49 protein-coding genes, 1 pseudogene and 1 riboswitch (1 of these 51 cut by a window edge) are annotated in these 55,378 nt (G+C 66.2%); of the genes and pseudogenes, 27 read left to right on the forward strand and 23 right to left on the reverse strand.

Annotated elements, in window-relative coordinates; all coding sequences use genetic code 11:
* The 4 genes from MKW15_RS08420 to MKW15_RS08435 form a co-directional block, all read right to left on the reverse strand.
* Positions 1-47: the beginning of an urease subunit beta gene (locus MKW15_RS08420; RefSeq protein ID WP_240857147.1), read on the reverse strand. Its footprint begins 295 nt before the window's first position; 47 of the gene's 342 nt are visible here — the first part of the coding sequence; the start codon lies at positions 45-47; its stop codon lies off the left edge, out of view.
* Between the two features lie 48 nt (positions 48-95).
* A complete protein-coding gene (locus MKW15_RS08425; protein ID WP_240857148.1) occupies positions 96-398 on the reverse strand; it encodes an urease subunit gamma in 303 nt (100 codons plus the stop codon).
* 144 nt (positions 399-542) lie between these two features.
* Entirely contained in the window at positions 543-1,811 is a 1,269-nt protein-coding gene (locus tag MKW15_RS08430; protein ID WP_240857149.1) for an HpcH/HpaI aldolase/citrate lyase family protein, read from the reverse strand.
* Positions 1,808-2,236, reverse strand: coding sequence for a PaaI family thioesterase (locus MKW15_RS08435; RefSeq protein ID WP_240857150.1), 429 nt, complete (start codon positions 2,234-2,236; stop codon positions 1,808-1,810). The genes MKW15_RS08430 and MKW15_RS08435 overlap by 4 nt, the downstream gene beginning before the upstream one ends.
* Positions 2,237-2,582: 346 nt before the next feature.
* Here MKW15_RS08435 and MKW15_RS08440 point away from each other — a divergent pair, with 346 nt between their 5' ends.
* The 9 genes from MKW15_RS08440 (at position 2,583) to MKW15_RS08480 (ending at position 14,163) form a co-directional block, all read left to right on the forward strand.
* Entirely contained in the window at positions 2,583-2,981 is a 399-nt protein-coding gene (locus MKW15_RS08440; protein WP_240857151.1) for a BlaI/MecI/CopY family transcriptional regulator, read from the forward strand.
* 42 nt (positions 2,982-3,023) lie between these two features.
* Complete coding sequence (locus MKW15_RS08445) at positions 3,024-3,974, forward strand: M56 family metallopeptidase (RefSeq protein WP_240857152.1); 951 nt, start codon at positions 3,024-3,026, stop codon at positions 3,972-3,974.
* A gap of 179 nt (positions 3,975-4,153) precedes the next feature.
* Positions 4,154-5,611 (forward strand): NADP-dependent phosphogluconate dehydrogenase, encoded by a 1,458-nt coding sequence (gndA, locus tag MKW15_RS08450; RefSeq protein WP_240857153.1) that lies wholly within the window; start codon positions 4,154-4,156, stop codon positions 5,609-5,611.
* A 19-nt stretch (positions 5,612-5,630) separates the two neighbouring features.
* Entirely contained in the window at positions 5,631-7,064 is a 1,434-nt protein-coding gene (guaB1, locus tag MKW15_RS08455) for a GMP reductase (RefSeq protein WP_240857154.1), read from the forward strand.
* 5 nt (positions 7,065-7,069) lie between these two features.
* On the forward strand, positions 7,070-8,500 hold the full coding sequence (locus MKW15_RS08460) for a hemolysin family protein (protein WP_240857155.1): 1,431 nt from the start codon (positions 7,070-7,072) through the stop codon (positions 8,498-8,500).
* Positions 8,493-9,569: a hemolysin family protein gene (locus MKW15_RS08465; RefSeq protein WP_240857156.1), complete on the forward strand. Its 1,077-nt coding sequence runs from the start codon at positions 8,493-8,495 to the stop codon at positions 9,567-9,569. Before MKW15_RS08460 ends, MKW15_RS08465 begins: the two co-directional genes overlap by 8 nt.
* Positions 9,566-10,447, forward strand: coding sequence for a 3-methyladenine DNA glycosylase (locus MKW15_RS08470; RefSeq protein ID WP_240857157.1), 882 nt, complete (start codon positions 9,566-9,568; stop codon positions 10,445-10,447). Before MKW15_RS08465 ends, MKW15_RS08470 begins: the two co-directional genes overlap by 4 nt.
* A gap of 129 nt (positions 10,448-10,576) precedes the next feature.
* Positions 10,577-12,772: a malate synthase G gene (locus MKW15_RS08475; RefSeq protein WP_240857158.1), complete on the forward strand. Its 2,196-nt coding sequence runs from the start codon at positions 10,577-10,579 to the stop codon at positions 12,770-12,772.
* A gap of 200 nt (positions 12,773-12,972) precedes the next feature.
* Positions 12,973-14,163 carry a hypothetical protein gene (locus tag MKW15_RS08480; protein WP_240857159.1) on the forward strand — a complete coding sequence of 397 codons (1,191 nt, stop codon included), beginning with the start codon at positions 12,973-12,975 and terminating at the stop codon, positions 14,161-14,163.
* 132 nt (positions 14,164-14,295) lie between these two features.
* Here the strand turns inward: MKW15_RS08480 and gcvP are convergent, their stop codons facing one another.
* From gcvP to secA2, 9 genes are all read right to left on the reverse strand, one after another.
* Entirely contained in the window at positions 14,296-17,187 is a 2,892-nt protein-coding gene (gene gcvP / locus MKW15_RS08485; RefSeq protein WP_240857160.1) for an aminomethyl-transferring glycine dehydrogenase, read from the reverse strand.
* Between the two features lie 185 nt (positions 17,188-17,372).
* A riboswitch (glycine riboswitch) is annotated at positions 17,373-17,477 on the reverse strand.
* Between the two features lie 79 nt (positions 17,478-17,556).
* Positions 17,557-18,222 carry a MerR family transcriptional regulator gene (locus tag MKW15_RS08490; RefSeq protein ID WP_240857161.1) on the reverse strand — a complete coding sequence of 222 codons (666 nt, stop codon included), beginning with the start codon at positions 18,220-18,222 and terminating at the stop codon, positions 17,557-17,559.
* A 269-nt stretch (positions 18,223-18,491) separates the two neighbouring features.
* Positions 18,492-18,992 carry a bifunctional nuclease family protein gene (locus MKW15_RS08495; RefSeq protein WP_240857162.1) on the reverse strand — a complete coding sequence of 167 codons (501 nt, stop codon included), beginning with the start codon at positions 18,990-18,992 and terminating at the stop codon, positions 18,492-18,494.
* A 196-nt stretch (positions 18,993-19,188) separates the two neighbouring features.
* On the reverse strand, positions 19,189-19,908 hold the full coding sequence (gene ftsR / locus MKW15_RS08500) for a transcriptional regulator FtsR (protein ID WP_433254758.1): 720 nt from the start codon (positions 19,906-19,908) through the stop codon (positions 19,189-19,191).
* Positions 19,909-19,913: 5 nt separating this feature from the next.
* Positions 19,914-20,363, reverse strand: coding sequence for a glycogen accumulation regulator GarA (gene garA / locus MKW15_RS08505; RefSeq protein ID WP_240857164.1), 450 nt, complete (start codon positions 20,361-20,363; stop codon positions 19,914-19,916).
* A complete protein-coding gene (locus MKW15_RS08510) occupies positions 20,360-20,575 on the reverse strand; it encodes a hypothetical protein (protein ID WP_240857165.1) in 216 nt (71 codons plus the stop codon). The genes garA and MKW15_RS08510 overlap by 4 nt, the downstream gene beginning before the upstream one ends.
* Before the next feature lie 28 nt (positions 20,576-20,603).
* Positions 20,604-21,008, reverse strand: a complete 405-nt coding sequence (gcvH, locus tag MKW15_RS08515) for a glycine cleavage system protein GcvH (protein ID WP_240857166.1) — start codon at positions 21,006-21,008, stop codon at positions 20,604-20,606.
* Positions 21,009-21,011: 3 nt separating this feature from the next.
* A complete protein-coding gene (locus tag MKW15_RS08520; protein WP_240857201.1) occupies positions 21,012-21,614 on the reverse strand; it encodes a CDP-alcohol phosphatidyltransferase family protein in 603 nt (200 codons plus the stop codon).
* A gap of 75 nt (positions 21,615-21,689) precedes the next feature.
* Positions 21,690-24,233 (reverse strand): accessory Sec system translocase SecA2, encoded by a 2,544-nt coding sequence (secA2, locus tag MKW15_RS08525; RefSeq protein WP_240857167.1) that lies wholly within the window; start codon positions 24,231-24,233, stop codon positions 21,690-21,692.
* A gap of 257 nt (positions 24,234-24,490) precedes the next feature.
* Here secA2 and MKW15_RS08530 point away from each other — a divergent pair, with 257 nt between their 5' ends.
* Positions 24,491-26,017: a hypothetical protein gene (locus tag MKW15_RS08530; RefSeq protein ID WP_240857168.1), complete on the forward strand. Its 1,527-nt coding sequence runs from the start codon at positions 24,491-24,493 to the stop codon at positions 26,015-26,017.
* 10 nt (positions 26,018-26,027) lie between these two features.
* Here the strand turns inward: MKW15_RS08530 and MKW15_RS08535 are convergent, their stop codons facing one another.
* Positions 26,028-27,158, reverse strand: a complete 1,131-nt coding sequence (locus MKW15_RS08535) for a hypothetical protein (RefSeq protein ID WP_240857169.1) — start codon at positions 27,156-27,158, stop codon at positions 26,028-26,030.
* A gap of 146 nt (positions 27,159-27,304) precedes the next feature.
* On the opposite strand from MKW15_RS08535, the gene MKW15_RS08540 reads away from it, so the two are divergent.
* From MKW15_RS08540 to MKW15_RS08555, 4 genes are read left to right on the forward strand one after another with little or no spacing between them, the layout of a single operon-like run.
* Positions 27,305-27,715, forward strand: a complete 411-nt coding sequence (locus MKW15_RS08540; protein WP_240857170.1) for an META domain-containing protein — start codon at positions 27,305-27,307, stop codon at positions 27,713-27,715.
* Positions 27,712-28,701: a malate dehydrogenase gene (locus tag MKW15_RS08545; protein WP_240857171.1), complete on the forward strand. Its 990-nt coding sequence runs from the start codon at positions 27,712-27,714 to the stop codon at positions 28,699-28,701. Before MKW15_RS08540 ends, MKW15_RS08545 begins: the two co-directional genes overlap by 4 nt.
* A gap of 41 nt (positions 28,702-28,742) precedes the next feature.
* Positions 28,743-29,591 (forward strand): polyphosphate kinase 2, encoded by an 849-nt coding sequence (gene ppk2 / locus MKW15_RS08550; protein WP_240857172.1) that lies wholly within the window; start codon positions 28,743-28,745, stop codon positions 29,589-29,591.
* Between the two features lie 28 nt (positions 29,592-29,619).
* Positions 29,620-29,916, forward strand: coding sequence for a DUF503 domain-containing protein (locus MKW15_RS08555; RefSeq protein ID WP_240857202.1), 297 nt, complete (start codon positions 29,620-29,622; stop codon positions 29,914-29,916).
* Positions 29,917-29,981: 65 nt separating this feature from the next.
* On the opposite strand, the gene mug is transcribed toward MKW15_RS08555, so the two are convergent.
* A complete protein-coding gene (gene mug / locus MKW15_RS08560) occupies positions 29,982-30,560 on the reverse strand; it encodes a G/U mismatch-specific DNA glycosylase (RefSeq protein ID WP_240857173.1) in 579 nt (192 codons plus the stop codon).
* A gap of 126 nt (positions 30,561-30,686) precedes the next feature.
* Between mug and MKW15_RS08565 the strand changes: the two genes are divergently transcribed.
* The 5 genes from MKW15_RS08565 (at position 30,687) to MKW15_RS08585 (ending at position 38,747) form a co-directional block, all read left to right on the forward strand.
* Complete coding sequence (locus MKW15_RS08565; protein ID WP_240857174.1) at positions 30,687-33,863, forward strand: BTAD domain-containing putative transcriptional regulator; 3,177 nt, start codon at positions 30,687-30,689, stop codon at positions 33,861-33,863.
* 277 nt (positions 33,864-34,140) lie between these two features.
* Positions 34,141-35,571 carry an FAD-binding oxidoreductase gene (locus MKW15_RS08570; protein WP_240857175.1) on the forward strand — a complete coding sequence of 477 codons (1,431 nt, stop codon included), beginning with the start codon at positions 34,141-34,143 and terminating at the stop codon, positions 35,569-35,571.
* A 281-nt stretch (positions 35,572-35,852) separates the two neighbouring features.
* Positions 35,853-36,239: a PIN domain-containing protein gene (locus MKW15_RS08575; RefSeq protein ID WP_240857176.1), complete on the forward strand. Its 387-nt coding sequence runs from the start codon at positions 35,853-35,855 to the stop codon at positions 36,237-36,239.
* A 94-nt stretch (positions 36,240-36,333) separates the two neighbouring features.
* Entirely contained in the window at positions 36,334-38,070 is a 1,737-nt protein-coding gene (poxB, locus tag MKW15_RS08580; RefSeq protein ID WP_240857177.1) for a ubiquinone-dependent pyruvate dehydrogenase, read from the forward strand.
* Positions 38,071-38,075: 5 nt separating this feature from the next.
* Complete coding sequence (locus MKW15_RS08585) at positions 38,076-38,747, forward strand: nucleoside/nucleotide kinase family protein (protein WP_240857203.1); 672 nt, start codon at positions 38,076-38,078, stop codon at positions 38,745-38,747.
* Here MKW15_RS08585 and MKW15_RS08590 read toward each other — a convergent pair.
* The gene (locus MKW15_RS08590; RefSeq protein WP_240857178.1) at positions 38,708-39,523 is read right to left on the reverse strand and encodes a shikimate 5-dehydrogenase; all 816 of its coding nucleotides are present in this window, start codon (positions 39,521-39,523) and stop codon (positions 38,708-38,710) included. The genes MKW15_RS08585 and MKW15_RS08590 overlap by 40 nt on opposite strands.
* A 92-nt stretch (positions 39,524-39,615) precedes the next feature.
* Between MKW15_RS08590 and MKW15_RS08595 the strand changes: the two genes are divergently transcribed.
* The 3 genes from MKW15_RS08595 to MKW15_RS08605 all read left to right on the forward strand — a co-directional run bounded on the left by MKW15_RS08595 (position 39,616) and on the right by MKW15_RS08605 (position 43,138).
* The gene (locus MKW15_RS08595; protein WP_240857179.1) at positions 39,616-40,005 is read left to right on the forward strand and encodes an SRPBCC family protein; all 390 of its coding nucleotides are present in this window, start codon (positions 39,616-39,618) and stop codon (positions 40,003-40,005) included.
* A gap of 160 nt (positions 40,006-40,165) precedes the next feature.
* Positions 40,166-41,839: an FAD-dependent monooxygenase gene (locus MKW15_RS08600; protein ID WP_240857180.1), complete on the forward strand. Its 1,674-nt coding sequence runs from the start codon at positions 40,166-40,168 to the stop codon at positions 41,837-41,839.
* Between the two features lie 9 nt (positions 41,840-41,848).
* Positions 41,849-43,138, forward strand: coding sequence for a polysaccharide pyruvyl transferase family protein (locus tag MKW15_RS08605; protein ID WP_240857181.1), 1,290 nt, complete (start codon positions 41,849-41,851; stop codon positions 43,136-43,138).
* 743 nt (positions 43,139-43,881) lie between these two features.
* Here the strand turns inward: MKW15_RS08605 and MKW15_RS08610 are convergent.
* The 3 genes from MKW15_RS08610 to MKW15_RS08620 all read right to left on the reverse strand — a co-directional run bounded on the left by MKW15_RS08610 (position 43,882) and on the right by MKW15_RS08620 (position 46,988).
* Entirely contained in the window at positions 43,882-44,883 is a 1,002-nt protein-coding gene (locus MKW15_RS08610) for a hypothetical protein (RefSeq protein ID WP_240857182.1), read from the reverse strand.
* A 35-nt stretch (positions 44,884-44,918) separates the two neighbouring features.
* Positions 44,919-45,521 carry a hypothetical protein gene (locus tag MKW15_RS08615; protein WP_240857183.1) on the reverse strand — a complete coding sequence of 201 codons (603 nt, stop codon included), beginning with the start codon at positions 45,519-45,521 and terminating at the stop codon, positions 44,919-44,921.
* 117 nt (positions 45,522-45,638) lie between these two features.
* Positions 45,639-46,988 carry a DUF4185 domain-containing protein gene (locus tag MKW15_RS08620; protein WP_240857184.1) on the reverse strand — a complete coding sequence of 450 codons (1,350 nt, stop codon included), beginning with the start codon at positions 46,986-46,988 and terminating at the stop codon, positions 45,639-45,641.
* 146 nt (positions 46,989-47,134) lie between these two features.
* On the opposite strand from MKW15_RS08620, the gene MKW15_RS08625 reads away from it, so the two are divergent.
* A complete protein-coding gene (locus MKW15_RS08625) occupies positions 47,135-48,103 on the forward strand; it encodes a zinc-binding alcohol dehydrogenase family protein (RefSeq protein WP_240857185.1) in 969 nt (322 codons plus the stop codon).
* A gap of 6 nt (positions 48,104-48,109) precedes the next feature.
* Here MKW15_RS08625 and MKW15_RS08630 read toward each other — a convergent pair whose 3' ends face one another.
* Together MKW15_RS08630 and MKW15_RS08635 are read right to left on the reverse strand one after the other, a co-directional pair.
* Positions 48,110-49,129, reverse strand: coding sequence for an LLM class flavin-dependent oxidoreductase (locus MKW15_RS08630; RefSeq protein WP_240857186.1), 1,020 nt, complete (start codon positions 49,127-49,129; stop codon positions 48,110-48,112).
* Between the two features lie 18 nt (positions 49,130-49,147).
* The gene (locus MKW15_RS08635; protein WP_240857187.1) at positions 49,148-49,975 is read right to left on the reverse strand and encodes an alpha/beta fold hydrolase; all 828 of its coding nucleotides are present in this window, start codon (positions 49,973-49,975) and stop codon (positions 49,148-49,150) included.
* A gap of 90 nt (positions 49,976-50,065) precedes the next feature.
* Here MKW15_RS08635 and MKW15_RS08640 point away from each other — a divergent pair, with 90 nt between their 5' ends.
* Entirely contained in the window at positions 50,066-50,698 is a 633-nt protein-coding gene (locus tag MKW15_RS08640; protein WP_240857188.1) for a TetR/AcrR family transcriptional regulator, read from the forward strand.
* Positions 50,699-50,899: 201 nt separating this feature from the next.
* Positions 50,900-52,803 (forward strand): annotated as a pseudogene (locus MKW15_RS08645) (MDR family MFS transporter).
* On the opposite strand, the gene MKW15_RS08650 reads toward MKW15_RS08645, so the two are convergent.
* Positions 52,800-53,519 (reverse strand): hypothetical protein, encoded by a 720-nt coding sequence (locus MKW15_RS08650; RefSeq protein WP_240857189.1) that lies wholly within the window; start codon positions 53,517-53,519, stop codon positions 52,800-52,802. The pseudogene MKW15_RS08645 and the gene MKW15_RS08650 sit on opposite strands and share 4 nt — an antisense overlap.
* A 315-nt stretch (positions 53,520-53,834) precedes the next feature.
* Here MKW15_RS08650 and MKW15_RS08655 point away from each other — a divergent pair, with 315 nt between their 5' ends.
* A complete protein-coding gene (locus MKW15_RS08655; protein WP_240857190.1) occupies positions 53,835-54,170 on the forward strand; it encodes an ArsR/SmtB family transcription factor in 336 nt (111 codons plus the stop codon).
* The gene (locus MKW15_RS08660; protein ID WP_240857191.1) at positions 54,167-54,703 is read left to right on the forward strand and encodes an SRPBCC domain-containing protein; all 537 of its coding nucleotides are present in this window, start codon (positions 54,167-54,169) and stop codon (positions 54,701-54,703) included. Before MKW15_RS08655 ends, MKW15_RS08660 begins: the two co-directional genes overlap by 4 nt.
* Here MKW15_RS08660 and MKW15_RS08665 read toward each other — a convergent pair.
* Entirely contained in the window at positions 54,676-55,098 is a 423-nt protein-coding gene (locus MKW15_RS08665; RefSeq protein WP_240857192.1) for a nitroreductase family deazaflavin-dependent oxidoreductase, read from the reverse strand. The two genes, MKW15_RS08660 and MKW15_RS08665, sit on opposite strands and share 28 nt — an antisense overlap.
* Between the last annotated feature and the right edge of the window lie 280 nt (positions 55,099-55,378).

The following is a 55,378-nucleotide window of genomic DNA, read 5'->3' on the forward strand; positions in this document are numbered from 1 at the left end:
CCGGGTATCACGGATGAAATCCTCTCCGCCGGTTGCGATCCCGCCATCAACGCCTCCTCGCCTCGGTGTTGCCTCGCATGTGTCGACGTCGACGGTCAGTCGATCGGGTTGTGCACGGTGACCAGCTTGGTGCCATCCGGGAATGTCGCCTCGACCTGCACGTCGTGCAGCATCTCCGGCACTCCGTCCAAGACGTCCTCGCGGCGCAGGACCTCGCGTCCGGAACTCATCAGCTCGGCCACCGACCGGCCATCTCGCGCCCCTTCCAGGACGTGGTCGGTGATGATCGCGACTGACTCAGGATGGTTCAGCTTGAGGCCCCGACCTTGTCGTCGTCGGGCCAGTTCCGCCGCATACGAGATCAGCAGACGTTCCTGTTCATGCGGCGACAGTCGCACCGATATCTCTCCTGTTCCCGCCGGACACTGCGTCGGCCCGCACTCCGCGGTGGCAGAGGTGGGCAATGGAGTCATCCTGCCACGGAGTCGGCGTCATGGCTCGGTGAGCGGTTCGGCCCGAATCCCGGCGGACGTGCATGCGAGTCAGTCGGCGAGGGCGCCACCCTGCGACCGCAGTTCAGCGAGACGCGCCGGAGTGCACAACGGCGCGATCGCGGCGACCTCATCGGGGGTGAAGGCTCCGGCAGCCACTCCCCGGCCGACGACGAGGGCAAGCGACATCGCGGTTGCCGGCTCGTCCATCACCTCGCCCGAACTGCGTTCGAAATAGGCCTGGAGCCGTGCCGCGGCCGTCGGCATCGCAGTGCGGAAGAAGCCGATCACCGCCATCCATCTGGTGATCAGGTGGCCCGGGTGCATGTCCCAGCCTTGGTAGAAACCCCGCTCCAGCGACCTGGTGACCAGCGCGTGGTGGCGCGACAGCGCCGCGGCGACCTGATCGGGGTCGCCCACCGGGACCACTTGGGTGGAGCCGTCACTCACCCACACCCCGGTCTGCGCCGCGGCAACCTGCATCACGGACTTCGCGTGGTCGGCTGCAGGATGGGCCAGCGACTGCTGCGCGGAGACGATGCCGCACGCGGCGCTGTAATCGTAGGTGCCGTAATGCACGCCGCTGATTCGGGGCCGGCCCCGATGAATCGCCTCGGCGACTGTCGCCCGACCGTCGGCACCGAGCACCGCCTGCGGGATCTCCACCTGAAGCTCGTAACGGAGCGTGCCATCGGAAATCCCGTGGACGCGTTCGAGATCCGCGCAGATCAGGTTGACGGCGTCCACCTGACGGACGTCGCGCAGCTTGGGCACTGTGAAGACGAAACCGTCCGGAACCCCTCCCGCGGCGTCGAGCACCAGTTCCAGGGTCCTGATCCCACGCGCACGTTCTAGCGCGCCGAGGCCCTTCGCGCGGATCCCCGCGACCCGGGGCGTGTGTGGGCGGTCGGCGACCCAGGCGGCCAGCGTCTCGCCGGCACGCCGTGCGTCGGCATCCTCGACGGCGTCGGGTCGTCGGCCGTATCCGTCCTCGAGGTCGATGCGCAGATCGACGATCGGGTTGGACCGCAGTCGCGCGCGAGCGAGGTCGATCACCTCGGCCGTGGCGAGACCGCCGAGGGAGGCCGCGGCGGCGTCGGCGATCGCCAGTGCCTCGACACCCCACGTGGCGGGGGTGCCGGCCTCGGCGTCGGCGGCAGACACATACACCGTGTGGATCGGTTGAGAGACCGCGTCGTCGCCGGGGAAAAGGCGATCGAGGTCGGCGTCGACATCGTTGAGGATCGTCTCGACCGCCGATCGGGTGTCCGCGCGCAGCCCTCGATGGGCGTCTGGTCGCGGTTCACTCACCCCGGTCATCCCTCGGAGGGCAGCTCGATGTTCTGCAGACGAACCTGGCTGCGAGCCAGCAGCCGGTCACGCTCATCGGTCATCTCGACAGCCCACAACTGCTGGCGGCGGCCACGATGGATCGGTGCCGAACGTGCGGTGACGACACCGGAGCTGATCGACCGGAGGAAGTCCGTGTTGTTGTTCACCCCGACTGCGGTGCCGCCGATCCCGGCTTCCTGCAACCAGAAGTACCCGCTCATGCTCGCGACACTCTCGGCGACCGCACAGTAGACGCCGCCGTGGACGATCCCGAAGGGCTGGTGGTGCGCTTCGGTGATCTCGAGCGTCGCGTGAATCCCGTCGGCGCCGACCTCGACCGGCGTCAGGCCCAAAACGGCATCGAGGCCGCGACCGATCGACTCCCGCACGGCTTTCTCTGTATCCACTGTCATGAGTCCAACCCTGTCACGACTGTGTCGAGAACGTGAAAGGGCCGAGAACGTGAATGAGCGGGGAACGTCCATGCCGGCTCCGACGTTGAGTTCCCGACCATGGAAAACGGCCTCAAGAAACCGGTAGGCCCCACGTTTCGGATGAAACGTGGGGCCTACCGTGGCGTGGACCGGGGGTCTCTGCAGCCCTCAGGACACTCGCGCGGTCCGACGTGACTCTTAATGTAGGGTAGCCTTACCAATACTGTCAAGGGCGGTTCGGAAGGCGAGTCGAGATCGGTCCCGACACCCACGTCAGGCACCGGATTTGACCGCGAATGCGGCGAGTAGGAGATACGACAGTAAAATGCGAAGGATGAATGGCTTGGGCGATCTGGAGCGTGCCGTCATGGACACGTTGTGGGCGAGTTCCACACCGCAAACCGTGCGTCAGGTGCATGCCACGCTGTCGCGCGATCGCTCGCTGGCGTACACCACCGTCATGACGGTGCTGCAGCGCCTTGCGAAGAAGAATCTGGTCACCCAGATCCGTGACGACCGGGCCCACAAGTACGTCCCGACCCATCCGCGCGAGGACCTCGTCGCCAGCCTCATGGTCGACGCGTTGAGCGAAGCCGATGCTCCTGGATCCCGCCACGCCGCCCTGGTGTCGTTCGTCGGTCGCGTCGGCGCCGATGAGGCCGCCGCGCTCCGCCATGCGCTCGATGAACTCGAAGCCGCACGCGGAGCTCCGGAAAACGGCTAGATTTTTCCCAGTACCTCAACAGCCCACCGCTAGGACCGCCAGATGACCGCCCTGCTTTTCGGCATCCTCACCTTGGTGCTGGTCGGCCCTGCCCCTGAGGCGCTCTCGCGCGCCAAGTGGCCGGTCCGCGCACCACGTGCGGCGATGACGCTATGGCAGGCGATCGCGCTGGCCGCCGTCTTGTCGGCATTCAGTTGTGGTCTGGCGATTGCGGCGAATCTGCTCGCACCCGGCCCGGACGGCACCCCGACGACACATCCGCTGCACGAGATCGAGCGGATCGGTCTGCCGCTGTGGGCGGTATACGTCGGTGTGTTCGCACTGACCCTGCTCATCGGGGCGCGACTGGCGTTCACCACAATTCGTGTCGGCCTGCGCACGCGAGCTCGGCGTGCCTCCCACCGCCAACTCATCGACATCCTCGATCGCTGCGATCGACGTGACGCATCCGATCCGCTGCACGCCCGCGACGTCCGGATGATCGACGTTGAGCAGCCACTCGCCTACTGCCTGCCGGGTTTGCGTCAACGCGTCGTCATCTCCGAGGGTGTGGTGCACCGACTCACCCGTGATGAACTCGTCGCGGTGATCGCGCACGAACGCGCACATCTGCGCGCCCGTCACGACCTGGTCCTGGAAGCGTTCATCGCACTTCACGAGGCATTCCCGCGGTTCGTGCGCAGCAGCTCGGCGCTCGGAGCAGTGCAATTGCTCGTCGAGGCGCTGGCCGACGACCAGGCGGTCCGGGCAACCACCCCCACCACGCTAGGTCGAGCTCTCGTCGCCTGTGCCGACGCCGTTGCTCCCCGCGGCGCCATGGCCGTGGGTGGTCCGACGACGCTGGCTCGGGTGCACCGGCTCGCCGACGACCGGCCCGCGCGCGCAGTGGCAGTGCTCGCCTACTGCGTTGCCGCCTCGATTCTGGTGGTCCCGACGCTCGCGGTCGCCATCCCCTGGCTCACCGAACTCACCCGCTTGCTGTCCGCCGCCTGACAGGGCGGAGGCGTCGAGGCTCGCAGGTCAGCCGCAGGACGGGCACCACCCGGCTCCACAATCCCAGGCCTCACCGGGACTCAGTCAGCCGCAGGACGGGCACCACCCGGCTCCACAATCCCAGGCCTCACCGGGACTCAGTAGGCCGCGTGTCGGGCCGAGGCAATAGGCTTGAGCCCATGAACAACGTCGAGTCATCGTCATCGTCTGCCCGGGCCCAGATCGGCGTCACCGGACTGGCCGTCATGGGTTCGAACATCGCGCGGAATTTCGCCCGTCACGGGTACACCGTGGCCCTACACAACCGGAGCATCGCCAAGACCGATGCGCTCATCGAAAACCATGGCGGCGACGGCGATTTCGTCCGCACCGAGACAATGGCCGAGTTCGTCGCGGCACTCGAACGGCCGCGCCGCGCCCTCATCATGGTCAAGGCAGGCGCGCCGACCGACGCCGTCATCGAGGAACTCGCCGACGTGATGGAACCCGGCGATGTGATCATCGACGGCGGCAACTCGCTCTACACCGACACCATCCGTCGCGAAGCCGCACTCGCCGAGCGGGGACTGCACTTCGTCGGGGCCGGCATTTCCGGTGGTGAGGAAGGCGCCCTCAACGGCCCGTCGATCATGCCTGGCGGCCCGGCCGAATCGTACAAGTCGCTCGGCCCGCTGCTCGAGGAGATCTCCGCGCACGTCGACGGTGAACCGTGCTGTACCCACATCGGCCCCGACGGCAGCGGCCACTTCGTCAAGATGGTGCACAACGGCATCGAGTACGCCGACATGCAGCTGATCGGCGAGGCCTACGACCTGATGCGCAAAGCATTGGACCTGCCCGTGACGGAGATCGCCGAGGTGTTCCGGCAGTGGAACACCACCGAGCTCGAGAGTTACCTCGTGGAGATCACCGCCGAGGTGCTCAGCCAGGTCGACGCTGAGACCGGCAAGCCGCTCGTCGACGTCATCGTCGACGCGGCCGGCCAGAAGGGCACCGGCCGATGGACCGTCAAGTCCGCACTCGACCTCGGCATCCCGACGACGGGAATCGCGGAGGCGGTGTTCGCTCGTGCGCTGTCGAGCTCGACAGCTCAGCGCGAGGCCGCACGCGGTCTGGCCGCAGGTGATCTCGGCGGCACCCCGACCGACAGTGCCGCGTTCGTCGACGACATCAAGGCGGCGCTCTACGCGTCCAAGGTGGTCGCCTACGCACAGGGCTTCGACCAGATCGCGGCCGGCAGTGCCGAATACGGCTGGGACGTGGACCGCGGGTCACTCGCCACGATCTGGCGCGGCGGCTGCATCATCCGTGCCCAGTTCCTCAACCGCATCCGGGAGGCCTACGCCGAGGACCCCGACCTGCCGAGCCTGCTGCTCGCGCCGTACTTCCGCGATGCGGTCGAGGCCGGCATCGACAGCTGGCGCCGGGTGGTTGCGACGGCCACCACCCTCGGAATCCCGGTGCCCGCGTTCGCGTCGTCGCTCTCCTACTACGACGGATTGCGCAGCGAACGCCTCCCGGCCGCCCTCACCCAGGGGCTGCGCGACTATTTCGGCGCACACACCTACCAGCGTGTCGACAAGCCGGGCACCTTCCACACGCTGTGGAGCGGCGACCGGTCGGAAGTATCCGAATGACGGCGGGTCACACCTGATCGTGCGTTTCCTCTCCGGCCACGCGCCCACCCACGACCTCACCTACGACGACCTGTTCATCGTGCCCAACCGGTCGGATGTCACCTCACGCTTCGACGTGGACATCTCGACGTCCGACGGCACCGGGACGACGGTCCCGCTGGTGGTCGCGAACATGACCGCGGTCGCCGGCAAGCGAATGGCCGAGACCGTTGCGCGGCGCGGCGGTCTGGTTGTCCTGCCCCAGGATCTGCCGCTGGCGGCCGCGGCCGAGTCGATCACGTTCGTGAAGTCCCGGCACCTCGTCGCCGACACCCCGGTCGTCCTCACCGGCGACAATTCGGTGTCCGACGCGCTGGCTCTGCTGCCCAAACGCGCCCATGGCGCGGCCGTCGTCGTGGCAGAGCGCACACCGATCGGCATCGTCACCGAACAGGCGTGCGCCGGCATCGACCGGTTCACCCGGGTGCGCGACGTGCTGGATCCGACGATGGTGACATTGCCGGTGGACACCCCGGGCCGTGAGGTGTACGACGCACTCGGCGACCTGCATCTCGGCCTGGCGGTGCTGGTCCATCCGGACGGCACACTCGCCGGAGTGCTCACCCGGGTCGGTGCGCTACGACACGGGATCTACCGCCCCAATGTCGACACTCACGGACGGCTGCGGATCGCGGCGGCCGTGGGCATCAACGGTGACGTTGCGGGCCGGGCTCGAGCACTCGTCGACGCCGGGGCCGATCTGTTGGTGGTGGACACCGCGCACGGCCACCAGGAGAAGATGCTCGCCGCCCTGGACGCGATCGCCGCCGCCGATCTCGGCGTTCCGATAGCGGCGGGCAATGTGGTGTCGGCAGAGGGCACGGCGGACCTCATCAAGGCCGGTGCCTCGATCGTGAAGGTCGGGGTCGGGCCCGGTGCAATGTGCACGACGCGGATGATGACCGGAGTGGGTCGGCCGCAATTCTCAGCCGTGGCCGAATGTGCCGGTGCGGCAAAGGATCACGGGGCCCACGTATGGGCCGACGGCGGTATCCGACATCCGCGCGACGTGGCACTCGCGCTGGCCGCCGGAGCGTCGAACGTCATGGTCGGGTCGTGGTTTGCCGGGACGTTCGAGTCGCCCGGCGAACTGCAACGCGACGCCGACGGTCTCTACAAGGTCAGTTTCGGCATGGCGTCCAAGCGGGCGGTCGCGGCTCGATCCGCCAACGACAGCGCCTATGACCGGGAACGCAAGGCCCTGTTCGAGGAGGGCATCTCGAGTTCCCGAATCCGCGTCGACCCGGAACGCCCCAGCGTCGAAGATCTCATCGATCACATCTGCTCGGGCGTGCGCAGCGCCGCCACCTACGCAGGCGCACACAACCTCGTCGAACTGCACGACAAGGTCGTCCTCGGGGTGCAATCCGCTGCCGGGTTCGCCGAAGGACGCCCTCTGCCGGGCGGCTGGTGAGTCCCATGGACATCGTTCTCTACGTCGCCGGCCTGGTGGGCTTTGTTGCGCTCACACTCGGAACGGCACTGTTCGTGGCGGCCGAGTTCTCGCTGACCGCGCTGGAGCGATCGACCATCTCCGACGATGTGGCCACCCGCGGTGACCGCCGGTCACGCATGGTGGACCGGGCGCATCGGAGCCTGTCGTTTCAACTGTCGGGTGCCCAACTCGGCATCACCATCACCACCCTGATCACCGGCTACATCGCCGAACCGGTGCTCGCGACGCTGTTCACGCCGGCACTCGAGTCCGCAGGTCTGGGACCCTCGGTGGCGGCGGGTATCGCGCTGGCACTCGCCTTGATCATCGCGACCTCGCTGTCGATGGTGCTCGGCGAACTGATCCCGAAGAACCTCGCGATCGCCAAACCACTCGCGGTGGCCCGGTACACAGCCGGACCGATGACCTTGTTCTCGGCAGCCTTCCGCTGGGCCATCAACGGGTTGAACGGGTCCGCGAACTGGCTGGTCCGGCGTCTCGGCGTCGAGCCGGCCGAGGAATTGCGCTCGGCACGATCCCCACAGGAACTGGTGTCGCTCGTTCGCAACTCGGCACGCGCCGGCGCCATCGACGCCGACACGGCGACACTCGTCGACCGTTCGTTGCGGTTCGGCGAACTCACTGCCGAGGACCTGATGACGCCGCGGGTCACCGTTGTCTGCCTCGACCAGGCAGACAACGTGCGCGACCTCGTCGTCGCGGCGTCCCGGACCGGTCATTCCCGGTTCCCGGTGGTCATCGACGGGAACCTCGACGATCTGGTCGGCGTCGTCCACATCAAGCAGGCATTCACCGTCGCGCCCGAAGAGCAGGCGACCACACAGGTCGCTTCGATCGCCCGCCCGGTGCCACGGGTACCGACAAGCCTCGACGGTGATTCGCTGATGGAACAGATCCGCGCCGACGGCATGGAGCTGTGTGTGGTCATCGACGAGTACGGCGGTACGGCAGGCATCGTGACGACCGAAGACCTGATCGAGGAGATCGTCGGCGACGTCACCGACGAGCACGACGACGAACGAGCCGACGTCCAGGTCGAGGGTGAGGGGTATCTCTGCGCGGGCCTGCTCCGGATAGACGAAGTAGCAGACGCGGTCGGGTATCACGCTCCTGACGGCCCCTACGACACGCTCGGCGGTCTCGTGATGTTCGTACTCGGCCGGATCCCGGAGGCCGGCGACACGGTCGAACTCCCTGACCGCACGGCCGGTGTCGACGATCACGACGACGATGAGGACGACCTTCCCGACGGACCTGTCACCCGGTGGCGGGCGACCGTCCGGCAGATGGACGGACGGCGGGTCGACGTCGTCTCATTGCAGCCCATCTCGGATGGCGAATCAGCAGTCGAGGTCTCCGCACCGGCCCAGCTAGGGGTGAGTGCCGATGGGTGACGTGTGGGGTGTCCTGCTCGCGGTCGCGCTGCTCGCGGGTAACGCGTTTTTCGTCGGCGCCGAGTTCTCGCTGATCTCGGCCCGGCGCGACCGCCTCGAGGCGCTCGAGGAGAGCGGGAAGACGCGCGCTCGCACCGTCATTCGTGCCGGTGAACACCTGTCACTGATGTTGGCCGGTGCGCAACTCGGCATCACGATCTGCTCGATCCTGCTCGGCCGGGTCGCCGAGCCTGCGGTCGCACACCTCATCGAGAAGCCGTTGCATCTCGCCCACGTGCCCACCGCGCTGCTGCATCCCATCGCGTTCACCATCGCGTTGTCGTTGGTGGTGGTGCTGCACATCCTGCTCGGGGAGATGGTGCCCAAGAACATCGCGCTCGCTGGACCCGAAACCGCAGCGATGTGGCTGGTTCCGCCGCATCTCGGGTTCATCCGGATCATGCGTCCGCTCATCGGGTTCTACAACTGGCTGGCCAATTCCTCGCTGCGGCTGATGCGCGTCGAGCCGAAGGACGAACTCGACGCCACCGTCTCGACCGGCGAACTCGCCCAGATGCTCAGCGAGTCCGAAGAAGAGGGACTCATCGACGCCGAGGAACACGAACGGCTCACCCGTGCACTCAGCTCGGTGAGCCGCGCGGTGGCCGAGGTGATGATCCCGCTCGACAAGATGCGCAGCGTCGAGATCGAACGCGATGCCGCGACCGGCGGTACCGGACCGACCCTGGGGTCGATCGAGAAGGCGGTCGGCGACACCGGGTTCTCCCGATTCCCGGTGCGCGGTTCCGACGGCACCTTCACCGGGTATCTCCATCTCAAGGACGTGCTCGACGACATCCTCGACGAGCGCATCGGACCGGAGACGATCATCGGTGTCGACAAGATCCGACCGCTGCCGGTGATCTCGTCGACCACCCCGCTCGACGAGGCCACCGGAGCACTGCGGCGGACGAGTTCGCACCTCGGCGCGGTCGTCGACGAGAGTGGGCGCACCATCGGTGTCGTCGCGCTCGCCGACCTCGTGGAGGAATTCGTCGGGACCGTTCGGGACGAGACGCATCGCGTGTGAACGCCCCGGCCATCCTCACGCCCGCTCAGTGGCACGCTCGTCGTGACGCTTACGCCGACCGCGTCGAGCGGCTCGTCGGGCCGTACTTGCGTGCGCGGCGCAGCGGGGTCAAGCATCCCGTGCTCGATTTTCTGTTCACCTACTATTCGTCGCGTCCGGCGCACGTCCAGCGGTGGCATCCCGGCCTCGACACCGTGCTGTGCGACGCCGACGAGTACCTGGCGTTGCGCGGCTACCACCGGGTGGATGGTGGCGTCACCGCCGATCCCGACCACCTCGTCCGACGGTCGGAGAAGATCCGCGCAACCGTCGAACTCTTGGCGGTCACGGCGGGCCGATCCCCCCGTTTCGGGTGCTTCGGCCTGCACGAGTGGGCGATGGTCTACCGAACCGACGCCACCCGGCACGCCGTCCCGCTTCGGCTCGGCAGTGCCGGCACCGATTCGGTGGTCGAGTCGATGCCACTGCGCTGCACCCATTTCGACGCGTTCCGGTTCTTCACCGACGACGCCCGACCCCGCAACGCGGCGCCGCTGTCTCGAGACACGCAGGCCACACACGAACAGCCGGGATGCCTGCACGCCACGATGGACCTCTATCGGGCGTGCCTCACGATGACTCCATTTCTGCCTTCGGAACTGACCCTCGATGCGTTCGAGGTCGCGTTGTCGGCCCGCGAACTCGACATGCGAGCGAGCCCGTACGACCTGCGTGAGTTCGGCTACCCGCCGGTCGCGATCGAAACACCCGAGGGTCGGGCTGCCTATGCCCGCGAGCAGACCGCGATCGCCGAGCGGGGCGCGGTGGTTCGGGCCGCTGTCGTCGAACGCGGACGTGCTCTGCTCGGAGAGCGTGTAGCAGGTCACCTAACCGGTTAGCCAGGTGAAGACGCCCGTTACCGACGAGTAGCATGGTTACGATCGAATACACCGATACTCCTCGCCCGGACCGAGGCGGACGCCTTTGCCCACGGTCCGACCGCGATGAGATTGCGCAGAAAGGCTGACATGTCCGACCGGATCACCGTCGACGGTTTGCAGGTCTCTTCCGTTCTCTACGACTTCATCAACAACGAGGCCCTCCCGGGTACCGGGGTCGACAAGGACGCCTTCTGGTCGGGTGCGGCTGCGGTCATCGCCGACCTCGCACCGCGCAACCGAGAGCTGCTCGCCGTACGTGACGACCTGCAGGCCAAGATCGACCAGTGGCACCGCGACCACAAGGGTGACCTGGACTTCGACGCCTACAAGGCCTTCCTCACCGACATCGGCTACCTGGTGGATGTGCCGGCCGACTTCCAGATCAGCACCGCCAACGTCGACCGCGAGATCAGCGAGACCGCGGGTCCGCAGCTCGTCGTGCCGGTCCTCAACGCGCGGTTCGCACTCAATGCGTCCAACGCGCGCTGGGGTTCGCTGTACGACGCGCTCTACGGCACCGACGTCATCCCGGAGACCGACGGCGCCGAGAAGGGCAAGACCTACAACACTGTTCGCGGCGACAAGGTCATCGCGTACGCGAAGGACTTCCTCGACAAGGCAGTTCCGCTCGAGCAGTGCAGTTACACCGACGTCACCGGTTTCGCGATCACCAGTGCCGGCAGCGCCGACAATGCCGCGTCGGTTCAGGTCACCTTGGCCGACGGCACCACCTCGACGCTCGCCGATCCGTCGGCGTTCGCCGGCTACCGCGGCGATGCGACCTCACCGTCGTCGATCCTGCTCCGCAACAACGGTCTCTACCTCGACATCGAGATCGACCCGACCTCGCCGATCGGCAAGACCGATCCAGCGGGCATCAAGGATGTCGTTATGGAGTCGGCTATCACGACGATCATGGACTTCGAGGACTCCGTGGCCGCCGTCGACGCCGACGACAAGGTGCTCGGCTACCGCAACTGGCTGGGCCTCAACAAGGGCGACCTGTCCGAAGAGGTCACCAAGGGCGGCAAGACCTTCACGCGTGTCCTCAACGGCAACCGTGAGTACAACGCACCCGACGGCACCGGATTCGACCTGCACGGACGGTCCCTGCTGTTCGTCCGCAACGTCGGTCACCTGATGACCAACGACGCCATCCTCGACGCCGACGGCAACGAGGTGGGCGAGGGCATCCAGGATGCGCTGTTCACCTCGCTCATCGGCGTTCACGGATTGTCGACCGACGCCGGTGTCCAGAACTCGCGTACGGGATCGATCTACATAGTCAAGCCGAAGATGCACGGCCCGGACGAGGTCGCCTTCACCGTCGAACTGTTCGGCCGAGTGGAGAAGGTCCTCGGTCTGCCCGAGAACACCCTCAAGGTCGGCATCATGGACGAAGAGCGCCGCACCACGGTGAATCTGAAGGCTTGCATCAAGGCGGCCGAAAGCCGTGTCGTGTTCATCAACACCGGCTTCCTCGACCGCACCGGCGACGAGATCCACACCTCCATGGAGGCCGGTGCGATGATCCGCAAGGGCGAGATGAAGCAGCAGAAGTGGATGCTCGCCTACGAGGACTCCAACGTCGACATCGGTCTGCACGCCGGGCTGCAGCACCGCGCGCAGATCGGTAAGGGCATGTGGGCCATGACCGATCTGATGGCCGACATGGTGGAGCAGAAGATCGGTCAGCCCAAGGCCGGCGCCAGCACCGCGTGGGTGCCGTCGCCCACCGGCGCGACCCTGCACGCCATGCACTACCACCTGGTGGACGTCTTCGAGCGTCAGGACGAGATCGCCAAGCGCGATCCGGCGTCGGTCGACGACATCCTCACCATTCCGCTTGCGCCCAAGACGGATTGGACCGACGAGGAGAAGAAAGAGGAGCTCGACAACAACTGTCAGTCGATCCTCGGGTACGTCGTGCGCTGGATCGACCAGGGCGTGGGCTGTTCGAAGGTTCCCGACATCCACGACATCGCGCTCATGGAGGATCGGGCGACGCTGCGGATCTCCAGCCAGCTGCTCGCGAACTGGATTCACCACGACATCGTCACCGCCGACGATGTGGTGGCCGCCCTGAAGCGGATGGCGCCGGTGGTGGACCGGCAGAACGAGGGTGATCCCGAGTACCGGCCGATGGCTCCCGACTTCGACTCGAGCATCGCCTTCCAGGCCGCCAAGGAGTTGATCCTGGAGGGTGCGAAGCAGCCGAGCGGCTACACCGAGCCGATCCTGCATCGCCGTCGCCGCGAGTTCAAGGCCGCCGCGACGGTCTGATCACCCGGCCCGGAAGTCTCCGAGACGATAGACGACGCCCCGGCCGCCTACCGCGCATCCCCGCGGTAGGCGGTCGGGGCGGTATCGTCAGACCCTGGTGACCGCTTCTGCGTGTGTGATGGGTCTCGCACGCTGTGCGTGTTCGTGTCGCGGTCACCGACCGATCGAGACCGGCACGACAGCACGGAGGGGCACCGACCTTGGCGCATCATCGGAGTACCGGCAGCGGTGGCGGGATCCGGAGCCGGGGTGTGAGCCGGGGACTGGTCTTCGCGTTGTTGTCGATCATTCTCGTCGCCGCGATCATCGTGGCCTGGCAGCATCTCGGTGACCGGATCGATCGGGAGGCCGACGAGGCAGCCGGCTCCTGCGTCGAGGGCCGGGAGACGGTGACCATCCGCACCGACGCCGACCTCGCACCCGGACTGACCGAGATCGCGGCCAACTATGCCAAGACCAACCCCGTGGTGCGCGATCACTGTGTGACTGTCACGATTCGTCCCGACGCCGACGCGAAGATCACCGCGGATGCGCTCGCCGGAACGTGGGACGACGCGTCGATGGGGACCTACCCGGCAGCGTGGATTCCGCAGTCGTCGGTGTGGGCGGCCAACCTGTCGGCCGTGAAACCCACTGCGATCGAGGGAACTCCCCGCTCGCTGGTCACCTCCCCGGTGGTGCTGGCGGTGTCCCCCGCCTTCAACCAGCAGCTGGGCGGAAAGCTCGACTGGTCGCAGCTGCCCACCCTGCAGCGCCGCGACGCGAGCCTCGCCGACGTCGGCCTGCCCGGCTGGGGATCGCTGCGCATGGCGATGCCCACCGAGCAGCAATCGGACTCGAGTGCGCTCGCCGCCCAGGCGGTGGCCGCCCAGGTGACGCGGACAACCGGCGCGCTCACCACGCAGGATGCGGCATCGGAGCGGGTGCGATTCAGCGTGCAAGCCCTGCTCGAGGGCGCACCGTTGTCACCCGACGGAACCCCGGCCGGGGCCGCCCGCATCATCGCGGAGGGGTCGGGAGACCCATCGTCGACCCGCATCCACGCGGTGCCGATCACCGAACAGAAGCTCTATCAGGAGACCCGCAACGACGCGCAGGCCCGTCTCGCCGAACTCCTGCCGACCGGCCCCACTCCGGTGGCCGACTACCCGGTGGTGCGACTCACCGACGACCGGGTGTCGGACGTGGCCACCGACACCGTCGCCGACTTCGTCGAGTTCGCCGCCCAGCCCGACCAGTTGCGACTGCTGACCGCGCTCGGATTCCGTGGGGACGCACCACTGCCCGCCGCGACCGCGACGGTGACGTTCCCGCGCACCCCCAGCCCGATGCCGAGCCCCGAACCCGGCGCGATCGTGGCCATCAACCGACTCGTCTACGGACCGGCCTGACGCGTCGCCGGCGCGAGGCGTCGTGTCGAAACCACTGGCGAAACGACATTGTCATCTCGCCCAGCCTTCGAGGCTCTCGGCTTGGCGCCTCGAGCACATCAGGCAGCGGAAAGGCTTGGCGCGCCGACCATCTCAGGGAGCGGTGGTGCTGCTGAACGCCTCGATCGGCGGACAACTGCAGACGAGGTTGCGGTCGCCGAACACGCCGTCGATGCGGCGCACCGACGGCCACACCTTGGCGCGTGCGCCGGCCGACGGCAGGCCCTGCGGATAGACCGCAACCTCGCGGGAGTAGGGGTGATTCCATTCTCCGACGAGGCATTCCGACGTGTGCGGAGCGCCTCGCAACGGGTTGTCCTCGACATCCCATTCGCCCGCGGCCACCTTGTCGATCTCCGCGCGGATGGCGATCATCGCGTCGCAGAAGGCGTCGATCTCGTCGAGATTCTCGCTCTCCGTCGGCTCCACCATCAGCGTTCCGGCCACCGGGAAGCTCATCGTCGGTGCGTGGAAACCGTAGTCGGCGAGACGTTTCGCAACATCGTCGACGGTGACGCCGGTCGACTTGGTGATTCCACGCAGATCGAGAATGCACTCGTGTGCGACGTAGCCGTGGTCGCCGGTGTAGAGCACCGGGAAGTACTCACCGAGGCGCGCGGCGACGTAGTTGGCGGAGGCGATCGCGGTCATCGTGGCCCGACGCAGCCCCGCCGCACCCATCATCGCGATATACGCATAGGTGATCGGCAAGATCGACGCCGACCCGTACGGCGCGGCCGAGATCGTGATGTCGCCCGGCAGCTCGGGCGCCAGCGGATGCCCCGGCAAGAACGGGGCCAGGTGCTCACGCACCGCCACCGGTCCCACACCCGGTCCGCCCCCGCCGTGCGGGATGCAGAACGTCTTGTGCAGATTCAGGTGACTGACGTCGCCACCGAAGTGGCCGGGCCGTGCCACGCCGACCAGCGCGTTGAGGTTGGCTCCGTCGACATACACCTGACCGCCCGCGTCGTGGACCGCCGCGCAGATCTCGCGGATGTCGTGTTCGAAGACACCGTGAGTGGACGGGTAGGTGATCATGATGGCCGCCACGCGACCCTCATTTGCCGCGATCTTGGCCGTCAGGTCGTCGAGGTCGACATCGCCGTTCTCGCGGCATGCGACCACCACGACGCGCATACCGGCCATCACCGCCGACGCCGCATTGGTGCCGTGCGCGCTCGACGGGATCAGGCAGACGTCGCGGTCGACCTCACCTCGACTCCGGTGGTAGCCACGAATGGCGAGAAGCCCCGCATACTCCCCCTGGGAGCCGGCGTTGGGCTGCAGGCTGACGCGGTCGTAGCCGGTCACGGCCACCAGCCAGTCCTCGAGGGTGGTGATGAGCTCGCGGATGCCGGCGGTGTCTGCACTCGGTGCGAACGGGTGCAGACCGGCGAATCCGGGCCAGGTGATCGGCTCCATCTCGGTGGCGGCGTTGAGCTTCATGGTGCACGACCCCAGCGGAATCATGCTGCGATCGAGCGCGATGTCCTTGTCCGACAGGGCGCGCAGATAGCGAAGCATCGCGGTTTCGGTGCGATACCGATTGAACGCCGGGTGGGTGAGGAACTCCGAGGTGCGCGTCTCGATCGGAGCGGCCAAGCCCCTCGGCTGCACCGATGCCGCGCTGAAGGCATCGAGCACCGCGGCGATGTCGGTATCGGTGGTGGTCTCGTCGCACGCGATCCCGACGACGTCGCCATCCACCCGGCGCAGGTTGATGCCGTGGCGCTTCGCTTGTGCCAGAACAGCGTCGGCCTGCCCGGGCGTGCGGACCTCGATCGTGTCGAAGAACGACGCGTGCGCGATCGCGAACCCTGCGGCCGCGAGGCAGTCGGCGAGACGCGCGGCATTGGCGTGGGTTCGTCGGGCGATCGCGCGCAGACCTTCGGCACCGTGATACGACGCGTACATCGCGGCGATGACAGCCAACAGGACCTGCGCGGTGCAGATGTTGCTTGTCGCCTTCTCGCGCCGGATGTGCTGCTCACGTGTCTGCAGGGCGAGCCGGTAGGCGAGGTTGCCATCGGCATCCTTGGAGATACCGACCAGCCGTCCGGGCAGTTGCCTGGCATGGCGCGTGTGGACCGACAGGTATCCGGCGTGCGGACCGCCGAAGCCCATCGGCACACCGAATCGCTGGGTGGTCCCGAAGCAGACGTCGGCGCCCTGCTCGCCCGGAGGCGTGATGAGGGTCAGCGCCAGAAGATCGGCTCCCACCGCCACCAGCGCACCCCGGTCGTGCGCGGCGTCGATGATCGGCGCGGCGTCGACGATCCGCCCGGAAGCACCGGGCACCTGCAGGACGATCCCGAAGAACTCACCGTCGGGCAGCCCACCATCGGGCAACCCGGGATGCAGAGACGCCTCGACGACGTCGATACCGAGCGGTTCGGCTCTGGTGTCGATGACCGCACGCGTCTGGGGATACAGGTCGGCGTCGACCACCAACCGGTTCGACTTCGACTTGCCCGCGCGGCGCATGAGGGTCATCGCCTCGGCCGCCGCGGTCGCCTCGTCGAGCATCGACGCTCCCGCGACCTCCATGGCGGTGAGGTCGGCGACCATCGTCTGGAAATTCAGCAACGCCTCCAACCGACCCTGGCTGATCTCGGGTTGATACGGCGTGTACGCGGTGTACCACGCCGGATTCTCGAGCACGTTGCGGCGGATGACCGCCGGCGTATGGGTGTCGTAGTAGCCGAGACCGATCATCGACCGGGCGACCGTGTTCGTCTCCGCCAGGCCGCGCAGCCGTTCGGTCACCTGGGTCTCGCTCATCGGTGCGGGCAACCCGGCCAGGGCATCGGCCTCGGTGTCGTCGGTGATGACCGCCGGCACCACCTGCCCGGCGAGTTCGTCGAGGGACGCGACGCCGATGAGGGCGAGCATGCGCTGTGTTTCGTCGGCATCCGGACCGACGTGGCGATCGACGAAGGCGGAAACATGGCTGTCGGACGACTCGGATGGCGATGCGCTCATGGTCGGGTCAACCTCTCACAGTTCCGGTCGGCATCGTTGTGCCCAACCGGTGGGCTGGCCCTCCCCCTCTGTCATGTCAACGGGTCGTCACCGACCCCGACGCCTGAGAGATTCGGTCACCGATTCGCGATCGACGACCTTTCACCGTGGGCGGACGAGCACTGCCGTCACTTTCCAGAGACGCCGTCAACACCACGGTCCTGGGTGCCTGAGAGTTTGACGAGGAGGTATTGCTCCTTCGGCGGCCACCCTGGACCAGTGATCCGGTGACGCTCTCCCGTGATGCAGCGACGCGTGTCCAGTTTAGGCCATGATCAACGACACACACGTCCTCGACTCGTGTGCCGCTCGTCGCACTCGTGTGAAGGACTAGCCGGTGCGACGCGCGCGGCTCTTGCGCCGGGCAGCCAGCTCGTCTTCCGGGGCGGGCTCGCTCACACCGCCGTCGGCACGCTCACCCGGGAAATCGGCGATCGTCCCGGTCAGCTCCCGCATCGCACCGCTGACCGCGATGCCGAAGACGCCCTGGCCGCCCTGGAGGAGGTCCACCACCTCTTCGGCCGACGTGCATTCATAGACGGTCGTGCCGTCGGAGAACAGGGTGATCCGGGCGAGGTCCTCGACCCCGCGCTGGCGCAGGTGGTCGACCGCGACCCGGATGTTCTGCAACGAGATACCGGTGTCGAGCAGCCGTTTGACGATCTTGAGGACCAGGATGTCCTTGAAGGAGTACAGCCGCTGACTGCCGGAGCCGGCGGCGCTGCGGATCGACGGCACGACAAGTGAGGTGCGCGCCCAGTAGTCGAGCTGCCGGTAGGTGATCCCGGCGATCTGGCATGCACTCGGCACGCGATAGCCGATCAGCTCGTCGGGAACGGTGTCGTTGGGGAACAGCCCGGGCGCGATGTCGTCGAGACTGCCCTGGGTCGCGGTCTGCTTCGGGCTAACCTGGGTCTGCGCCGGCTGGTCATCGATACCTGGCAGCGTGCTCTGATCCTGTGACGTGGCATCGTTGTCGACCGGCTGATCGCCCACTTCAGACTCCCTCGCAACGCTCGGATCGGACCGTCAGGAACTGCCCGGCACCAGCGCCTACTCTACGCGGTGCGGGTACCCGTGCACCCGATCATCTCTACCTCGCCTGTCGAATCAGGCGATGTTGACCTCGACGGTATGTCCTATGCGGTCGACGGATCAATGCGACGCGCCCGAACACTCGACGTCAACTCGAGATCGGCGCGAATGGTGACCTCGCGTTGCCCGTTCCGTTACCTGTGGCCGCTCGGCCGCACGATCCCGGAAGCTCAGGCGCCGCTGGCCTTGAAGTCGTCGGGCGAGACGTTGTCGAGGAACTCTTTGAACTTCTCCACCTCGTCGTCACTCGGGGCGGGAGTCTCCTCGTCGGATTCCTCGTCGGGGATGAGGAGTCCGGCCTCCGCGAGCACCTCCTCGTCGGCGATGATCGGCACGTCGGCACGCATCGCCACCGCGATGGAATCCGACGGCCGCGCGGACACCCGAAGATCCCCGGCGAAGACCATCTCCGCGTAGAAGGTGCCCTCCTGCATGTCGACGATGCGGACTTCGAGAAGCGTCTGCCCGAAATCGTTGATGAGGTTGACGATGAGATCGTGCGTCAGCGGCCGCGGAGGTTCGATACCCTTCTGCCGCAACGCAATCGACGCCGCTTCACTCTGCCCGATCCAGATCGGCAGATACCGTTGACCGTCCACCTCGCGCAGCAACAACACGGGCTGGCTCTGCGGTGGCTCCACCCGGATACCCACCACTCGCATCTCGCTCATTCCCACCACCTCCGTGTCGACGTGGACGTCACTTGAGAAGCATCAGTACTTTTGGTTTCCCCCGACGCTACACCGCAACGCCACGATGCGGCGGCCGACTTGAGGCGCCACCGAACCCCATCGAGAAGATGAGACTCCCAGGGCTCAATCCAGCGCTGCGCGCCGAGCTGTCAATCCAGCGCTCCGCGCACAGCTGTCAATCCAGCGCTCCGCGCACAGCCGCCTTGACGAGTTGGGTGTGCAGCGTGACCGACAGCGCCGCGATCTCCCGCACGAGTTCTTCGGCACGGTCGCGCGCACCTGTCCCTTTGCCCTTCGCAATGGGACTCGCGATCTGCGCAACCAAACCGGCCTCGCGGTCGGCAGACACCTTGAAGGCCCGCAGATGCCGGGTCTCGAGCCCGTAGCTGGCGAGAGCAGCCGCGGCCTCCACGAGACGAACCGCGTCCTCGTCGAAGAACCCCGCCGGTCCGGCGGTCAACAGTCCATTGCGCTGCAATTCGGTGACGAAGGCCGAATCCACGCCGGTCCGTTCGATCAACGATTCCCGCGACACCCGACCACCCCGCGAACCGAAATCGGTTGCCGGGGCGACCGCACCTCGCGCAGACGTCAGCAAACGCGTCGGCCCCGACTCGGTGCCGTCGCCGGAGTCGATGGCGTCGAGTTGCTCCTTGATCACCTTCAGCGGAAGGTACCGGTCGCGCTGCGCCGTCAACACGAATCGCAGCCGCTCACAATCGGCCTCGCTGAATCGGCGATATCCGGACGGGGCACGCTCCGGGGTGATCAACCCTTCCGATTCCAGAAATCGGATCTTCGAGATCGTGATGTCCGGGAAATCGTCGCGCAGCAACGCGAGGACCGCGCCGATGGACATCGATCCCTCTGACCGTCGAGCCGAAGAGGCCGTCACGACGGTCAGGCGCCCGCTTCGTCGCGTGGGCCGCTGAGGAACACCAGGCGGAACTTGCCGATCTGCACTTCGTCCCCATTGCTCAGGGATGCGGTGTCCACCGGCTCACGGTTGACGTAGGTGCCGTTGAGGCTGCCGACGTCGACGACCTGAAACTCGTTGTCGCCGAGGCGGAACTCGGCGTGACGGCGACTCACGGTCACATCGTCGAGGAAGATGTCACTGTCGGGATGCCGGCCGGCGGACGTGGTCGCCTGGTCGAGCAGGAAGCGCGAACCCGCATTGGGCCCACGCTTGACGACAAGCAGCGCCGTCCCGGGCGAGAGTCGTTCGACCCCGGTGTCGGCGGGTTCATTCGAGGTCGGCGCACTCGCATCGAGCTCATTGATGAACTCCTCGCGGAATACCGAGGTGGTTTCCACCGGAGCCTCGAAGTCCTTGTCGTTATCGCTCACCGCTTCTCCTTCGTCATCATCGGTGCCACCCGATCTTCGGCCATCACCGAGGGGGCCCGGTTCACTGCACCCGTCCGCTCCAGTTCGGCCTGGAACATCGGCGCGTTCACGCGACCGGCATGTTCTTCACTCGCCCGCGATCGTCCGGAAACAACCGTACCGGTCACGCCGATCGCACCGGCAGGCGAGTCGTCTCCGGCACCGACGATCATATCCTCACCGAGGCACTCGCCACGGTCGTTATCCCTCGATGACGGCGCGGTATCCCGCCGCATCGAGGATGGCGTCGAGCGCCTCGGCGAGAGTTGCCTCGTCAGCGACCTCGATCTCCACCAGCCAACCCGAGCCGTACGGGTCAGAATTGACCAGATCGGGTGATGCGTCGAGTTCGTCGTTCACCGCCGAGACGGTGCCGTCGAGCGGACCGAAGATGTCGGAAACACTCTTCGTCGATTCGACCTCAGCGAAGGATTCACCTGCCTCGACGACAGCGCCGACCTCGGGCAGCTGCACGAAGACCACATCGCCGAGCGCGTCCTGGGCGAAGTCGGTGATACCGATTCGCACAAGCGTCGGCCCCTTCTTCTCCACCCACTCGTGTTCTGCGGTGTAGCGGAAGACTTCGGGTACCTTGCTATCGGTCACGTCTCAAACACCTTTCTCCTCGGTAGGAACTGTAGTGCGGTGGGCCGGCATCCGCCGCAAGACGAGGATCGTCTGATAGGCGTACAGGGCAAACGACCAGAGGTACAGCGCGACACCCCAGATCATGAATGCCCACCCGATCGGATAGCAGATCGTGCCGACCACCGAATCGAACTGGCCGGCAAGGATCCACGGGAACGCACTCATCAGCGCGAAGGTCGCCGCCTTGCCGATGTAGAGCACCGGCAGGGCAAGGATCCCCCTGCTTCGCAGCAACGGCGCGGTGGCGAACAGGGCGACATCACGAAGCACGATCACGGCGATCAGCCACCACGGCAAGAACTCCCGGATGCCGAACGCGACCGGGATGATCACGATGTACAGCCGATCCGCCGCCGGGTCCAGGAGAGCCCCGATCCGCGACGACTGATTCAGCAACCGCGCCAACTTGCCGTCGGCCCAGTCGGAGAAACCGGAGAACATCAGCACCGCGAACGCCCAGCCGTCCGCCTCCTCGACCAACAGCAGCCAGACGAACACCGGGATCAACAGCAGCCGCAACACGCTCAGCGCGTTGGGTACGGTGACAATCCTGTTGGGGACAATTCCGTCGGGCGCAGCCTCGTCGGGGACGCCCGTGTCCGGCGCAGTGTCGGACAAGATTTCAGACCTTCGCAGCGGTCACCGGAAGATTCCGATGATGCCTTGCAGAGTCTTCGCGCCGCCCGACGAGAAGAGGTTGTCGTGGACCATGTAGGTCCAGGTGGTCAGTGAGCGGTGGAGATCCGCGGTCCCGAGGTCGACCCCGTCGTTCGTGATCTCCGCCTCCAGGAACGTCTTGCGCGCCTCGGTGACCGCGTTGGCGGGCAGGTCGGCGAACTCGGCGAGGATGAGGCGGTGGAATTCGTCGAGCGGACTCTCCTTGCCGATGGCCCGCAGGTGGATGCTGGCGCGCACATCGGAGACAAACGCGAGGTGATCGGCCCACGCCCGGTCCAAGTGGTAGAGCATGATCTCGCGCGCCGCCTGAGCGAGTACGTCACGATCCACGGGTTCGGCAGCCGGCGTTGACTTCTCCTCGTCGGCAGCGTCGCCATCGGAGGCGTCGCTCTGGGAATCTGCGCTCTGGGAATCTACGGTCACGAAATCGTCGGCGCCGGAAGACGAGTCGTCGGATTTGGCGTCTGTCTTCGTTTCCTCGTCGGCCTTGCCGTCCGTGTCAGCCTTCGAGTCCGTGTCAGCCTTCGAATCCACGTCGGCCGTCGAATCCACGTCGGCCTTCTTGTCCTCGACCTTTTCGCCGCTCAGCTCCGCATAACGCTCGGGCTCGAGGTCGGCGAGTTCGTCGATCGCGGTGTCGGTGGTCAGCACCTTCATCCGGCGCTCGACCACGATCTCGCGCTGCTGATTGACCAGCTTGTTGTATCGCCATGTGTTGGCATGCAATTCGAGCATCACGCCCTCGGCGACACGCTGAGCCTGCTCTATCAGGTCGATACCCTTGCCACCCATCGAGCCATCGTCGTTGGGCGAGACGGGATCACGCTTGAATGCGAGGTTTCGGGTGACGACGGGATCTTCGAGGCTCGAGAAGAACACCGACACCCCCGGGTCGCCCTGTCGTCCCGCGCGGCCACGCAACTGAAGGTCGAGGCGCTCCGTGTCGTGGCGCCCGGTGCCGATGACACAGAGACCGCCGAGTTCGACGATCTCGTCGCGTGCCTCCTCGTCGTCGTGCGAGCCGCCGAGCCGGATGTCGGTGCCTCGACCGGCCATCTGTGTGGACACGGTCACCGCATTCTTGGTGCCGGCCTCCGCGATGATCTTCGCTTCCTCGGCGTCGTTCTTCGCGTTCAGGACCACCGAGGACACGCCCGCCTTGTCCAGGAAGTAGGCGAGTTCCTCGGACTCCGCGACATCGTGCGTGCCGATCAGGATCGGCTGCCCCGTCTCGTGGATCTCCTTGACGTATTCGACGATGGCCTCGACCTTGTTCGCCTTGGTGTCGTACACGCGGTCGGGCAGATCGTCACGGATGTTCTCGGAGTTCGGCGGAATCTGCGAGATGCGCAGTTCGTAGAACTGACGGAACTGCTCGCCGGCGGCCACCGCGGTACCGGTCATGCCGCACACCTTGGGGTAACGGCCGACCAACGCCTGCACGGTGATCGTGTCGATGACCTCACCGTCACCGGTCTGGGCGAGCCCCTCCTTGATCTCGACCGCGGCCTGCACTCCGTCGGGCCAGCGCTGGAGTTGCGCCACACGACCACGCGACGCATTGATCAGGTGCACTCCGCCGTCGCGCACGATGTAGTGAACGTCGCGCTCGAGGAGATAGTGGGCGTGCATCGCGACGTTGACATGCACCAGCGTCGTGCCGACATGCTCCTCGTCGTACAGATTGATACCACCGAGTTCGGCCTCCACGAACTCGGCGCCCTCGTCGGTGAGCGTCACGTTGCGGCCGTCGGAATCGACGTCGAAGTGCTTGTTCTTCAGACGGGAGACGACGTCGTGGATCGCCTCGTCGGGCACCTCGGTCTCCGTCGATCCGGCCAGCACCAGCGGGATGAGGGCCTCGTCGACCAAGACGGAATCGGCCTCGTCGATGATGGCGACGTCGGGCTTGGGCGAGACGAGGTCGTCGGAGGTGAGGGCCAGCTGATCGCGCAGGACGTCGAACCCGATCTCGTTGACCGACCCGTAGGTGACGTCGCCGTTGTAGGCGCGTTTGCGTTCCTCGCGCGTGGAGTTCTCCGAGACCGCATGCACAGTCATCCCGAAGATCTCGAAGAGCGGCTTCATCCAGTCCGCGTCGCGCGTGGCCAGGTAGTCGTTCACCGAGATGACGTGCACCTGATGGCCGAGCTGGACGTAACCGACGGCGGCGATCGCACCGGCCAGCGTCTTGCCTTCACCCGTTGCCATCTCGATGACGTCGCCTTCGAGGAGGCGGAGCGCACCCTGGAGTTGCACATCGAACGGTCGCAGGCCGATGGAACGGTCCGCGGCCTCCCGCGCCAGCGCCAGGAATTTGGCCCGATCGCGGTCGTTCGACGCGATTTCGAGCTTCTCCACTTCGCGCACGAAATCGTCGTCGTCGAGGTCGGCAGCCCAGTCGGCATGGGTCTCGGCGTCCTTGATCACGCCCACCGACTTCGACTGGTTGCGTGTCGACTGCGCCCCGAGCAGTCGCCACATGCTGTTGGTCAGCTTTCCCACCGAACACTTCTCCTGATCAATCGTCGGCCATCTGCAACCCACCTGCGGCGCCGGTGTCATGCGACACGAGCCGCGACGAGAACATCGTCAACGGTACGCGGCCGCTGGTCAGTGCTCGTCGGCGACATTAGAATTCCTCTGCACCGTGGGTATCCGGCGGCGCGATTGCGGCGACGAGACCGTTCCCAGCGCCTGCCCTTGGAGGGGGTTCGATGCCAGCGAGACCAGCGACACCATCGAAACGGACCACAGTTCGGGTGGTTCGCGCCGCGATCGCCGGCTTGCTCATCGCGCTGGGCATCGGGCTGGGCGCGTTCAACGCCTGGTGGGTGGCACTGTTCATCGGCGTACCGCTGGTGTTCCTCGGTGTCGCGATCGGCCCTCGACCGTCGCGCATCTCCGAGCTCGGGATCTTCCGCCGGGGCCCTGATCGCAATGCGGTGGCGGTCCACGTGCACGCGCTCACCCGCAGCAGTCTGGCAACCGAGGACCTGCAACCGACGATGGTGAGCGCGACGGTGACCCCGCGCGACGACACGGAATACGAGGCCCGCTGGATCACCTCGATGTCCAAGGGCCATTTCCAGGCCCTGACCGCCCAACCCTTCACCACGATGCCGCCCGGCGAACTCCCCGCCCGTCGGAGCGGCGACGACGTGCCCGAGTTCGACGACCAGCCCGGACGCTGGGCCGTCATCTACCCCGCCGTCACCGTCGTCGCCCTGCTCGCTCTCCTGTTCGGTGTGGGACAGGCCTGGCACGTCGACGCCAAGCTTCCGTCGATCACCAAGGCCCTCGACCTCGGCGACGAGAAATCCGACTACACATCGCAATTACGCACAGCGCTCGAAACCATCACCGACGAGTTCGGACAGTCCGGTGCCGACAACATCCTGAGCATCCGCCTCTACGACACCCCCAGTTCGGATTATGCAACCGTCTTCGACCCGAACACCGGTGAGACGACCAACATCTGGATCGACGCGGCTCGAAAGTCGCCGACCACCGACACCCGCCGCAAGCCGAGCACCTTCACCGCGGCCGAACTCTCGTCGACCGACCTCACGTCGGTTGTGAACACGATGACGCGCCAGATCTCCCGGTTCGGCGGCGACACCGAGATCAGCAGCATCGACATCGAACGGCCCCGCAACGGCGACACCATCAGACCGGTGCTGATCAACGCGGACTTCGACGGCAACACCAAGATCGGAATCTCCGGCGTCACCATGCAGGCAACGCCCGACGGGACCGTCGCCGAATTCTTCGACCCCACCGATTTCGCCCGCTCGTTCGAGCTCATGCGGGCGGCACTGCTCAATGCGCGCATACCGCTCGACGATCCGGTGCTGACGCAGTTCAAGATTCGATCGTTCGCACCTGGAACCCCTTATGTGGGAAGCGCATTCAACAGCGGCGGCGTCCGCGTCGAATACAGGATGCCCACCCGCTACGGCGACCTCGAGATCGCTCCCGGACGGTTCCCGGAACTCACCGAGTACGAGGGTCGGAACTCAACTGACGGCTTCGCCTTCACCGACGTCTCGCTGCCGGTGTTCGAATCCGTCCGCGGTCAGGCGATCGCACGCGGGCAGGTTCCGCCCTACGACCAGGACGCGATCGATATCGAAATGCACGACCCGCCCTTCTTCGACGCCGACGACGCACAGGAGGCGGGCGGGCCACCCAGCCAATGGGCAATCAGCGTCAAGATCGCCAATGTCGCTGCGGCCGAAGGGATTTACTCCACTCAGGGAAAGTTCCTGCACGACGAGGCGTTCTAGTGTCGCGACATTAGTGTGTTGGCTCGCCGGCCTCGATCGCACGGCGCGTGACGGCTTTCAGTTCTTCGACTGCGGCTTCCGGAGGCCGCAACCCGCCTCGGTCGGCCATCGAGGTGACGATGTCACGGACCCGCCCGTAGTAGGTCGCCTGCTCGGCCGGTGTGGTGCTGCTGGCGGCATGCCGGTACAGCTTGAGCGCGGTGTCGAGATCTTCCTGGTCGCCCGGCTCGAGATAGCCCGAACCGACCTTCTTTCCGTAGGCCTCACAGGCGATCCAGGCGCGACGCAATGCGGCCACCGACTGCTGATAGGCGTCGGCACGGGATCGACTGCCGGGATAGCGATCGGTGCGCAGGGCGGTCGCGTCGTCGAGCGCCAGGTGAAAGTTCTGGGTCGTCTCGACGGTCACGTCCGTGATCGCCGGATAGCGCAAGAGGGCCGCGGGGTCGAGTTCGTAAGCGGCGTAGTCGCTCAGGACCTTGTCGTGACGCCGAGTGGCCTCCTCCCAGAGCCTCTCGGCAGCCTCGTCGGTGCCCGCATCGGCAATCCGCGGTCCGGGCGTGTCCTTCTGGTCGAACTCCTGTTCGCCAGACGTGGCCTTCCCGGATTCCCGCTTCTTCTCCGTCCGCTGCTTGGACGCAACCCTCTCGGGTGCTTGTTTTCGTAGCCGCCCGATCACCTCTGCCGCCGCCGGATCCGAGTCGATCACGGCAACCTTCCAGGTGTCCTTGCCGTCGACGTCGAAAACCATCGTCAGATGTTTCGCCCCGCGGACCCGCAGATCGCGGCCATCGCCGGACGATCCCGCGGTGGTGGTGTCTGCCGGACCTCCCAGGCTCACCGACACCAGACTGGTCAGGGGGTAGCCGGCGAGCTGATGATCCTCGTCGCCGACGTACACGGTGTCGTCGTCGACGGTGAGCAACACCGCTCCCCGGTCACCGAGGCGACCGAACGCAGCGACACCCAGCGAGACGGCGATCAACGCCGCGACCACCGTCGCCGTGACGATGCCGGACACATTCGCAATATTGAGGATCACCAGCGCGAACAACCCGAGCAGCATCGACAACCAGGCCGCCGAGGCGGCCCGATGATGGCGATTTGTCAGGTATTCAGTGCGGCAAGTGACCGAAACCATGCGAGTACCTCCGCTCACCCTCACCTCGGCCGAAGCGGTCGGCTACCGTTGTTTCCGTGAGTCTCCGCGCGCAAACTCGGCATGCCCGATCCCATCGAGTCCGGCGCCGCCCCAGCTTACGTGGCAGCGCCCGTCCTGGTGCCTCGTTGTTCGCGGCCTTCTGTCTCGGCTTTGCCGCCCTCGCGTTCGGCGCGTTCGGATCCGGTGGCGCGCACGCTGCGCCGGCTCCCCTGCTCGGCAAGCACTATTCATCGACGGCCGTCACCGGCACTCCCATCCCCGGGGGCGGACCGCTCGTCATCGACTTCCCGAGTGCTGGGCGTATCGCGCTCACTGCGGGCTGCAATCGACACATCGGTTCGGTGCGGATCGAAGGATCCACGATGCGGATCGGGCCGCTGATGTCGACCCGCATGGCGTGCCCGGGCCCGCGGGCCGGCGCCGACGCGTGGCTCGCGAACTTCACCAAGGCGCCGTTGAACTGGTATTCCGTGGGCCAAGCGCTGGTGCTGACGGGTCCGACCAATCAGGTATTGCTCACCGAAGGAGACTCATGACACCAGCACCTGCCGTCGTCACCGTGACGGGTGCCGCGGGCAGCATCGGCTACGCCGCGCTGTTCCGGGTTGCCGCGGGCGCCATGCTCGGTCACGACCAACCCGTTGCGCTGCGCCTGCTGGAACTGCCGCAGACCATCGCGGCGACCGAAGGCACCGCGATGGAACTCGAGGACGGCGCCTTCCCACTCCTGACATCGATCGACATCACCGACGATGCTCGACGCGCCTTCGACGGGGCGAATTTCGGGTTGCTGATCGGCGCCAAGCCGCGCAGCAAGGGCATGGAACGAGCCGACCTGCTGGCCGCCAACTCCGACATTTTCGCCCGCCAGGGGGCGGTGATCAACGACGTTGCTGCGCAGGACATCCGCGTGATCGTGGTCGGCAATCCCGCGAACACGAACGCAGCGGTCGCCGCCGCTCACGCTCCCGACGTTCCGTCGGAACGTTTCACGGCGCTCACCCGCCTCGACCACAATCGCGCCATCGCCCAGCTCGCCCGGCACACCGGCACACCGGTGGCCCAGATCAGTCGGGTTTCGGTGTGGGGCAACCATTCCGCAACCCAGTACCCCGACATCTTCCACGCCCGGGTGGGCGATCGCACCGGCGCCGAGATCGCCGAAGACCGCGACTGGCTCGTCGACGACTTCATCCCGACCGTCGCCAAACGCGGTACGGCGATCATCGAGGCACGCGGTGCATCGTCGGCCGCCTCGGCCGCCAACGGAGCCATCGACCACGTCCACGATTGGGTGCTGGGTTCACCGGACGGCGACTGGACGTCGGCAGCGCTGCCCTCCCCCGGTGTCTATGGCGTACCCGAGGGGTTGGTGTGCTCGTTCCCGGTTCGCGCGGTGAACGGCGAGTGGGAGATCGTCGAGGGTCTCGACATCAACGAGTTCTCCCGTGCGCGCATCGACGGCTCGGTTGCCGAGTTGCAGTCCGAGCTCGACGCGGTGGCTGCACTCGCGGATAGCTGACTCCCACACCGGATCCGCGCCGGAGCGCCTAAACTCGCTCCATGGCAAAAAAGGGCAGCGGCTCCAAGAAGGACACCTCGAAACCCGCGAAGATCCCCAACAAGATCTACGAGGCCGAACTTTTCCGGCTACAGACCGAACTGGTCTCGATGCAGGAGTGGGTCCGAGAGACCGGTGCACGCATCGTCGTCATCTTCGAAGGACGCGACGCAGCCGGCAAGGGCGGCACCATCAAACGCATCACCGAGTACCTGAGTCCTCGCATCGCACGGGTCGCGGCGTTGCCTGCCCCGACCGATCGTGAACGCGGACAATGGTATTACCAGCGCTACGTGGCTCACCTGCCTGCTCCCGGCGAGATCGTGCTGTTCGATCGATCCTGGTACAACCGTGCCGGAGTGGAGAAGGTGATGGGCTTCTGCACCCCCGAGGAGCACACTCGCTTCCTACGTCAGACCCCGATCTACGAGCAGATGCTCATCGACGACGGAATCCTGCTGCGCAAGTATTGGTTCTCGGTCTCCGACGAGGAGCAACTCCGACGCTTCCGCTCGCGGATGACCGACCCGGTGCGTCAGTGGAAGCTCAGTCCGATGGACCTCGAGTCGGTGTACCGCTGGGAGGAGTACTCCCGCGCCAAGGACGAGATGATGGTGCACACCGACACCGCGATGAGTCCCTGGTACGTCGTCGAATCCGACATCAAGAAGCACGCCCGCCTGAACATGATCTCGCACCTGCTGTCCACCATCGACTATCACGCCGTACCCCGACCCGAGGTGACATTGCCCAAGCACCCGATCGAGAGCGGCAACTATCACCGCCCGCCGCGGTCGTTGTCGAAGTACGTACCCAATCACGTCGACCAACTTCTCGGCGGTGACCACTGAACCGGTGAGTGCCCACGGATTCGACGGCATGTGGGTCGGCTTCTGCGAGTTCGACTACCTGCTCGGCGATGTCGGCTCGCTCAAGCACAAACGGTCGGTGATCCGCCCGATCGTCGCGGAACTCAAGCGTCGGTTCGAGATCACCGCGGCCGAGGTCGGTCACCTCGACGTTCACCGCCGAACGTTGATCGGCGTCGCTGTCGTGTCCGCTGATCGCGCTCACGTGGTGGACGTACTCGATGCCGTCGAACGGCATGCAGCTGCTCGCCCGGAGGTCGAGTTGCTGTCCGCACGCCGACGCGTCATCAATGCGGCCGACGTTTGACTCGAGGCCGCTCACCACTCCCGAGGTGCGAGCGAAGCGAACCCTCCTACCGCTCCGGGGCGACCTCAGCCGACGGTGGCGGACACGATCCCCGCGGCGACCGCCGCCTCCCGGTATGCGGCGGCAAGGCTCTGCACCGTTTCGTGCGCGTTGAGACCGCTCGGATTGGGCAGCACCCACAGCTGCGCGCCACCCAACGCCCCGTCCTGTCGTCCGCTGACCGCGCGCCGATCGTCAAAGGCGGTGCGGTAGGCCGTGATTCCGAGGATCGCCACCACCCGCGGGGCGACCTGCGCGATCCTGCGACGCAACTGCTCACCGCCCTCGCGCAGTTCGGCGGCGGTCAGCTCGGCTGCGGTCGCGGTGGCTCGCGCGACGATGTTCGTGATACCGACGCCGCGGTCAAGGAGGAGCCCTCGGTCCGCGTCGGAGTACCCGTGCGACGCGTCGATCAGACGGTCGACAATGCCGGCCTGCACCAACGCGGGGTAGAACCGGTTGCCCGGCCGTGCGAAATGAGCCCCGGTCGCTGCTGTCCACAGTCCCGGATTGATTCCGACCATGAGCAGCCGGCAGTCGTCGCCGACCAGGTCGTCGACTTCCTCACCCGTATGAGCGAGCAGTTCGGCCCGCGTGAAACCCACTCGTTCAACCCTCTTCGCAGTCGGTGTCCTCTCACTCGGACGTTACGTCACCCGGCACCACCTCAGAAGCACCGCCGCACTTCGTCGGGTATGCCCGAGTGCCCGGCGGGATTACACTCAGCGGCGATGACCCGGCCCTCGTACACAGTTCTCGGCGGACTCGGCGCGCAGATCGATGCCGCGGCCGTCGAACTCGGCACGCGCAAACAGCGGATGACGCTTGCCCAACTGATCCTGGCCGAGGGCGCACCGGTGAGTGCCGACCGCCTGATCGTCGGCGTGTGGGGCGACGCTCCCCCGGATCGGGCGGAAGTGTCTCTGCAGGCGTACATCTCGGGTCTGCGCAAGGCACTCGAACCCGATCGCAAACCGCGCGCACCGTCCACCGTATTGCTCACCCATGGTTCGGGCTACAGCCTGCCCACCGACGACGACCAGGTCGACGTGCGGCACCTGGTCACCCGGATCACGCGTGCACGCGAACTCCTCCGGCACGACGACCCGGCCGGCGCGGCGGCCCTGCTGCGCGAGGTCCTCGCCGACTATCGTCCCCTGCTACCCGAATTCGAGGGTCTCGGGTTCCGCGACGAGGCCGCCGCACACCTCGAGCGGTTGGTCGACGCCGCACGCGAACTCTCCTTCGAGGCCCGGATGGCGATCGGCGACCACCGGCTCCTTCTATCCGAACTCGAGCAGGCGTTGCAGCGCTCGCCTCTCGATGAGGGTCTGTGGGTGTTGCTCGCGACCGCACGCTATCGGCTCGGGCGGCAATCCGACGCGTTGGGCGCCATCGCCGAGGCGCGACGCATCCTCGCCGACGAGATCGGCGTCGATCCCGGTCCGCGCCTGCGTCAACTCGAGCGCGACATCCTCGACCACGCACCACATCTCGACGCGCCGGTATCCTCGACGCCCAGCCCAGCCACACAGTCCCGTGATTCGGCGGTCCCGACCGCCCAACCGGACGATGCGGAGGGCGACGCGGCAGCGACCCCGGCGGCGTCGAATCTGGTGGGTCGCACCGACGAACTCGCGGCCCTGCACCGCGCCGTCCTGATGTCGTTGGCCGGGCCGGGCGGCGTGGTGGTCGTCGAGGGGGAACCCGGCGCGGGCAAGACCGCGCTGATCGATGAAGCCGCCAAGCGCGCGTTGCATGCCGCAGACCTGAGCGTGCTGTGGGGACGCTGCGTCGAAGACGTGGCGGCGCCGTCGATGTGGCCGTGGGTCCAGATCCTGTCGTCGGTCCTTGCGCGGCTGGATCCGGACGATCTGCCCGTCCTCCTCGACAGCGATCTGGGCCGGATGGTCACCCAGGGCGCCAACGTGATCCCGCCGCCGCGCGAAATGCCCGACGCGGCCGCACGATTCCAGTTCTACGATCAGGCCGCAGATCTACTGGACCAAGTCGCCCAGCGCAGGCAGTTGATCATCGTGCTCGACGATTTGCAGTGGGCCGACGGCGCGTCCCTGGAACTGTTCGCGCACATGGCAAACCGCCGGACGTCCGGGGTGACCTTCTTCGCCTCGGTCCGCAGCGCAGCGTCACTGCGACCCGTCGTCGAACAGACATTGGCAACCCTCGCTCGCTTACCCGAACACCGTCGCCTCGAGGTCGGTGCGCTCGGAGCCGACGACATCTCCGAGTTGATCCGCCGCGAGACCCGGGAATGGCCGACGGTGAACACCGTGGATTCGATCGCCAAACGCACCGGCGGCAATGCCTTCTTCGTCCGTGAGCTCGCGCTGATCCTCGCCGACCGCGGATCGATCGCCGACAACGCGGTGCCCTCGGGAGTCCGTGACGTGGTGCGGCAACGCGTGCGCGACATGCCCACCGACACTGCAACTCTGCTCGATGTGGCCGCGTCGATCGGCAGTCGTGTCGATGTGGCCCTGCTCGCCGATGCCGCCGGCCGGGAGATCGACGGCACGCTCGAGTCGCTGGAAGTGGCAACGGCCGCGGGCGTGATCGAGAGCGACCCAGACGATCCGTTCGGATTCTCCTTCACCCACGACCTCATCCGTGAGGCGATCGTCGCGGGGATCGGCTCGGTCAGGAGCCGTCGAATCCACCTCGCGGTCGCCGACGCGCTCGATCGCACCGGCTCACCGAACCGCATCACGCGAGTGGCACGGCACTTGTGGGCGGCAGGACCACTCGCAGACCGCGCACGAACGTCCGCCGCACTGCTCGCCGCGGGACAACTCAATCTGCGCACATACGATTTCGAGGGCGCCGTCCGGAATCTGACGGACAGCTCAACCCTCGCCCGCGCGATCGGCGACGAACAGGCCGAGATGTCGGCCATCACCATGCGACTCGCCGCCGACGTCGCGCAGAACGGATACTTCTCGGCCGACCACGCACTCACCGAACGGGCGCGTGAGCTCGCCGACCGACTCGGCGACGAGCGGCTTCTCGCCAATCTCGACTACGCGCGATGTGCGGCGCATCTCCAGATCGCCGATGTCGCGACCGGTCATCGGCTCGCCGAGGATCTGCGACGCAGGGCGCAGGGTTCCGACGACCCGACCGTCGTCCATCTCGCCATGCATGTCAGTGCGATCGATGAGTTCAACCGCGGCAACATCGGTGCGGCACACCGGCTTCTGGAACGCTACGCACCGCTCGATACCGACGTGGACGGGATCCGACCCGACCAGATGATCCTCGCCCGTGGCTTTCGCGCCTGGACGGCGACGCTCCACGTGGACGCGACGACCGGGCGTGAGGAGTTCCGGGCGATCGACCTGCGCCAGACCGATCCGGTGGGGCGGCTGGGCGTTGCGATTTTCGCCGCGAGCGCGGCGGCGATGATCGGCGACACCTCCTGGGCCGCCGATGCAGGCCGACGCCTTCTGGACGCGAGCGGCCAGGGCCCCCTCGAGTATCTGCGCAACGGCGGTGAGCACATGTACTGGTGGGCGCGCGCGATGCAGGGTGACGTCGAGGAGGCATTGGCCGCGATCGACCGGCTCACCACACCCAACGACCAGGCACGGACCGGCGCGGGCTTCTGGTACGGGCTCTATGCGGAGATGCTGGTCGCGGCCGATCGCCTGATCGACGCCGGCGCCGTGCTGGCGGAGGCCGAGTCGTTTGCGGATATCACCGGCGAGCGTTACGCCGACGCCCATCGACTACTCGTCGACGCCACTCTCCAACGGGCGCGCGGAGCAGACAACCCGTCGATCAGCACACTCCTGACCAGGGCACGGGGCGTCGCCGTCCGGCAGGAATGCACCGAGCTCGTCACGCGTATCGATCGGACCGCGAGCTCCTGGGGCTGTTCGGCCGGCTGATCGGCAATCGACGAACGCCACCCACTTGGCGTTTGGCGTGGGGAGGCCAAGTCGGAGTGAACACCCCCTACGCGAATCGCCACCCACTTGGCGTGGGGAGACCAAGTCGGAGTGAACAACCCTGCGCGGGCCGACACCCACTTGGCTTGGGGAGACAAGTCGGCCACAAGTGCGTCCCAAGAACCGTTGGCGAAGGTTGTTCTCGAGCCGGTGACCAGCCGGAGAAGCAACCAGCGTCGGCCCTGCCGGCCGACCCCAACGTCAGGAATACCACGTCATGTCGATCGAGCTGAACAACCCTTCCAACCCCGAGTCCGTCCTCTCCGTCCGCACCCAGAACTCGGTTCTCGCCGACCTGCGCGACCGCATCGCCGGCGCGGTCTACGGACCTGGCGAACCGGGTTACGACGCCGCTCGCAGCGGCTTCAATCTCCTCGCCGACCATCGGCCCGCGGTGATCGCGGTACCCGCCAACCCGTTCGACGTCGTCGAGGCGGTCCGTTTCGCGGTCGACGAGGATCTGCGGGTGGCGGTTCTGGCGACCGGACACGGACCGGGTGCGGCCGCCGACGGCGCACTGCTCATCAACACCTCGCACCTGGATTCAGTGTCCGTCGATCCGGTCAACCGCACCGCAACCGTCGCGGCAGGCGTCAAGTGGGGCCCGGTACTCGAGGCTTCCGCAGCGCACGGGCTGGCCCCGCTGCTGGGGTCGTCCACCGATGTCGGCGCTGTCGGCTACACCCTGGGTGGCGGCTTCGGCTGGCTGGGCCGGCACTACGGCCTCGCCTCCGACGCGGTCCGGTCTTTCGACCTCGTCACCCCCGCCGGTGAAGCCCTCAAGGTCAGTGCCGATGCACACCCGGACGTCTTCTGGGCGCTCAAGGGCGGCGGCGCCGGCAGCCTGGGCGTCGTGACCTCGATGGAGATCGACCTCTTCCCTGTCGCCACCGTCTACGCGGGCAATCTGTTCTATCCGGCGTCGGACGCCGCGGCGGTGCTGCGTCGCTTCCGCGAGTGGGCGCCTGCGCAGTCGGACGAGCTGACCTCGGCGGTGACGTTGATGAACTTCCCGCCGCTCGACATCGTCCCCGAGCCGCTGCGTGGACAGAGCTTCGTGATGTTCCGTGGTTGCTGGTCGGGTGACATCGACGCCGGCAAGGACGTCGTCGACGAATGGCGGCGCTGGAAGACCCCGGAGATCGACATGTGGGGCGAGCTTCCGTTCGCCGCCGCAGACGCCATCAGCATGGATCCGACCGACCCGATGCCCGCGATGGTGACGACGGAGTGGTGCAACGACATCGCCGACGGTGCGATCGACGTGATCACCTCCAACGTCTTGCCGCGACCGGGCGCCATGCCGCTCATCCTGTTCGCCGAGTTCCGGCACGCCGGCGGCGCGATCGCGGCGCACGCCGCCGAGGCGGTCAACGACCGTGGTCGCTGCGACGAGTTCCTCCTGGAGATGGGTGCGATCGTGCCCGATCCACACGTCGGACTGGCGGTCGAATCGGCGCTGCGGCTCACTCGACGTGCCCTCGAGCCGTACGTGACCGGTGCCGCCTACCTGAACTTCACGGAGTTCGAGGAGCGTGCTGATCGCTCGGCGTCGGCGTTCAGCGAGATCCACCGGCAGAAGATCGCTGCGATCAAGACCGACCTCGATCCGCAGAACAGGTTCTGCCACGGAACCGTGTTGTCCTGAAACCCCGCGCAGGACAGCGGCGAGACAGGGCCCGGTGACCCCCACCGGGCCTTGTCGTCGTCGCACCGGCAGTCTCGACGCCCCGGAAGCACCTGCGGAAAGTAGGGGAAGAAACTTCCTCCCCTACCCTTGGAGTCCTCCCCCAGAAAATTCTCGCGGACGACTATGAACCCCGGGGAAGAAGCTCTTCCCCTAGATTTTATGGGCACCGCGCGATCGTGTTTCCCCAGGTCATAAGGGTGGTTGCCGAACACTTCGGGTCAGACACGCATGACGGACGAATGCAATCCGATCCGGAACGGCCGACGGTCCTCGTGGTGGACGCCGCCAATGTGGTGGGTTCGGTCCCCGACGGGTGGTGGCGCGACCGTCGGGGCGCCACCGAACGGTTGCGCGATCGGCTCGCGGGGCCGGCGACCGACGGACTTGCGGAGGTCCCGGGACCGCTGGAGGTCACCCTCGTCATCGAGGGTCGTGCCCGCGGTGTCGCCGCGACTCCGACGGTCGGAGTGATCGAAGCGCGTGCGTCGGGCGATGACGCCATCGTCGAATACGTTGCCGCCCAGGGCGACCGGAATGTGGTTGTGGTGACTGCCGACCGTGAGCTGAAAAGCCGCGTCCACCAACTCGGTGCGCGAACACTGGGTCCGTCGGTCCTGACCCGCTGACGCGAGTGCCTCGACGCCCATACGATGGGTGTCGACCGGTCGGTTCGGGGGATGCACACGCAGATCCGACACCACCTCATGGCGAGGAGCGGCAATGGCCACCACCGTGGCAGAGATCATCGTCGAGCGCTTGAAGGACGCCGGAATCGCTCGCGTATACGGGATTCCCGGTGATTCGCTCAACGGGTTCACCGACGCACTTCGGACCGACGCCACCATCCGGTGGCAGCACGTGCGGCACGAGGAGGGCGCCGCGTTCGCGGCGTCGGCCGAGGCTGCGCTCACCGGAGAGTTGGCGGTGTGTGCCGGGAGTTGCGGCCCGGGCAATCTGCACCTCATCAACGGGCTCTACGACGCGCAACGGAGCCGGGTTCCGGTCCTCGCGATCGCCGCGCATATCCCGGCACCCGAGATCGGCAGCGGGTATTTCCAGGAAACCCACCCCGAGCAACTCTTCCGGGAATGCAGTTCGTATTGCGAGATGGTCAGCACACCCGAGCAGATGCCGCGCCTCCTCGACATCGCCATGCGTACGGCGGTCGAGGAGCGTGGGGTGGCAGTCTTGGTGATACCGGGCGAGACGTTCCTGGAGAAGTGCGCCACGCGGCGCTCGGGGGCTCCGATCCGCGCCATCGACAGCGTCGTGCGGCCCACCGATGCCGACCTCGCGCGCGCCGCCGACATCCTGAACCGCTCGGAGCGGGTGACCATTCTGGCCGGGGCGGGTGTCGCAGGTGCGCACGACGAGGTCGTCGCACTCGCCGCATCCCTGCAGGCACCGGTTGTGCATGCCCTGCGCGGCAAGGAGTTCATCGAATACGACAACCCCTTCGACGTCGGAATGACGGGCCTGCTCGGGTTCTCGTCGGGCTACCGCGCGATCGAGAAGTGCGACACGCTCCTGATGCTCGGGACCGATTTCCCGTACCAGCAGTTCTATCCGTCGAAGGCCACGATCATCCAGGTCGACATCCGGGGTGAACAGATCGGCAAACGCTGCCCTGTCGACCTGCCGCTGGTCGGGAGTGTGCGCGACACCATCGGACCGCTTCTCGACCGGATCGACCCCAACCGGGACAAGACCCATGCGGCGTCTGCTCGCGAGCATTACGCAAAGGCCCGCGTCCGCCTCGACGATCTCGCGGTCAACGACCGCAACCGCGCGCCGATTCATCCCCAGTACCTGGCCCGTCTGGTGAGCGAGAAGGCGACGAACGACGCGGTGTTCATCCCCGACGTCGGTTCTCCGGTGGTGTGGGCAGCGCGGTACCTCGAGATGAACGGCGCGCGGCGACTCATCGGCTCCTTCACCCACGGTTCGATGGCCAACGCGGTCTCCCAAGCGGTCGGGGCGCAATCGGCCTATCCGGGCCGCCAGGTGATCGCACTGGCCGGCGATGGCGGCCTCGCCATGCTGCTCGGCGAGTTGCTCACCATCACGCAGAACAGGCTGCCGGTGAAGATCGTGGTGTTCAACAACTCCTCGCTGAACTTCGTCGAGGTCGAGATGAAGGCAGCCGGTTTCGTGAATTTCGGCACGGACCTGGTCAATCCCGACTTCTCGGCGCTCGCCCAGTCCATCGGCATCCTCGGGCGTCGCGTCGAGCAGCCCGACCACCTCGATGCCGCGGTCACCGAGATCCTGGCCCACGACGGCCCGGCCCTGCTCGACGTGGTGACCGCACGACAGGAGTTGTCGATCCCACCCACCGTCACCGCCGCCCAGGCAAAGGGGTTCACCCTCTATGCGTTGCGCACCGTGATGTCCGGGCGCGGCGACGAACTCGTCGACCTCGCCGAGACCAACGTGTTCCGTCGACTCTTCGATTGAGCACCATGACCGGCGAATGGGCGATCGCCACGACGATCGCCGAGCTGGCGACACACGAAAGTGGTCGCATCATCGTGGGATTCACCGGACCGCCCGGTGCGGGTAAGACGACCATGGCCGGGCGCGTTGCCACCCTCCTCGCCCGGAGGCTCGGCCCCGACGCGGTGGGCTACCTGCCCATGGACGGATTCCACCTGTCGAACGCCGTGCTCGAGCGCCTCGGCCGCCGCGATCGCAAGGGTGCGCCCGACACGTTCGACGTTCATGGTTTTGTGGCCACACTTCGTCGAATCACCGACGCGGACACCGTGGTCTACGTTCCGGGATTCGACCACGCCGCAGGCGAACCCATCGCCGCCCAGCTGGTCATCCCAAGCGATGCGCAGGTGGTGATCACCGAAGGCAACTATCTGGGGCTCGACGCCGGCTGGGCCGCGGTGCGGCCGCTGCTCGCCCTGCTCTACTACGTCGACGCGCCCGACGAGGTGCGGACCGCGCGTCTCCTGAAACGCCATGTCGCGGCCGGCAAGACACCCGAACAGTCACGCGCGTGGATCGATGACGTCGACCGGCCCAACGCGACGATGATCGCCGCGACCCGGGACCGCGCAGACGCCGTCATCGACAACGCGGCAGGTCACTCCGCTCGCGAGAACGCCGACGCCCGCGCCACCTGATCGGCGGTGACCGCTACGCCGGTATAGCGCTCGAACTGTCGCGCGGCCTGCAGTGCGATCACCTCGGCGCCGGTGACCACCTGCTTGCCCGCCGCTCGTGCCGTTGTGATGAACGGCGTTTCGGCAGGAAAGGCGACGACGTCGAAAGCTGCGCGTGCCGCGCCTATCTGCTCGGCGGAGAAGGCCAGCGACGATTCGTCTGCACCACTCATCCCCAACGGCGTGACGTTGACCAGGATGACGTCGGCAGGATCGGGTTCGGTTGCCGTGTGCGCATACCCGTACTTGTCGGCGAGCGCCGAACCGGCCTCCACGTTTCGCGCCACCACGGTCAGATTCTCGAAGCCCGCCCCGCGGAACGCCGCGACCACCGCTTTGGCCATGCCCCCCGATCCGCGCACGACGACCGGGATTCCCCGATCCAGCGAATGCTCGTCGATCAACTGCGCGACCGCTTCGTAGTCGGTGTTGGACGCCACAAGGCGACCATCCTCATTGACGATCGTGTTGACCGACTCGATCGCCGACGCCGACTCCTCCATCTCGTCGACGAGGTCGATGACGGCCTCCTTGAACGGCATCGACACCGACGCGCCCCGGATGCCGAGCGCACGCACCCCGCGGATCGCGCCTTCGATGTCGTCGGTGCCGAACGCCTTGTAGATGAAGTTGAGACCGAGCTCGTCATAGAGGTAGTTGTGAAAGCGGGTACCGATGTTCGACGGACGGCCCGACAATGAGATGCACAGGGTCATGTCCTTGTTGAGGATCGGCATTCGATGCTCCGTCTCCTGGCCGCCATCACGGCCTGCGTTGGGATCCCCCCGCCGACCACCGTACCCACGCCACGACAATGTGAGGACCGCAGATGATCAGCCGCCACCTTTCCGTTGTCGTTCCCGGGATCACCGCCGACGCGGTGTACCGATTCGCCGGCGACCCCGACAACCTGCCGCGCTGGGCGGCCGGACTCGCGAGCGGCGTCCGGCGCGACGGTGAGCTGCTCGTCGTGGATTCACCGATGGGCAAGGTGACTGTCCGCTTTGCCGAGTCCAACGCATTCGGAATCCTCGACCACGAGGTCCGACTGCCCGACGGCACCGCTGTCGACAACCCACTACGCGTGCTGTCGCATCCTCTGGGTGCCGAAGTGGTGTTCACGGTTCGCCAGCGCGACCTGTCCGATGAGGACTTCGACACCGATTGCGCTGCGGTGCAAGCCGACCTCGACCGACTGCGAGGCCTGCTGGTCGAGTGACGTCGTGATCAAGTGTCCCCAGGTCGAGTTTCACCGTCACCCCTGATCACCGCTTCAGCCAACTCGCTGCGCCTTCGACCCCTGAACGCCAGAATGTGACTCACACCACATCGCTCCGCGTCGATCGACGACGGGTGCATTGATGAGAAGGGCCGAAGCCATGGGTCGCTCCACTACCGATCAGATCGATGTCCTGGTTGCCGGCGGCGGTCCGGTGGGCCTGACCGCCGCGATCGAGTTGCGGCGCCGCGGAGTGCGGGTGCGCATCGTCGACCCGCTCGACAGTGCTCCCCAATACGCCAAAGCCGTTGGCGTGCAGCCACGCACTCTCGAGGCGTTCGAGCAGATGGGCGTCCTCGGCCAGGTTCTCGACGCAGCCATCGAGATGCACGGCCAGATCGTGTTTCTCAACGGCGAGCAGGTGTCTCGGGTCGAACTGTCTGTGCCCCCCGACATTCCGTTCCGATTCTGCTTCATCCCGCAGTACGCCACCGAGCGCATACTCACCGAACGGCTCGCCTCGCTCGGCACGACGATCGATCGCGAGGTCCGGCTCGACGGATTCACCCAGGACGCCGACGGCGTGACCGCCACCTTGTCGGGTCCCGACGGCCACGAAACAGTCCGGGCCCAGTACCTGATCGGATGCGACGGCGCGCACAGCACGGTGCGCAAGACCCTCGGACTGACCTTCGAAGGCGGAGCGTTCGTCGAGCAGTACATGCTCGGTGACGTGGCGGTCGACTGGTCTCTGCCCCGCGGATTCGCTGTGCGTTCGGTTCACCGGTCCGAAGGTGGCGACGACGGACTCGTGTGTATTCCGCTACCGGGCCGGGGTCGCTACCGTGCGTCGATGCTTGTCCCCGACGAGTTGTCGGCCGATGCCGATCAGGGCGATGGCGTCGCCCACGGATTCGAGGGATCCAGGCGGCCCGAGTTGCACCACATCCAGACGGTTTTCGACCGGTTGGCACCCGAGCCCGCCACGGTGTCGGACATGCGGTGGTCGTCGGTGTTCCGCATCAGTCATCGAATCGTCGACTCTTACGGGCGTGGAAGGGTTTTCGTCGCCGGCGATGCCGCCCACATCCATCCGCCCACCGGCGCACAGGGCATGAACACCGGTATCCAAGATGCCCACAACCTTGCCTGGAAGCTGGCGCTCGCGGTCGCCGGCGACGCGGCGGACGGCCTCACCGACAGCTACGACGCCGAGCGACGACCGGTCGGCGAGGAGGTGGTCGGCCGCACCGTGCGCAACGCACGGCAAGGCATCGATACGGCCACGACCGACCCCGACCACCTCATGCGCAGGGAGGGGCAACTCCTGATCGACTACGCCGGCAGTCCCATCGTCGGTGACGCGCCCACGGCAACCGAGGGACCTCACCCGGGGCAGCGGGCGCCGGACGCAGCCGGCCTGACGCGCGAGGTGGTCAACTTCGGCCTGCGATTGTTCTCGGCCCTCGACCGCACACAGCATTCGGCAGTGCTGTACGCGGACAGCACGTGCGGTGCGGCCGAGGTGGCGGCTCTCGAACTGTGCGCCGCCGAGGTGGTTGCCGCAGCGCGGGGCAGGATCGATGTGCATGTGGTGGCGGCTCCAGCGGCCCAAGTCGGCACCACGATTCTCCCGTTGCTGCGCGATTCCGAAGGTCTCTTCGCCGACGCCTACCGCCCGGACGGGCCAACGGTGTTCGTCATTCGTCCGGATGGATATCTCGGCTACCGGGGCCCGCTGTCGAACGTCACGGCCACCCTCGCCCACCTGAGATCGACATTCGCCGAGTCCGCCACCGACCCGGCTCGCGAGAGCGCCACCGCGACAACGTAATCTCGGCGCATGTCGATTCCTGAGGTCGCGCAGCGTGCGCGACGCGCTGCGGGGCGCGTGGCCGGCACGACGATGGCACGCACGCTCGGCATCGGCGAGGTCATCTACCTGATCGCCCCCACCGGCTACCCGAACTACGGCGACGAACTGATCGCTCGGACGTGGCTGCGCCATCTGGCTCGGGTTCGTCCGCGCGCCACCGTCGTCGTCGACTGTCATTCGCCGGGACAGGCGTCGCTGCTGCACCGCGGCATCCACCCCCACACGCTGTTCGTGGATACGCTGTGGCAGTTGTCGGAGTTCGCCGCAGCCGCACCCAAGGATTCCGACGACGGCCCCGACCCGGACCAGCCGTGGACGTGGATGGCCTCGACCGTCACCGACCCCGGTCGCTCACCACGGCTGAGCGCGGGAATCGAGATCCTCAATCGCGCGTCGACGATCCACCTCCTCGGCGGCGGCTACGTCAACAAGGTGTGGCCGCAGCACGTTTCGCTTGTTGCCGCCGCTGCGGCGGTCAGTCGGGCCACCGGTGCCACCGCGGTGGCCAGTGGTCAGGGATTGATTCCCTGCCTGGATGAACCGGCGTGGACGGCGTTGGTCGATGCGGCCGGCGCCTTCTCGGTGTTCGACGTCCGCGACGATGCATCCGCCGATGCGCTGACCGCGGTGCCACACGCGACCAACTCCGGTGACGACGCATGGCTTTCGCTGCACCGGCCCGCGTCGAATGTGTACCGCCGGATGTGGAAGGACCGCGGCGTCGTCCTATGCCTGCAGTCCGACCTCACCGACGAGTTCCGCGGACCCGAGTCGACCGGAGTCGCCGCACTCACCGATCTCGTCCGATCGACTCTCGACAAGTGGGATGTCGCCGGCAGCGATGTCACCGTCATCGAGGGAATCCCTGGCTACGACAACGAGGTCGCCCACCGTCTCGGCGACCGCCTCGACGGCGCCACCAGGATCCCGTTCCGCGACGTCTGGCTGTTCGGGTTGCCTGCCGGCGAGGGTCAAACGTGGATCAGCACGCGTTTCCACCCGCATTTGATGGCGGCAGCCGCCGGCGATTCGGGCGTGGCCATTGTCCCGATGCCCGAGTACTACTCGACCAAGCATCGGTCGCTGACCGATCTGGGTTCGGCGTGGACGATTGCCGACGACGGCACCACCGTTCCCGACCCGCCCTTCCGCGGTGGCTTCACCCCCGAGGACCGGCAACGCGCGATCGACGCGAAAACCGCGTTGGCCAAACGCATCTACCCGGACTCCCCCAGCCGGTCACTACGCCGCGGCTGACTCGACGAGTTCGGTGACCAATCCCGCTGACCTGGGTAAATGCCGAGGCCCGCCCCGCGGTCGTCCCACCAAAAGTAGGGGAAGAAGTTTCTTCCCCGAGGTTCACAGTCGTCCCCTACAAATTTCTGGGGGAGGACACCAAGGGTAGGGGAAGAGTTTCTTCCCCTACTTTTTTCGGGACGCTCGGGTGGATCGTGGGTTCGTCTGCCGGGTCGGATGGCCGGGACGATCGGCATCACGTCTGAAGTGGTCTTCCTGGCGTGCCGCCGAGGGAAATGTGCCCTCGGTGGCCCCTCACGGAGACCGTTCCGGATGGCCTCGTTCTTCCCGCTTCCACGATCGCCGACGAGGTCGGCGGGTGGGTCGCTGATCCGACGAGTTGGATGACCAGCCTCTTGACCTGGGAAAACGCGTCTTCGTTTCTTCGCCGACTTTGGTGACGCGGAAGCCCTCAACCCCTCGTAGGGCCTCGCCGACATAGGTGCTCGCATTTCTCCCATCTGCTCGCAATGCATCGTGCACCGATGGCAGACACGCGAGCAGATCGCGGCAGCAACGCTGGTGGCACGCGCCTGTGCATCGAGGGTCGAGATGGCCGCCGAGACGCAGTGTCGGCGCGGCGCGATGTCAGAAACCGCGTGTCTTCTCAGAAACCCGGTGCGCACCAGCGGTTTCTGGCAACACTGGCGGTTTCTGGCAACAAGGTAGGTCTGCGACGAGGCCGTGTCTTCCCGCGTCCACGATCATTCATGTCCGACACCTGCCGAATCGAGCGCCGAGCGGAACTCTTCCGAGGAGTAGAACGGCGCCAACCGTCGTCGCAACACGTCGTCGAGAAGTCCTCGCTCATCGAGGGTTTCGAGAACCGGCGGTCCGAACCGCAGACCCTCCTCCATGAGATCGTCGCGCCCGATGCCCAATTCGGCGAGCAGGTCGGTCAGGCTCGTCTCGCCGTATTTGTCGAACACGTGCGCAATCCCCTCGTCCAACAGCGCACGGAAATATGCGGTGTCGCGGAAGGACTTCCAGAATTCGAAGGCGGCCACCACACCGTCTTCGACGTCGTCGGCGGTGACCAGCTCACGAAACGTTCCCACGGACTCGGTGGCATTGCGACGCCACACCTCGCGGGCGGCGTCCACCAGTGCGACGTCACCCTGCGCGGCGCCCAACACGAAATGCATGCCGGCCCTGGTGGCCTGCTCCACCCCACGGTCGACGACGGGCATCGCCGGGGTCACCACCCGCGACAGACCACCGCGCAGGAACCCGACCACCCCCGTGCTGCCTCCCGCATCGACCCCCTGGGTGACCGCATCGTCGACCGCGCGCACGACGACCTCGACGAAGATGTCTTCGGTCACCGGGTCTGTGAGGATCCGCTGCAGCACGCGCTGAACGACGTCGGGATCGGCGATCGTGACGAGCAGATCATCGAACTCGCGGACATCGAGGACCTCGGCGACCGCGACCTCGTCGTTCACCCGATGACGGTACAAGCGCCCAGCGATCTCACCGACGAGTTCGGGGATCGCGCCCTCGACCGGTAGCTGTACCGCGTACTTGTAGGCAGTGTCCTGAATGCGGGCCGGCGTCACCACCTCACCCAGGGTGAGTTGCCCCGCGTCGGCGAGAAAGTGGTCGATCTCCTCGGCGACCAGGTCGTCGAACAGATCGCCGTCGCGCAGTTGCCTTTTGGCGAAAGCAATCTGTGCCTCGAGCAGCGCATCCGCGAGTTCGGTCATGCCACCAGCCTCGCACACATCCGGCGGCCCACAGGTCAGCTCAACGCAAACGCCCCACCCGTCGGGCCCGCAGCCCTGGCCGACGAGCGACCACCGATGTCCCGCCCGATCCACACGCCGGGAGTCAGCTGACGGTATTCGTGCAGGCTGATCGGCACGCCTCCGAAATCAGCTCGGAAGTCTGCGGCAAACACAGGTTTACGGTCGATCTTGGAGACGGTTCGAACGAGGGCACCCCCGGCGTCGCGGCCCCACAGATAATCCTTGTAGACCCATGGGCCCCCGTTGGGCCCCGTGGTGAATGTCAGCGTCTTGCCCAGGAGGTTCTGCGTGCGGGAACCGGCGCGCGCAGCGTCATAGGGCACCGCCTTGCCGTTTACCTGGAAAACCGGCAGCAACGCGATGGACAACGTGCCCTTCGGCGCCTCGCCGAGTGGTGCGGAAAGAAGCAGACTCAGGATCTGTTGGCTGGTACAGCGATTGAGCAACGCATCGACGGTGGCTGCCTTGTCATCGGCTCGCACGACGCAATCCCGACCGATCGATGACGGCGTCGCATGAGCCGTCGATGGCGCCGTGAGACCGACGACACTGCTCACGATCGCCGTCACCATCATCCCGAGCTTTCTGAGTCTCATACCCGCAGTCAACGCGCTGGAGCGGCATCCGACAACTCAGATCGCTGAATCATCGCCTTGACGAAACAAATTGAGCATCAACAACTTCAGCGATGCGGTCCCGGTTCGCCGCCCACGTCAACGAACGCGGCTCAGATCCGTACGTAGGAGCATCACGTTGTAGTCGCTCCATCGCGACGCGTTGAAGTACAGCTCGGGCCCAGTCCCCTTCAGCGCGGGCGATTGCGGCAGCATCATCGGCGCGTACAGCACGATCCGGCCGGACGGCACGAGTGTCTTTCGCGCACTCCACGGCCCTTGCGGGTGGTCGGCGGTGCGCAGCGTGATCTCGTTGTCGCCGTCGAGCATCACGTACTTCTTGAGGTACGGGCTCCACGACACGGACAACTCGGTCACCGGGGCGGGAATGACGACCGCCTCGCCCATGGCGTTCAGATCGCCGATCCACGTCGTGCCGTTCCAATACTGATACCGGTCGAGGGCCGCGATGTCCTCGGGTTTGAATCTGGCCAGGAAGGCTGCGCCGAATCGTCCGTTCGGCGTGCCGAATTGGTAGATGTAGTCCTTCTCGTCGGCGTTGTCGGGACGGCCGCGGGTGTAGGCGTTCTGCTGGAACTTGCCGTTGTTGACGGCCACGTCCGGAAACGGCGGCGACGGTAGATCAAGGGTCACCGGCGCGTTGACCCGGATGGTGTCACCGGCGTTTTCCCAGGTCTGTCCGTTGTTGTCGGAGTAGGCGATCTGGGAGAAGTTGGTGACCCAGTTCCCGGCACTCCCCCACGAGCGGACCGACATGTAGTTGATGTACTGCCGGAAACCACCGCCGGGTCGAGGAAGTGAGATCGCGGCGGTCGGGATCTTGGTGACCTCGATGTAGTCGACACCGAGCGCGGGAATCAGTTCCTGGGCGAAGTTCGGTTGGCCGGCGGCGATGACCGTACCCGAGTTCTGATCCCCCGCAACACCGTTCGGCACGGTGATCCCGTCGATCATCCGCGTGTCGTTGGTTCGGAGCAGTACGTTGTGCCGCCACTGTTGCCCGGTGGCGTTGCAGTTGCCGAAGGTGTCGCCGAAGGCCATCAGGGTCTGGCCGGACCCGTTGTCCCAGCTGATCCCGAGATCTGTTCCGGAGATGGCGAATCGGCTGTAGGTCCGGTTGATGCTGAGCGGCCCTGTCAACCACGCGACGGTGCGCGTGCTGGCACTGATGAATGGCGGCAGCGGACCCTGGGGTCCGATGTTGGGGACGTTGGAGCTGCCCAGCCCACTCGAACCGGCAGAACCGCTGGAACCCAGGGACCCGGTCGACGAGCCACTCGACCCCAGTTGACTGGAACCGAATCCGCCGTTGCCGCACGGCGACGCGAGGGCCGGAGCGACCGAATGAGTGGTGGCCAGAGCCGAGGCGGTGAGGGCAAGAGCACCGACGAGCGCGACGCGTGCAGTCCTGACGAGAATTCTGCGCACTACCCGACCTCCGCGCGTGACTGGTGTTGCTGGTGTGACTAGTGAGGCTATTGTGACGATCCATCATCACCAGCGAGGCATCACAAGGTCACGATCCGGTACCACCCAGATGGAATGCGTCGCACCGATCGTCGGTTGTAGGCGGCATGAGAGCCGTCGTCGTCACCCAGCCAGGCCCACCGGACGTCCTTCAGATCCGCGACGTGCCGACCCCGAAGCCCACGCCCGGCCAGGTCCTCATCAGTGTCGAGGCATTCGGACTCAACCGGTCCGAACTCCACTCCCGACGCGGAGTGGCCGACAACGGCACTTTCCCCCGGATCCCCGGCATCGAGGCGACCGGAGTGGTGGCGGACTGCCCCGGTGGCGAATTCGAGGTCGGCACTCAGGTGGTCACCTTGATGGGCGGGATGGGACGCGAGTTCGACGGCGGGTACGCGGAGTACACGTGTGTGCCCGCGTCCAACGTCATCGCCTTTGACAGCGATCTACCCTGGGCCACCCTCGGCGCCATTCCTGAGATGCTTCAGACCGCCTACGGATCGCTGACCACCGGGGTCGACGGCCACAAGGGTCAAACCCTGCTGATCCGCGGCGGAACATCGTCGATCGGTTTGGCGCTGGCGGTTCTCGCCCGACGACGCGACATGCGCGTCATCTCCACCACTCGGCAGGAGTCGCGCCGAGAGTTTCTCGAGCAGTATGCCGATCACGTCGTCATCGACGACGGCGACATCGCCGACAAGGTACGAGCGCTCACCGATGGCGGCGTGGACGGAGCCGTGGAGTTGGTGGGCGCCAACACCCTTCGCGACACCTTGCGTGCGACGCGGACCCACGGGGTCGTCTGCTTCACCGGCATGCTGTCCGACCAGTGGACGATCCCCGATTTCTACCCGATGGACTACTTACCGAACGGCGTACGTCTGACGGCATACGGCGGGTCGGCCACCGATCTCCCGCCGGCCGTCCTCCAGGACTTCATCGACGACGTCGCAACGGGCACGATCAGCGTTCCGGTCGCGAAGACCTACCGGCTCGATGAGATCGTCGAAGCGCACACCGACATGGAGAACGGCGCGCTCACGGGTAAGGGTGTGGTCCTGACCCGCTGATCGCCGTCAGCCCGGCGACCACCCGAGCGCGGGACCGAGATGGCGGGCCATGTCGGTCACGATCTGTTCGTAGTCCGCGGCGTCGAACGAGAACGGCAAGGCGAACGCGACCTCGGATGCACGCTGAAATCCCGCGTGCGACCGAAGCTGTTCGGCCAGTTCGTCAGACGGCCCGACATAATCCGGCGAGAACATCATGCCGCGCGGACCCTGTGGCCCGGCCGTTCGCGGGAGCCGTGATGCGCGGTAGTCCTCATACCGACGGATCTGCTCAGGTGTCGCGGAATCGGTGGGAATGACGACAAGCCCCTGCGATACCCGAGCCCGCGTCGGATCGCGATGGTGCGCGAGGTAGGCGTCGATGTGTTCACCCTGGATCGTCGCGAAGTCCCGAGAATCGGTTCCCTCGATCGACACCACCGACGATGTCAGATAATTGAGTCCCTGCTCCCCCGCCCACTGCGCCGACGCCAGGCCGCCGCCGTACCAGACACGATCGGCAAGACCCGGCGAATGCGGCTGGATGCGTGTCGAATAGGTCTCGATCCCGACGGTGCCCTCGAAGGAACTGACCGGCTCGCCGCGAAGGCCGGACAACAGTCGCTGCACACGATCCTTGGAAAAGTCCTCGATGTCGTGGGTATCGGGATAGAGCGAGGTCTTGTAGTCGTCGTAGCGCATCGGAGTACCCACGGAGACACCGGGATTGAGGCGTCCCTCAGACAACAGGTCGACTGTCGCGAGATCTTCGGCGAGTCGAAACGGATTCTCCAGCCCGAGCGGTATCACAGCCGTACCGAGTTCGATTCGGCTCGTGCGCATCGCGGCCGCCGCCAGCACGGCGACCGGCGAGGAGATCCCGAACTGCAGGTGCCGGTGACGAACCCACACGCTGTCGAATCCGAGGTCCTCGGCCATCTCGATCATCCGCAGGGTCTCCAGATGTCCCGCGCGCGGATCGTGCTCGTCGAATCGGCCGATGGTGAGAAAACCCATCTTCTCCAGTGGCCGGTTGTCGCCAGTCATGCTGACATCTTGACCGATTCAGCCGCGATCGTTCACCCGAGCCTGCGCCCAGAACTCGACAATCGCCTCCGCCGTGGCAGTCGGCTGCTCGACGGCGGGCAGGATGCGCGCGCCGGTGATCTCGACGACGCGAGCATCGGCCATCTCGGCTGCGATGGGCGCGGCCTGTTCCGTAGTCCACTCACCCCGATCGTCGGTCGTGATCAGCAGCACCGGGCAGGTGATGCGGCGTGTCGCCCAGGCCAAGTCGGTGCGACGCAGGATTGCGGTGTGCACCGCCGGCAGCAATGCCCGACCTGAGCATCGCAGTGAGTCGTCGAGCATCGAGACCGCACCCGGATCGTGGGCGCGGGTCTCATCGGTGAACATCGCTTCGACGATCGCAGCGCGAACGGGTCCCCGAGGTCCGAGGATTCGGTAGAGCGGCAACAGCAGCGAGATCTGTCTGCGCATGGCCGCGTCGATCGGAAACGTCGGCGCACTCATCGCGACCAGACTCGCAATACGATCGGGCCGTCGCGCCGCGAGTTCCATGCCGACGTGCCCGCCCCACGCGTTTCCGACCCAGTCGACCTGGGCACCCTGCTCGCGTGTACAGATCGCGTCGACGATGGTGGCGGCAGCTCGAGCACAAGCGGCGATGTCGGCGGGCGACGTCATGTGCTCGCTGCGCCCCATCGAAGGGCCGTCGATCAGGTACAACGTCCGCCCGGCGAGCAACGGAACCAGGCGATCCCAACTTCGTGAATCGACAAACATGCTGTGCCACAGAACAACCGGCGGACCTGAGCCGACCACGAAGACGTGTAGCCGCCCTACTTCGGTGTCGATCTGCAGCTCATCCATCGTTTGCTCCTACGCGTTCCATTATTGACATTACACAGAGTAATCCCAATTTCGGTGAATGGAAAGAGCCGCAAGCCATAGACTCGATGCGTGGCTCGGACCTACACGTCGACGGTGCGCAACGAGCGCGCCGCCGCCAACCGGAGCGCGGTGATCACCGCTGCAACGAGGATGTTCTGTGACGACGGATGGACGTCGACCACCATGGCCGGGGTCGCGGCAACCTCGGGACTCACCCGGCAGACCGTGTATCAGCAGTTCGACGGCAAGTTGGCGCTCCTCGATGCGTGCATCGACAACGCGCTCTCGGAGGGCCGGGACATCCCGGTGCGAGAAATGGCCACCTACCAAACGATGGGCACCGGCTCACTCGACGACAGGGTCGATGCCGCAGCGAGTTGGCTGCGCGCCGCACACGAACGATCGGCCCGCATTCAGAACGTTCTCGACCAGGCCGCCGTCACCGATGCCGACGCGGCAAGTCGACTGCACGTACGGGAACAACGCCGACGTGACGAGGTCGCCTTCGCCGTCGGCCTCGTCGCCGGAGGCCTCACGCCGGCCATCCCCATCGACGACGCAATCGTGGATTCGGTGTGGCTCTTGGCCTCTCGACGCCAGTGGCTGATGCTCCTCGACGAGCGCGGCTGGTCTGCAGATCAATGGGAGCAGTGGTTCGCCCTGCATACCCGCGCGACCCTGACGCTGCGACCTCAGTCCTGAGGTTCACTTCGCCAAATCGTTGCGGCCCAATCGGATTCAGGAGAGTGTCCAAACCGCGTCGAGGCACCGACAACAAGTGAGTACTGCACATATGGCCTTCCTCGTCGCTGCTGCCCCCACACCATGACCGCCGGCTCACCGCCCGCCGAGCAGTTGGATCAACGTCGCATCTGGTCCATCTTCGGTGGGCTGATGCTCGCGATGCTGCTGGCCGCACTCGATCAGACGATCGTTGCCACCGCGCTCCCGACCATCGTCAGCGATCTCGGCGGCGCCGACCACCTCTCCTGGGTGGTCACCGCCTACATGCTCGCCACCACGGCGACCACGCCGTTGTGGGGCAAACTCGGCGACCTCTTCGGTCGGCGCGGACTGTTCATCGCGTGTGTCGTCATCTTCCTGATCGGCTCCGCGCTGTGCGGCACCGCCCAATCGATGCCGCAACTCATCGGCTACCGAGCGCTCCAGGGCATCGGCGCCGGTGGACTGATGGTGTTGGCGCAGGCCATCATCGGCGACGTGGTGCCGCCACGCGAGCGGGGCCGCTATCAGGGAATCTTCGGCGCAGTGTTCGGGCTCGCCAGCGTCGCAGCCCGTTGCTCGGCGGCTTCTTCGTCGACAACCTCAGTTGGCGGTGGGTGTTCTACGTCAACCTGCCCATCGGCGCGGTCGCCCTGGTCGCGATCGTTCTCGTGCTCCCGTCGACCAAGTCGGCGGTCAAGCCGGTGATCGACTACTGGGGCATCGTTCTCCTCGCCTTCATCTCCACCTGCATCGTGCTGGTCACCTCGTTCGGCTCGATCTGGGGATGGACGTCGGCCCGAATTCTCGTGCTGATCGCCGCAGCGGTGATCGCTGTGGTCGCGTTCGCGCTGGTGGAGCGCAGCTCTCCGGAACCTGTGCTGCCGTTCCGGCTGTTGACCAATCGGGTCTTCGTGATCGCTTCGACGGTCGGGTTTGTCGTGGGCTTCGCCATGTTCGGCGCCATCACGTTTCTGCCGTTGTTCCTGCAAACCGTGCAGGGCGAATCCGCGACCTCGTCGGGCCTGCGCATGATCCCGATGATGGTGGGTCTGTTGCTGACCTCCGTCGCATCCGGTCAGGTGATCTCCCGAACCGGTCGCTACAAGGCCTACCCGATCGTGGGTTGTGCGATCTTCACGGTCGCCCTGTACCTGCTGTCGACGATGGACACGACCACGTCGGGCACCACCACGAGTCTGTTCCTGTTCATTCTCGGCGTCGGACTGGGCTTGGTGATGCAAGTACTCGTGCTCGCGGTGCAGAATGCCGTCGAGTACCGCGACCTCGGTACCGGAACCTCGGGCGCGACCTTCTTCCGCACGATCGGTGCGTCAGTGGGCGTGGCGGTGTTCGGCGCGATCTTCAACGCCCAACTCGACCGTCACCTGACCGAATCCGCGCCGGCTGCCGCGGTCGACCGATGCTCTGCGGAGAGCCTCGAAGCCTCGGCGCTCGCGCTGAAGGTGTGCCCGCCGGAGGTGAGGCTCTGGTACCTCGACGGTTTCACCGATTCGTTTCAGACCGTGTTCCTCGTTGCGGTCCCGATCGGTGCGGTTGCCTTCGTTCTGTCGTGGCTCCTGCCGGAAGTTGAATTGCGCACGGCAACAAGGACACCCGAACCCAGTGAATCCTTCGGCATGCCGAGTGAGCGGTCGTCGCTGGAGGAATTGCGACTCCAGATCTGGCGCGCCCTGGGCCGCGAGAACAAGTTGCGCGCATGGGAACACGTCGTCGACGCCGCGCACAGTCCGCTCTCACGCGGTGAGGCATGGATGCTCAGCCGGGTCGCCGAGGAAGGCAGTCGGGACATGGAGGTGATGGCCTCGGCGTCGGAGACCGAACTGCCGACCATCGAGCGGACTGCCCACGCGCTCGCCGCCCGCGGGATGGTGGACATCGACGAGGCGGACGTGTCGATCACGCCGACGGGAAATGCCGAGGCACAAAATCTTCTCGATGCCCAGCGCACCGAGTTGCGTGCGTTGGTCGCCGATTGTCCCGGCAGCGACGAGCCGGACGTACAGGCGATGCTCGACCAGATTGCGCGCCGGCTTCACGAGGAAGTGCCCCAGTCGCGTTAGTGCTTGCTGACACGGGTGACGTACTTGCCGTCCGCGATGTCGTCAACGATCTGGCGTGGCTTACCGGTCAGCTGCGACGTCGACCTCGCGACGTCGTATCCGATGACGAGCAGGCAGGTCTTGGCGGTCGCTGCGATGATCGCCGCGTCCTGGCGGGTGCTGTAACCGTGGTCATCCGAGGTGATCGGTGACTTCGACTTCTTCCATCCGGCACCTGCGGTGGGCGCCGCCTCGAATTTTCCGCCGTAGCCCGCGCAATTCTTCACTGCGATGGACACGGCTTCGGCGGCGTCGATGTCGACAACGTCACCACGCCTGATCTTCACGAAGAGATCCTGCAGTTCGGCGTTGGTGTGCGTCTCCGACCTCCGCACGAACGTGACGATCGACGAATCGCCGGGCGTCTCCTGAAGCTTCCACCCCTTGGGCGCCCGGAGGGTGACGTCCAACGAGTCGCTCGCGTCACTGTCGGTCAGAGTGACCGTGGTGGTCGAGCCCGCATCGTCGTCGCCACCAGGCCAGAACACGATGGACAGGGTGACCACGAGCGCCACCGCGATCACGACGGCACCAACCGCGATGCCGATCACCTTGCCCGACCCGGACGAGGGCGGTTGACCACCGAACTGGGGACCACCGAACTGGGGCTGACCGTGGAACTGCTGAGGCTGGGCCATCATCTGCGGCGCGCCATAGAACTGCTGAGGTCGGGCCAATTGGGGTGACTGACCCTGAATGGGTGGCGGACCCTGAGGCGCACCCCAGGCTGGGGGCGCGTAGTGGGCGGTCGGTTGACCTCGATGGGGCTGTCCCGACCATCCACCATGCGGCGATCCGCCCATTCCTGGCTGTGTCATGAATGCCCCGTCCCCTGCCGAAACTGTTCTCTTGCTCCCGAAACGTATCGTCCGATGGGCCGCCGCGCCCATTCACCCCCACGGCAGCGCGACAAGGCGGCCGATCGATCCAACGACGCCACCGAGTTCCTAAATACTTTGCCTAAAGGTTAAGTATGTGAGATACTTTGCCTTGTGGAAAAGTATTCGGATGCGCTGGACGAGGTCTTCATCGCGCTCGCCGAGCCGACACGGCGCCAAGTGATCCGCCGGCTGGGCCAGGGGCCGGCCAGCGTCGGCGAACTGGCACGCCCTTTCGCCATGACGCTTCCGTCCTTCATGAAGCACGTCCGAACCCTGGAATCGAGCGGATTGATCCACACCACCAAGAACGGCCGCGTGCGGACCTGCGCACTCAACCGCGAACGTCTCGCCCTGATCGACGACTGGCTCGCCGGCGAACGTCGCATCTGGGAAGACCGCACCGACCGGCTGGAGCAATTCGTCACCAACCCGAAGGAGAACTCATGACCACCGTTGCCGTCGACCCCCGGTTCGACCTCACTATCGAGCGCCTCATCCGAGCCCCACGCCGCGACATCTGGCGAGCATGGACACAGCCGGATCTCTTGGAGCAGTGGTGGATTCCGGCGCCGATGCGAACGCGCGTGGACCACCTCGACGTCCGGCCCGGTGGCGCCTTTGTCACCCAGATGAGCGAGGACGGCACAACGTATGTGCCACACACAGACTCAGTGTTCCTCGTCGTCGAGGACGAACGTCGACTGGTCTTCACCAACGCCGTCAACAGTGCGTGGCGGCCCGCGTCACCGCAACCCGTGGCGATGACCGCCGAGATCATCCTCGACGACCACCCCGACGGTACCGACTACCGTGCGGTGGTCCGGCACGGCGACCCCGAACAGCGGACTCTGCACGAGGAACTGGGCTTCTTCGACGGTTGGGGGTCGGTGACCGACGCATTGGCGGCACTGGCGGAGACGGGCGGGACGTCACCCGACACGACCCCTATGGATCACTCCAGAACGAATACCGGGATCTGACGATCGGTCTTGGTCTGATACTCGGCGTACGGCGGATACGCCGCCACAGCCAGATCCCACCAGTGCGCACGTTCATCCCCGTCGACCTCGCGGGCCGTCAACTCGCGCACCTCGGCACCGTCCTGCACGGTCACCTGCGGATGCGCCTTGATGTTGTGGTACCACGACGGATGGCTCGGCGCTCCGCCCTTGGACGCGACCATCGCGTACCGGCCGTCCTCCTCAACGCGCATCAACGGGACATAACGCTTCTTGCCGGATTTCGCGCCGGTGGTGGTGAACAGCACGATCGGTCGGCCAAGGACCTGCACTCCGTCGGTGGTGCCCTGCTCGAGGATCGTGGTGGTCTGGGTACGAACCCAGTCGGTGGGGCTCAGTTCAGGTTGTGCGCTCATGCTCGAAGACAACACCGTTGGGCCGACACTATTCCTCGCTCGGGTCGAAGCGACCCAACTTGTCGCCAGAAACCGCAGGTGCCGCCAGAAACCGCTGGTGCGCATCGGGTTTCTGACAAGACACGCGGTTTCTGAAATCGCGACACGCCGACGACGTGCCTCGCAGGTCCGCGACCCTGCTGTCGTGGACACAGCTCGGACGTCGGAGCGCGAACGCTTCCCACCCAAGGGCGCTGCCGACATCTGCTCGGTTGGTCGACGTCGCCATCCCGCCGGTCAT

The sequence above is a fragment of the Gordonia gummivorans genome (genome assembly GCF_022513585.1).
In the GTDB taxonomy this organism is placed as follows: Bacteria; Actinomycetota; Actinomycetes; order Mycobacteriales; family Mycobacteriaceae; genus Gordonia.

Coding starts and splice junctions, on each gene's coding strand:
- MKW15_RS08430 (WP_240857149.1), bottom strand. CDS start 1,811: ATGACCGGGGTGAGTGAACCGCGACCAGACGCCCATCGAGGGCTGCGC.
- MKW15_RS08435 (WP_240857150.1), bottom strand. CDS start 2,236: ATGACAGTGGATACAGAGAAAGCCGTGCGGGAGTCGATCGGTCGCGGC.
- MKW15_RS08440 (WP_240857151.1), top strand. CDS start 2,583: ATGCGAAGGATGAATGGCTTGGGCGATCTGGAGCGTGCCGTCATGGAC.
- MKW15_RS08445 (WP_240857152.1), top strand. CDS start 3,024: ATGACCGCCCTGCTTTTCGGCATCCTCACCTTGGTGCTGGTCGGCCCT.
- gndA (WP_240857153.1), top strand. CDS start 4,154: ATGAACAACGTCGAGTCATCGTCATCGTCTGCCCGGGCCCAGATCGGC.
- MKW15_RS08460 (WP_240857155.1), top strand. CDS start 7,070: ATGGACATCGTTCTCTACGTCGCCGGCCTGGTGGGCTTTGTTGCGCTC.
- MKW15_RS08465 (WP_240857156.1), top strand. CDS start 8,493: ATGGGTGACGTGTGGGGTGTCCTGCTCGCGGTCGCGCTGCTCGCGGGT.
- MKW15_RS08475 (WP_240857158.1), top strand. CDS start 10,577: ATGTCCGACCGGATCACCGTCGACGGTTTGCAGGTCTCTTCCGTTCTC.
- gcvP (WP_240857160.1), bottom strand. CDS start 17,187: ATGAGCGCATCGCCATCCGAGTCGTCCGACAGCCATGTTTCCGCCTTC.
- MKW15_RS08495 (WP_240857162.1), bottom strand. CDS start 18,992: ATGAGCGAGATGCGAGTGGTGGGTATCCGGGTGGAGCCACCGCAGAGC.
- MKW15_RS08510 (WP_240857165.1), bottom strand. CDS start 20,575: ATGATCGTCGGTGCCGGAGACGACTCGCCTGCCGGTGCGATCGGCGTG.
- MKW15_RS08535 (WP_240857169.1), bottom strand. CDS start 27,158: ATGGTTTCGGTCACTTGCCGCACTGAATACCTGACAAATCGCCATCAT.
- MKW15_RS08545 (WP_240857171.1), top strand. CDS start 27,712: ATGACACCAGCACCTGCCGTCGTCACCGTGACGGGTGCCGCGGGCAGC.
- ppk2 (WP_240857172.1), top strand. CDS start 28,743: ATGGCAAAAAAGGGCAGCGGCTCCAAGAAGGACACCTCGAAACCCGCG.
- MKW15_RS08555 (WP_240857202.1), top strand. CDS start 29,620: ATGTGGGTCGGCTTCTGCGAGTTCGACTACCTGCTCGGCGATGTCGGC.
- MKW15_RS08565 (WP_240857174.1), top strand. CDS start 30,687: ATGACCCGGCCCTCGTACACAGTTCTCGGCGGACTCGGCGCGCAGATC.
- MKW15_RS08570 (WP_240857175.1), top strand. CDS start 34,141: ATGTCGATCGAGCTGAACAACCCTTCCAACCCCGAGTCCGTCCTCTCC.
- MKW15_RS08575 (WP_240857176.1), top strand. CDS start 35,853: ATGCAATCCGATCCGGAACGGCCGACGGTCCTCGTGGTGGACGCCGCC.
- poxB (WP_240857177.1), top strand. CDS start 36,334: ATGGCCACCACCGTGGCAGAGATCATCGTCGAGCGCTTGAAGGACGCC.
- MKW15_RS08585 (WP_240857203.1), top strand. CDS start 38,076: ATGACCGGCGAATGGGCGATCGCCACGACGATCGCCGAGCTGGCGACA.
- MKW15_RS08590 (WP_240857178.1), bottom strand. CDS start 39,523: ATGCCGATCCTCAACAAGGACATGACCCTGTGCATCTCATTGTCGGGC.
- MKW15_RS08595 (WP_240857179.1), top strand. CDS start 39,616: ATGATCAGCCGCCACCTTTCCGTTGTCGTTCCCGGGATCACCGCCGAC.
- MKW15_RS08600 (WP_240857180.1), top strand. CDS start 40,166: ATGGGTCGCTCCACTACCGATCAGATCGATGTCCTGGTTGCCGGCGGC.
- MKW15_RS08605 (WP_240857181.1), top strand. CDS start 41,849: ATGTCGATTCCTGAGGTCGCGCAGCGTGCGCGACGCGCTGCGGGGCGC.
- MKW15_RS08610 (WP_240857182.1), bottom strand. CDS start 44,883: ATGACCGAACTCGCGGATGCGCTGCTCGAGGCACAGATTGCTTTCGCC.
- MKW15_RS08615 (WP_240857183.1), bottom strand. CDS start 45,521: ATGAGACTCAGAAAGCTCGGGATGATGGTGACGGCGATCGTGAGCAGT.
- MKW15_RS08625 (WP_240857185.1), top strand. CDS start 47,135: ATGAGAGCCGTCGTCGTCACCCAGCCAGGCCCACCGGACGTCCTTCAG.
- MKW15_RS08630 (WP_240857186.1), bottom strand. CDS start 49,129: ATGACTGGCGACAACCGGCCACTGGAGAAGATGGGTTTTCTCACCATC.
- MKW15_RS08635 (WP_240857187.1), bottom strand. CDS start 49,975: ATGGATGAGCTGCAGATCGACACCGAAGTAGGGCGGCTACACGTCTTC.
- MKW15_RS08660 (WP_240857191.1), top strand. CDS start 54,167: ATGACCACCGTTGCCGTCGACCCCCGGTTCGACCTCACTATCGAGCGC.
- MKW15_RS08665 (WP_240857192.1), bottom strand. CDS start 55,098: ATGAGCGCACAACCTGAACTGAGCCCCACCGACTGGGTTCGTACCCAG.